This window comes from Paenibacillus apii, from assembly GCF_011043685.1.
Taxonomy (GTDB): Bacteria; Bacillota; Bacilli; order Paenibacillales; family Paenibacillaceae; genus Paenibacillus_AQ; species Paenibacillus_AQ sabinae.
The window spans coordinates 173,014-230,684 of sequence record NZ_JAAKGU010000007.1; the positions used below are offsets into that span (position 1 = coordinate 173,014).

The following is a 57,671-nucleotide window of genomic DNA, read 5'->3' on the forward strand; positions in this document are numbered from 1 at the left end:
AATCCGGCCGGACCGGAATTAAAGTAAACTGACCATTGTCCCCTGTTGCCCCAAGAGCTTCAGCAAAAAGCTTAACCAGACGAGTCTTTCCCGTACCCGAAATCCCTGCCAAGATGACAAAGGGCTTGGTTTTGAGGGAGAGGTAAAAGTTCTCAATGAGGTGTTCGGGGAAAAAGAAACCTTTTTGGACAATGTAGGATTGGATTTGGTGAAGGAAAGTTGAAATACTTGAGTCTGACGGCGGTAGAATAGGAATCACCTCATCTGAGCTCTCCGAAGAGGAAGTAGACTCATCTTGATCTAGGATTGTGAAATCTGGCCAACTCACGTCTGGTGTGAGCGACTGGAGAATTTGAAGGCCTTGTCTTGAAAAGCGGAACAAATATCCTTGGTTCACCCCGCCTCCAGAATGTAGCGGACCTTGGGTAATATTCAGTCGCATGATTTGCTGATTAAACTGCTGAAGCATAATGGGCGGAACAAGCTCCTCATAGTTGGTTCGAACTAATCGACCTTCCTCTTGCCAACTCGTATTGGCCATGGACCCTGGCTTCGGGGCATCTATCGCGGCATCCGTTACCTGACTTACGTAGCGAATGGCTTTATTCGAATAATGAAGAATGAGATCTTCTTGTTTGACTTCCTTCATGGTTTCCCAATGGTATAGCTTTCGGCCTTGTGAATTTACTAAAGGCGCCCAAAGAATTCCTTCGTTCTTCTCCGCTTGAATGGTTGACCCTTGGTTAACCCACCAGACATTAGGCTTCGCTTGATAGGTTAAAAATTCCAAACGGTATTCGTAAGGTACTCCTGTCGCAAAGAAATCTATGTACTCCGCTTGATCCTCAGGAACGACAACCTGTGGCTTTTTCGCATCCCCTGCTTGTTGATTCGTTCTTTCTTGCATGATATAGGAGTATGAATGAGAGAATGTTTGGATTAAAAAATCCTTCAACGTTTGATTCCCGTTATAGCGTAACTGTAGGGCTTCTCGACCAGCAGATACTTGATCAATCTTAAATAATGTGGCTTCAAAACTACGATCTTCGTATATCAATTTAACCTTCCGGCCTTCACCTAAGTTCGGTTGTTGCCCTTGATTGGCCTCCAAAAAATCCGAGTGAAACTCTACTGGAATATGGGTACCGTCACGAAAGATGGAAAAGTCTACTTTCTTTCGACCAATTAGATTAGGTATCTCTGTATCCTTCCACCAACTTCTTAGTTGTTTGATCATTTCAGTTAACTCCTTTAGTGCAAAAAATTATAATTATTTCGTCGCTGCTTTCCCTTTGTTTGCCGTTATCTTCTCGACATGAAGTTTACGAATCTTTGGATCAGTGATATTAGCTTGAAGCAGTTGGTCATAGATTTCTTGGACCTGTTCCTGAGTAAATAGAGGCTCGGGATTTTCTGTCTTCAAACGAAGCAGCTTTCTGGAAATGAAGTCGCTCAGTTCCACATCATAGACGATAAGCTCGTCCGAATGAATTTTGTGGAGCTCCGGATCTATGCTAAATCGGCATCTCATCGTGAACGAAATCATCGAGATGAAGCTCACAGCAGGGACACCCTTCAGCAGATTCTCTATTGCCTTAATATGACCATAATTTTGCTTGAGAGGATTATACATTTTATAACGGTTACTTACCGTCCATTGTTGATCGGAACGCCCACCTTTGATTTCACCGTTGTAGTTCTTGGTTTCGATGACAAACAGGCAATATGGGGTGATGACGAGGTGATCGATTTGGGAGTGGCCGGTACGTGACTTGGGGTTCAGGACCAGTAGATCGCTTAAAGATTTGCATTCCTTGGGTAGTTGGTCGAGTTGGATATTGATCTTGTGTTCGCCAAGCTCACCGATACGGGTGGATTCAATCTTCGGGCGGGGTTTAGCGGATTTGGGCTTATTAGCCTTTTGTAGGGAAGTGGAAGTATTGCTTTTCTTCAAAAATGAAAATAGGTTCTTAAGCATGATGGGAACTCCATTCCAGTGAATTTGACAATAAATATGTTAATTCGACGGAATGGCAAAATTACCCTTCACCTCAATGAAAAAGCCGAGTGTAGCCCAGAATCATCTGGATCGTAGTAGTGTGACTGGTGTTCATAGGGTCCTATTTTCAGCAAGAAAAGACTCCCATCAATCTCGGAAGCCTTCTGGCGCAGCCCTATATGAACTGAAGCTCAGTTCTTAAAATGATAATCTGAATTTGCCGCGTTAAGCATGGAATCCCAATTGGCAAAATCCGTCTCTCTTACAACATGGCGATCAAATAGCTCATCAGGAATATTACGTATATCCTCCTGAGTCACTGCTTGAAAATTACCTTTCTCCAAAAACGCTCCAAAACTATGATAGCTGGAATGTTTGCTCATGAAGGCTTCATTAAACAGTTTATCGAGTGAAATATTACCCGGAGTTTCCTGTACTGTTTTCTGCCCTTTCAATTCCATTAGCAGCTCGTCAAATGACATTGGTTTTTGTTTCTTCAGATTACCACCCCTAGTTTTATTTTATCGATTCTTATTATATCGCATTTTACATATTCGTATTTAGCGTTAGCCTAGTTCGTAGATTTTTTTCCCTTACGAGGACTGAGTGTTGCTTCGCTATCCGCATTTTTTTTGCCTTTGGATTTATATGGCTTGGGCACGTTTTTTGCACGATTGGCACTGGCCTGCCATCGATTCCAGCCTTTTTTGTCTGTTCCCCTGCCTGTTCCACCTTTACCTTTAGCTTTACTCAAATAATCACTCCATTATGATTTAGGTTACTTTCTTGACAACACCACCACGCTCTCCACTTGTGTTGAGTGTTCAGTGGGAACAACCTCGCAGCAAATGCCTCCAACAAATGAAAAGCCGACGAATTAAATCAAATAAGGTCTTCGGTTTAACAATTATAACTGTTCGCTACTTAAAAGAGTGAGTTCTTAATTATCACCACTCTGTCCATTTATCGCGTGCCCCCTCGCTCATCTATGATCATTAGCGGGTATCATACTTCATAATGTATTACGCCGTAGTTCATAAAAATACTGCACAATTGGATGCTTTAACTTCATCTTCTCGGACATGTTTAAAATCCGCTTTTTTCCAACTCTTCGGTCCACCAAAGCAAGGATATTCAATAAGATATCATTGCTCTCTATGCTTTCCTCTACAGAGGTAGATAAAAACTTATTAGCCACTACGATAAAATTGGATTTACTTAATGAAGCCTGTGCTGACAAAAGCTCTTTAGCATATTCTGTTGTTCTTCTATTTCTAGCCATTACTTTTAGACGATCCTCCGGCACTGGCCCCTTGGTATCTTTTCTGACCGCCTCAATGTTGTCATTGTTGATAGGAATTTGAATATCTGGATCATTCTTAACTTCTAGCTCCGTTTGATACCATCTGATGGAGCTCGTTTTATCACTCATATTGAGTATGTTCTTTTTATCTACCGTAATATAACAAATCCCTGATTTATCAGGTAAATAGCGGTAACCCGGTGCGCGGTATTCTACCCTTCCATTTAACGCAGGACTTAGAAAGCCCTCCAGCTGCTGCTTCAATTTGCTCCAGGACATGTAATCCCCTCCATATAAAAACAGAGGAAAGGCTTGTTGGCTCCGGGTTGGTCCCCGTCTCCATTCATCCGATCCTCCATCTAATTCACGTCTCTTTTTTTTATTTTCCACGTTCCTCTGCCCCATCATGCTCCTTATTGCCAAATTCATCGAGCAGCGCACGTACTTCACTTGTGGACTTGGTGTTCATTAAGTTATTTCTTAATTCACTTGCCCCTCGAAATCCACGGACGTATATTTTAAAGAATCGGGGTAGAGGACTGAACGAACGTGGCTCCAGCGCTGAATATTGATCATGGAGCTCCAGATGCAGCCGCAGCAAATCAAGCAATTCCTCGCTGCTGTGATCCTTCGGCTCCTTCTCAAAGGCAAATGGATTATGAAAAATACCGCGTCCAATCATAATCCCATCCACACCGTATTGCTCAGCGAGCTTGAGGCCGGTCTGACGGTCCGGGATATCCCCGTTAATGGTCAGAAGGGTATCTGGCGCTACCTCATCACGAAGCTTCTTGATTTCCGGAATGAGTTCCCAATGAGCAGGTACTTTACTCATTTCTTCTCTTGTCCGCAGATGAATGGACAGATTCACAATGTCTTGTTTCAAAATATGGGTTAACCAGCCGCGCCATTCGTCTACGCTACTGAAACCGAGCCTTGTTTTTACGCTGACGGGCAGTCCCCCGGCTTTTGCGGACTGGATGAGTTCCGCTGCGGTTTCCGGACGACAGATCAGGCCGCTTCCCTTCCCATTCTCCGCTACATTCGCTACAGGACAACCCATATTAATATCGATGCCTTTAAACCCTTCTTTCGCCATACCGATGCTCATTTGACGAAAGTATTCCGGCTTATCTCCCCAGATATGAGCTACAATGGGCTGTTCATCCTCTGTAAACGTCAAACGCCCGCGCACACTATGTTTCCCCTCCGGGTGACAATAACTTTCTGTATTCGCAAACTCCGTAAAAAACACATCCGGTCTGGCTGCTTCACTTACGACATGACGAAAAACAACATCCGTCACTTCTTCCATGGGTGCCAGTATAAAAAAAGGTCGTGGTAAATCACGCCAAAAATGATCTGTCATATCAAAAACCTCTCTATGAATATCAGAACAAATCTTTATCCCGAAATGGTAAACTAACCTGTGCATGCCCTTTCTTCTTCACTTACAGCATGTAAAAGCAAAGTATATCATAACCCCGAGAGAAGCATACTCACCCAATATATTCAAAAAAAGAGGGGGCGCTCCCCTCTTTCAAAAAATCCGCCAATACATCTCAACTATTAGTCTTTCCTGACCAACAGTGAGCAACACTCCACATGCACCGTATGCGGATTGCGCCGCGGCTCCGATTGAATCTGTTATAGTCGGCTAAAGCCTTGATTTTACTCTGTTTTGCGTTGGCATTTGGTTCTATTTGGGTCATTTTAGGTGGTTGGGGACACAGTTTATCACCACTTTATCCCCAATTTAGAGAGCAAGATTCTACCAGTTGATCTATGGCATCAACACTTTACAGAGTCGACTTTGGCGGATGTAGTTCTGGATCACCTGATCCACCATGAGAAGGAAATCACTTAGCTTGCCAACAGGTGGAAATTCTGGTATGTAAGAAAAGAGCCTGCTTGAGCGATTACGAGTGTCCACGAATTATCAAGACCCTAAATTATATCATGGTAGGCAAATTCGCAAATATTCAGGTATACAATATAGTGAGGAGTTAAATATATGAAGGCAGATTTTGAAAATGAAGAAGAACTTTTCCCAAGACCAATCACTGATATTTCACAAGCAATAACAAAGTTAACTTTAGAATATTTCCAGGCTAACTATAAAGTTGACATGAGCCATTCATTTCATAATTATAAATTAATAAGACTTCTGATTATGTTGAATCCAAATAAAAGCAGTATACTAGGTGAATCACTAATAGATGCAGTTGAGTTTATTATCAATACACATAATTCGAATTTAGAACTTATGGATGATATAGTAACAGATTCCTTTAAAAAGCGTGATGAAGCACTACACTTTTTTTGGGAATATATTTGTACGACACAACTATTAAAAGATAAAAAGTTATCGTTTAGGAAAAAAGCCGCTTATAGATTTAGCATGATTCACCAAATCATAGAACACATGCTGAAACGCGAATCATATTTGTTATACGGTTCATTTAATGTAGAAAATGAAAAAAGTGTAGTAAACAATGTAAAATTAACTGAAATAATTGAGACTCTGCTTAAGCTTCCATTTGAGTACTTCAAGAGTATTGACCAAAACAAACTTAAAAATATTTCAATAAACCAATGGAGAAACATTGCTGCACATTCTTCTTACGAATGTAGAAATGAAACAATTAAATGTACATATAGTAACAATAAAAATAAAGTAATAACATTGAGTGAAATAGATGAGGTCATATCAGAAATTTATGGTTTGAGACTATTTGTAAAACTAGTTACAAATCTAACACTTGAGATATTTCAAATCCGATTACCAAAGTATCAAAAGGTAATGATGTTTGTTCCGGAAAGCGTTGTAACTGATCTAAATACTTATTATGAACAATTTAAAACCAGAATTAAAGCAATTGAATTAAAAGATTCAATTATGATTGAAGATAAGTTATATAGTCAGGAAAATGAATCGTATTTCGAGATTGATATTGAAAGTGAGTATAATGAGCGGTTAACAGTTGTTCAACTCGCAATACTGTCAATAATTCAACTTTCAAATATTATAAATGGTAATAACTGTTCTGTGAAACTAGAGGATTTAGTGTGGATCTTTACTATTATATTTTCTGAAGACGGTACAAGACTGAAACTTGCTATAAGTTTTGACGAAGTGTCTCTTCTTTTGGATAACCCAGTAGCATATATCGAGGTTATTAAAAGAAAACTACTACAATCATCTCCGGAGGAAATGAAGAGAATGCTGAAAATAGAGTAACTTTAACTTGATTACTTAACTTTGCTGCGGGCCTATCATATACCCTTTTAATGTTACGGTACGTCCGCCCTTACCTGGTAACAGTCCCCGGTCTGTCAAACTGTGTTTTATCAAGTTAACTCTCTTAATTTGTTACAAAATGTTATTACTAAAATTGAGCGAGCAACCTTTCAATTCATGTACTAGTTGGTTATCCGAAGATAATGAGCCCTCCCCCAAACGGAGGAGCCACCGCATGTAGGTAGCTCCTGATGAATCATTTTCACTTTCAAATTAGTTCTAACCCAGAACCCCAAATGTGAATATTCAAAAATATAACTATTAATTTTTTATTTCTGCAATAATGTTCTCGTGGCTGAAATCTAGAATGGCTTTGGGATTCTGATTATACCCAAGCTCCTTTCTTGTGTATTCTGATACACAACTTGAAAGGTACTTCATTAACAAAATGTCGGTGATATATTTTTTATTGTACAAGACCTCTGATACATCACCATTTATTGCCTTGACTAAATGATGAGTCCATATTCCATTTTCCAAGATGTCACTTGAATATGAACTTTGTCCTGGCTAACATGATAGAAATGTTGCAAAATGGGGGAACTCATTGGTAAGCATTAAAATTTCATCATCATTAATATTGGTAATTTGTCTACGTTCATTTTCATCCTTGAAGCTTTGCGCACAAGCATCTATGAAAATGAGTGCGTTTTTACAGTTGGATGCTAGTAAAGGATCAAGTAGAATTTTACGCAAAGAAACTGCAGTTTCTGAAATATGGAATGGATGCATATCATAAGTTGATAAGAAATTTGTGATACCATTATGGAAACCATGTCCAACATAATAAAAAACTAGACGATCTTCTTCTGATAATGAATAAAATAAGCCTTTTAAATCATACTCTAGACTACTTTTCAAAGCCTGTTCATCCACATACATATATATATCATTTTCATCTACACCCATTGATTTTATCAATACTTCTTTAAATTTTAGCGCATCATTAGTAGCATATTTCACTTTGGGCACTTGATTTTCTTCCCTATAAGAATAGTTCTCTATAGCAATAATAATAGCTATCGTTTTTTTATAATCAGAAACACATATTGTCAATTTACCATCAAGAACTTTATTTTCTAAGATGCTGTCAAACCCATCTCGTATATACTTTTGATTTTCAAGCAATATGTCACTGGATGCTTTTTCCGTTTTTATTACAAAAACTGAACTTTCCCCACTTTTAACCCAGTCATAAGTTACAGTTGGAGTCGGCGAAAGTAGAGAAATTGCTTTTTTCGTTGTAATTGAGATATAAAAGTCCGCACTTAGTCCTACAATTTTATTTACTGTAGGTGAAATTTCTTTAAGTCCAAAAATCAATGTTCCTCCATTTGTGTTTGCAAAGGAAGAGACAATTTTCGCAATTTTATGAGGACCATAAGGTATAGCATTAAAATCTAACACTTCAGACTTAGGTTCATTCAGAAATGTTTGTAAATCAGCATCTTTAAAATCAATATTCTCAATAGGTATTCTATTAATATTTGCTTTTTTCAGAAGTTGACCCAACGTAATTTGTTTAGGAGGGGTAATTCCATCTTCGCACCAAAGTTCGGCATCCACATATTCAAGAACATCAAATTCAGATTCATAAAAAATCAATACTTTATCAGCATCTGATGGCCTAGCTACTACAGTTATCTCATTACCATTTTTCGTAATTCCACTAATAACACTTTTTGCTATACCATGAATATGTGAACAATCGTATTCCGATAATCCTTTGAGATGTTCTATTACGTTAGTTACAGCTCTTGGAATACGTTCTTCTATGTATTTCCGTCGACTATAATCATGTTTCGTCATATGATAAAATGCGGGAGATATATCATTTTCGTTGCCATCAACCCCATTTTCCGCCAATGTATTTATTCCAGCTTCAGCTTCAAAATCATATCTCAATTCAAGAAGTTCATTTGGCAAATTGAACTCTTCCTGTATAAAATACTTTTGTATCTCGTTGACAGAAGACCTGAGTAAAAAATCCAGTTTTTTATCATGTCCCACCAGGTCAAAATAGTTGCACAAAACTTCAGATAACCTTAATAATACACTATTGGAATTCCAAGGATTAGTTACATGAAGACTGTTTTCATTAAAATGTATATTCACACTCTTAATAAAATTAATCCCTTTATACGTAATTTTAAGATCATCAGATTGATAAAAATTCATGGCTCCAACTTTACCTGGTAGTTCTTCTAAACATTTTTTTGTTTTATCATCACCATCTTCATTTTCAATCCAGATTTTTAAATATGGGATAACACTCTCCAATTTTGTTTTTAAGTCCGAACACTCTTCCTCTTGAGTGTGGATTAGTTCAAATTCACTTTGTCTCAATAATTGTATATTAAAGTACTTTAAGAATGTTTCTAGGTTAGGATTTTTTTTATTTTCAGCACTGAGCCTTATAAAACAATATTGATCTTGAAAAATAGCTTCATTTCCATCTAAGAAATATTTGAGAGTTGTGCATTCTGTAAATTGTGCATTCGTATTTAATAACAGCCCCGTACTAGCCCATTCTACAACTTCCGAAATATCATCACCGCTCCAATTAGTACATTGTGCTAATAAAACGGAGTAAACAGATTGAACCCTTTTGTAATTATCACTTTTTATATTCCCATTAACGTCAATATCTGATGATATTTTACCAAGTAAATCCAAATAGTCCGATAACTCAAAGTTTGTTCGAAAATTAAAGAGAGCCCTCCAATCTGCAGATAATCCGGGTCCGTTGAACACCTTCAAATATTTACCTGAAATTTCTTTTATATCTTCTGAATTAAGAAATACCGAAGATGCCGTTGCACATTTCCCTGAGAGAGTAGGAATACACTCAATGTTGTTAACAAACCATGGGATGTAGTTTTCAACTTTATCCCCGAATGTTTTTCCATGCATATGCTCGTAGCCCCAATATGCAGTTGCTAATGATTTAATCTCATCTGGGGAATAGTTTTCAATATAATCGGACCAAAATTTAATGGCGAACCTAGGGTTATTTTCTGTATATTGTATATAGTTAAGAGTTCTTAAGCCACGGAAGAAATCCACTCCAAACCCATATCTAAATACATTAAAAGACTCGCTATATTCACTTTTAATTCCATGAAGAATTAAATCTGATCTAAATAGTTTATCAGAGGTTACTAGTGTTGAAATGCCTTCTTGAACCCCGAGCATTTTAAAGAAACGTTTCCACTCATCTTTTTCAAGTTTATTTGAACAGTATGATTCATGAACAAAAATATCTTTTTCTAGAATTCTTTCAATTTCTAGCCTAGGTTTATAATAGTCTGAAAGAAAACATTCTTCGGCTGGGTGCAAGGAGCCTTTTTGAGTAAGCAACTTTAGTCTCGATAATTTACTTATCAATTCTTCTTTAAGAATCCCTTTGCAATACAAACTAAACAAGTCTCTTACTATTTGCAAGGCATTCTGATTTGTAATATAACCATCTACATTGGGTAAAACAGTCTGCGTTATATACGTAATATCTGTTTTTTCCCTTACTCCTAAGCTCTCTAGCCAATGTCTACTTTCTAAATCCTCGAGAAGCCATTTCTGTAAATCTCGATGCAAAAAGGATAAATCACTATAAGGATTATCCCAGTTTTGATCATCTGCTGTCGGAAAGCAGACTTGATATGGATAATTGATGCAATTTTTATGATCCCAAATAAAAGGAATTTTCATTAGTTCATCTTTTGAAATACCTTTATTTTGATCAGATTCACAAGTTTTTTTAAAATATTTAATGAGTTCAATATTATAAGAAATAGTATGGGTATCAGTGAAACACGTTGAGGTAAGAAAAGACTTGAGTTGCTTCCAGTCAAAATATGAGGAACCAAGCCGTTTAAATTCAGAGAAATAACCACAATTTTTAGCAAATTGTTTCACGTTATTCTTATCAATAAATTTCTTAATAGGTTCTTCTCCAATAAAAGATTTCTCAGATAAATAGGTAAAATCAACTATAGTTTCTTCAATTCTAATCAATTGTCCTTCTCTAGAAGTAACAAACGGGATATCTTTTAATGCTTCCTTTATCCCTTCATTAAATCTTTTTCCCAACTCGTCAACTGCGATATCATTAGGTATTAATTGATATGCTTGAAAGTGAACCTTAGTACGCACTAATTTTGCGATCCATTTAAAAATCTCAATGGCAATTGTTTTAAAAATCCATTGGTTCCATTTTGAATCCGCATGAAGCGATTCACGATTTGAAGTAGTTAGAAAGCTTGTATTAACAAGTACCGGAAGATGATACCTTTTCTCACCTGTTGGCAAATATGAATATAGAAGGTTTTCTTCTCTAGAGAGTTTAGTGACACCATTAACACCCAATTTTGCAGCTAAAGACAACTCTATAGAATCAGCATTTAATAATTTCTCAGGAATATTACGTTCATCTTGTAGAACAGCTTTTAAGTCTTTAGGAACAGTTAAACTAACAGTATTTATCAACCAATCGTTTTTTGAATTGTTGCCCTTATTCAATGTTACCTTATTTCCTATTCGATTGATTTCAACAGAAGTTAATTCTGTTATATCAAAATTAATTTCTGAAATATTTTTAAGAAATAAAAACATGTTTAAGTTTTGAGATAGGCTTTGTGCAGCTTGACTTGTCTCACTCGCATTCTTCATCTGAATTATCGTTGCAACACTTGCTTTCTTATCTTTAAGAAATTGATTGATTGGCTCTGGGATTTCTTTCCTCTCTGTATATATCGGTATTATCTGCCAAGGGAATTGAAATTTTCGCTCATTCGTTTTTTCCCATATTATCTTCGAATCCTTCCATTTCCAATCAAACGGATAGGTAGAATCGAATCTAAAATATTCATCTTTTGAGAATATTGTTACTTTATCGGATTGTCCAAAAACTGATTTAAAACCAATCCCTTTATACCCTGTTTTCGTCAAATCTGACTTTTTTGTACCGTTATTAACATTGCAAATTCCTTGAAGATCCCGAGGATTGAAGGGTTTTCCAGAATGTGCAACGACTAAGTTATCACCAAATATTTTTATCCATACTTTAATAGCTTTTCCCTCTTGAGAAGAGTCATCTGCATTTTGTAAAAGTTCATAAATAAATCGCTTTGAATCTGTATATAAATCACCAGATAATGCATTAAGTGAACTTGCTTGATTTACTGCTTGACCAGGATTTGCATACTCAGTATTGTCTAAAAAAATTTTTTCAATGTGGGTTTTTAAACTCATACAAATCACCTTCCGAATTCTATCTCTTGCGAAATATTATAAAATTCATAGAACTCCGGTTTCACTTTCACTTTCACTTTATACTCATGCCTTTATTCTAAATTCTTGCCGCGGCTTCTGCTACCCCTTCTTAGCTTAAGGTGATGTTCGATTTCTATTGAAGATGTTCATTCCCTTTCTGAAATTCCTCTTTCACCACTTTTTCCTTATGAGAAATGTACATAGCGCTGGTAATACTGAAGATTTGAACTACGTTACTTTGAACAAGTTACAGTCGGCTAAAGCCCTGATTTACTGGGGGTTTCATGTTCATATTATGTTCGTTTAGGCTTATTTTATTGGTTTAGGAGAGAGAGTCTTTCTCCAATTTTACAACAATAATAATTCCATAACGCCCTTCACCTTCACTCTTCTTCCAGTTCAATTGCCAGCATCTCTTCCCGCTCCAGGTCAATGACCTCCGTAATCTCCCGATAAAAGGCAGAAAATAGTTCTATGCGATTGATGATCTTTTCTACATATTTAGCGAGTAGATATGCATCGGGCACCGTTGATTTGGAACTCATTTTTGCTCTAAACAAATTGGTAAGTTTATCCTTCACAGCCTGTTCTGTCAGGGCTTTATTCGGGTCAAGAAAATCGCTGATTACGTCCTGCCGAATCGTTTCATACAAGCTGGAGTTAATTCTCCCGGACCAACGGTCGTTCAGCTCGAAGAGCGATACAAAATTTGTCACTCTAAAGCGGTCGTTCAACTCTTCTCTTTGCACACCTACCACTATCTTCTCGTCCGGTTCGGTTTGGTCAAGTTCGATCGTAATTGACTCAATGCCTGGACGATGGTAGGGAAGGAACAAAAACGCGAGCTGACCAGGTCCCCGATGAGCCTCAAGCGGATCCTTTGCACGTTTCATCGTTTGGTTGCAGACCTTGCAAAGCGGGATTAGATTATCTGACGACACGGAGAGCATCGGATAGATAGACTTCGTAAAATAATGATCAAGGTCCGCATGCCCGTCCTCGCTATCAACCTCTATCATACCCAGACATGCAGGACATACTTGATTGAATTGATTATCTCTCTTCCGATTCGCCTCAAAGAAACCTCGACGAACATGACGACGCAGTAAGTTCGGGTTCGCAAGCCCAACCATTCGAAAACCCGTAGAACCTCCTAAAATATCGTCGTATAGCGCTTCGAAGAACGGCTTAGCAATTTTCTTTACGTTGGCGGGTAGCCCCGGATAGGAGAATTGGTAATCAGCCCTTCCGAGCTGGACAGCGAATGAAATATCTGCTTTATAAGAATCATAGAGTAGTTTTCGTTCTAGCTGACTTAGAAGATACAGCCCGGTCAGTCCCTCTCGGATCGCTTTATAATCGAGGAACCACTCCACCCCTAGTCCCGCGAATGTATTATCAAAATTGGTACGATCAAAGGATGGACTCCGATCGGTCGCCAAATAATCTAGAACATTTTCGATAAAGAGACACACAAAGTCCAAATCGCTAGCATAATTACTCTTGTTCGTCTGGAGTAAGATTGTCGTCCCCTCCCCTCTGCTGATGCTCAAATTGCTCTAGCTGGCTGTGGATGCGGAAACGATAATAACCGGGTCCGACCTTCTTGGCGAGCTCTATGAGCTGGTCCTTGTTGTCCGACGAGAACTTCTCTGTAACAAGTCTCCTCGAATATTGTCCAATCGGAGAAGTGACGCCAAAGATACGTTTGGAGATATCGACACGGTTCGCCGCAAAGGTCGAGATCGCCAAGGAAACAACGCGGGTTTCCTTCTCCTTCGTCCGCTCCAGCAAGTAGAGCTGATCAGGATCGACATCCGTTAACAGCAAGGTGGAGTGGGTTGCTATAATAAACTCGTCGCGAGTCGTCCCATCCGGCGTAACTGATAGCTGATGCAGTAGCTCCACAAATTGCTCATTCCATGACTCATTGAGATGAATGTCTGGTTCGTCGAAAAGAAACAGCGTGTCCCCGCTAGCGGAGCGAGCCAACAGGACGAGCCCCAATCGACCTAACCAAAAATATTCGCCATCGCTCAGCGCTTTCTCATATAACAGCCTGTTTGATTGCTTATGCTTAAACACCAAGTGGGCATCCAGCAGAAGCCCTTCCCGCTTTGCGATGAGCAACATCGTCAATAACTCGAAAGGATGTGTGTCCAAGCCAAGGCCAAAGCAGTGATACGCGCCTTGTTCCAGCTCTGTAATAGGGAAATAAGCCACTCTTTCCTTGTGAGTCGTTGTGGTTAATTGGTGATCTGATAACGTCTCCTTTTGGCGGGAGATGCACCAAGCGTGGGAGACACTTTGGTCATCGGACTGTTCACTTTGGGTGCTCATCCAACGGACCAACGGCTGGAGACGCATGGAACGTGGTTTAGTCTCCACGTATTCCTTCAGCCGCATCTCATCAACGACAAATGTCATTCCGATAGGTACTATTCCGCCGATCATATCGAACAGCTTCTTTCGGAGCGCAATATATGTATGATCAAATCTGGACTCTGTATCGGAATTGATCGAGGGGATCGCAGCACAAAGACAGAGTAACACCAATGCTGATGTCTTCCCGTCGATATACAAATACGAAGCGTCGTCATATAAACGCTGTAGATTGACGAGTGACTGTTCGATTTCCAAAAGACTGAGGTCGTAATCCTGTTCTTCTTGGGCCCCGTGACGGGCATCGTAAATATCGCTCTTAATCGACTCCACAGGAGATGTAAGCAGTATGTCCTCGAACCCGTTTGTCGGGCCTGATGCGTATCCGATAATACGGCGCGGATGATATTCCCTGTATTGGCTGAACGGTTGTTTCCGCAAATTAAGGCGCGTCTTCTTCCCTTCCACATTCGTGAAATCCACCTGCAACCTTGATTCCAGATCCGCCGAATCGCTGCCGTCGTTCGGACGAGCCGCGATTGTAACCGGCCGGCCGTCAACATCCATCGTATACACGACTTCGAAGGCAAAACCTGGCGTTTCATCCTGCAGCATCCGAGTGAAGATCAACCCGATCGCTTCCAAAAGCGACGACTTCCCCACCCCGTTACGGCCGATGAGAAACCGGAATGGATCTTGACCGATGCTTCGCTCTACATTCTTAAAATCGATCCGAAACTCTTTCAATTGCTTGTACTCTTTAATATAGATCGATTGCAATCTCATGCCGTTAACTCCTTTTCAGCCGTTCGGCTTTCTTCCACAATAGGATCGTGACAGGCTTATGCGTCTGAATGATTCGCTCGTCCTCGTCAAATTGCTTCGGATAAAGCATTACTCCGGATGAAGTTGACTCCAGTAAGCCTAGTGCGTCGAACAGCTCCGTCATTTGATTTGCTTCCTGGACTCCAAGCTTCATTTCTTCCCCAAGCATCCTGTTCGCCCGTTTCGCAGCTTCGTGAATGGCTAAGGGCTTCTCGGATTCCATGTATACATCTAATAGAAGATTCTGTTGTCTCGAGAAGTGCTCTCGCAACACTTGAAGTACCGATGATAGCTCGGCCTCCGCTCCGGCAGTTCCTTCAAGAGCATCAGTATCCCGATCATTGACGTCGGGCCGTATTTTGTGATGGAGCTCATACAAATCCTCCATCTCGTTGTGGAGTTGCTTTTCAAGCTCAAATATTTCGTAAAGCAACCGACTCGGGTCGATGTGTTTTTTTGGGGGAAATAAACTTTGCTTATAAAGCGTCGCACCTAACTGACACTCGTTCTGAATTATTTTCTCAAGCGAGACTGTCCATGCATGTCCACCTTCAATGTCCGGTACGGTACCGGAATAAAGATATGTCCTCCATAAAGTAACGAGCTTGTCCCACAATTCCTCATCCGTGCGTAAACGAATCGCTTTTTGCTCAAAATCATAATACAATACCTCCTTAGCGAGAATCGCCCCATCGCTTGGACGAGTCAGCAACAAGATAGAGGTTTTCATGGCAGTCCCAGGGAAGAATCCAGATGGGAGGGAAACAACGCTATTAAGTTGATACCGTTCGAGCAAATGCATTCGAAACTCCACATCGTACCGCTGGGTGCTGCTTAACAGTCCTTCCGGAACGACAATCGCGCAATGGCCGCCTATTTTCAACAATGCCAAAGAGAGCTCGATAAATTGATAACTTCGCGTGCCTCGCTTCGCGTACTCCCCCATTGAGTACCACATCGGCTCTGTAACCCAATCAGACTTCTTCGTAAAAGGTGGATTGCAAATCACATAGTCATATCGCCCACGATACTCGCTTGGTAGGGCTAGACTGTCCTCGTTATGAATCCAATTATGAGACCCTTGTCGGAACAGCATGTTTATTTGTGCAATTCTAGCAAACAAACTCATGACCTCGAACCCATCAAGCCTAGCAATTTCAAACTCTCGTGTGTGTAGCTCATTCCATAAAGAAGCTAACAATGATCCAATTCCGCATGCTGGATCGCAAACGTTCAACCGACTATGCTGTATCGGGTTAAACTCTGCTAGTAATTTTGCCATCGTGCTAGCAAGCAAATGAGGAGTAGGCACAATGCCATGCTTGTTACCAATTGCTCGATTTAGTAACGCATCATAGAATGCTTCTGTAAGGGTATTGTCGGGAACCCAATCAAGTGCTGCATTCAAAAACATTACGAGCTGTTGCAGTGTCTTGATATCAAAGGGAAACTGAGAGGGAGGAATGTTTGATCCATTCGGAGTAAACCTCAACCACTTTTCCTGATACTCATCAATTGCAAGTTGATATTCCTCGCTCCGAATTAACTCCATCAAGTCATACCACGAATAGTCATCGCCTTCGAAGCTCTGATGTAGTCTTAAAAATATAAGGTAAGATAAGTGTTCAAACACAATAATGGGATCAGCCAACCCGCTGCGATTAGCAATTCTCCACAACTCCTCTGCTAGACGATGAATATCTTTTTCCGTTATCATTCGATTTCCTCACCTCGCCCATCTATCATTTCTGTTCCAAACATTTCCTCCATATAATTTATATATATAATGTTAAGCTTATGGAGCGCGTCCAGATTCGCATTCGCCATCCGTTCAGTCGCCCTCGCAATCGCTGCATACTCTTCTTGATCGATTTTTGATGGAACCACAGTCGGTAGCTGCTTGATCATATCTGCAATGCGGCCACGATCTCGGTATTGGAACAACGCTTCGGCACGCTGGTAATTTTCCTTAATGTACGCAGCTAAAAACTCTGAGGGAACACCTGGCAATGGCGTGACTTTGATCCACTCGTTCGAGATGACGACTGGGCGTTCCCATCGATGGACGAGTACCGATCCTTCGGTCTGCTCGCTTGCGTACCGATACCACAAAATATCTCCTGGCCCGGAAAACACGCCAGAATACTGGATCCGTTCATTGTAATTGCTTTGTACCTCCACTGATCGCGGCGTCTTCCTGAATGGATCAGGCCTTCCTCTCCAATACCACACACCTTCCTGCAGGAAATGTGCAGGAAGCTGACGGCCTACCTCGACGTGGTAAATCCAATCACTTAGCGTGCTTCGGGGTTGATACGTCGACCCTTTTACAATAATCGTATCATACTGGGCCTTTATATAATCTGACAACATGGTAATCAGCCGCTTGCGGCATTGCTGGATCTCTTCCAGCTTCGATAAAAATTCGACGATTTCACGCTGTATAACCAACGGAGGCAACGGGATGGGCCAGCTCTTCAACCGTCGCTGACTCCATCGGTCCGCCTGCTTCATTCGGTACCACCGCAACACATAAAACAAATATTCCGGCAATACGTCGCTTACATCTACACGCAAACCGCAGATTTTAATCTCTGCGAGTGCAGCTCCCTGCAGGAAGCCAACGCCGCGTGAATATCGACCCAAGGAAACGAGAATGGTACCTTTCGGATACAGCATGTACTCCTTGTTCCCTTCTGCATCTTCCAGAAGCGGATCGTCAACTGCGAGCATCGGATCATCCGCCAAGCTTTGGTGTCCAACGATTCTCTGCTCCCCTCGAACCCCCACGTAACAGCGCCTTCCGGTATTCGCTCCCATTGTGACAAGTTCTCCGAGCGGAACCTCCCGCCAACGACTTTTTTTCATTCCAACAATCCCCTAGTAAGAAAGTATATAACCTGCATTACCTCAGATATCTCGGACCATCTTATCACCTATCACCACGTTATTTACATAGGAAAAAATCAAGCCAAAAATGAAACGAGGAACATACATAAATGCACCGTTTCACAATGCATATCTGTTCTTGCTGCAAGTTCAGATCTGCGGCACGGCATTCATACCTATCAAAAAATGCTAACATCTAAATTCGACATGACTGCCCTAATTCCCTCTCCTTACCAATGTGCTTCAATTAATGATCACATGTCTAATAAACGGTGATTATTAGAACCGCCGCGGCACAAAAAAGCCCATTCCTAGAAATCAGAATGGGAGCATTATCAGTTATTATATAAAAGAGAAATATGGACAGAGGAGCAAGATGAATTGCTGTCCAAGGCGGCCTTGCGAACCGAAAAAGAACCTGATGTGCATCTAATTTCAGTAAATTTGTTGATTATTTAACCATTCTTCTATCATGTTCATGGGGAAAATGATTCTCTTGCGGACCCGAACATGTGGAATTTGCTTTTCACGAACCATTGTGTAAATGCTGTCAGTAGATACTTTTAAATACTCAGCGAGCTCCGACACAGAGTATACTTGTTGCATTTTATATCATTCCCTTCAAAATTTATTTGATATTGAAGTATCATAGAAAAAATAGTATAAAATTAATTGCGGGCCTCCTCTGCTCGCGCCCGTTCCTCACGGGTGGAGATCGACTCCCGGTCGGTAAGGCGCATCTCAAATGCGATTTTCGGTCATGTCCCTCTTGCACACATGACGATAAGGATGATCCCATACTACTTACGATCATGATATTTACGTATGGGATTAATAGGATGGTTTATCTTCGGAAGGGTTGCACAAAAAAATGCACTTTTTTTGTAAATAAGGATTCCATAGGCTTATTTCGTCATGGACTTTAATCCCCTTGTAAAAGTTATATATCTAATCTGTTGGAGTGTGTCCTTGGCATTATTCAGGTCAAGGTACAAATGAAAATATAATTTTGGAGTGAAACACTATGAAGCTTATGGCTGCACAGTGTTTTTTGTTTTATCCTGCTTTTCCTATGCACTATTCCCTTTAGTGGAGGTCGATTTTTATAGCAACAAGTCTATCCATCTATTCAACCTGCCTAAGAACTCTTAGTTGGACTAAGGGTTTCTATCAGGTATTTCAACCTGGGCTACCATTGTTATTGGTGATGATCCTATGACATTTGATCCAATAATGTACAAAACAAATCGCAGCGAGGTACATCAAGCCCTAAACGAATACTTAAATGCTCTCAAAATGGATAGCGAAAACCCTAGATTAGGTCTATTAGTAAAGGCTCGACTTAAAGTACTTGGTCTTTGTCACTATGAGTTGCTTATTCTGCAGAGTTCGATAGAACACTGGAAAATACTCATGAGCGACCCCAGCCTTACATTTAGACGCGAGTTATGCGCAAAGCTTTATAAGCTCAAAAATACGGATATCATGAATGAGCTAGAACTATCAAGCGGCGCTGTCAGCAATCTTTTAAAGAAATCAACGTTACCTATTTGGCCGCGGCCATTTAAACTCACTGTTCTCTTTGGGCATCCCTGGCAGCTAATCAATTATGAGAGCCCTGACCCTAATTCCTTACCTGAATCACCGGAGTATTTTGAAGAAGGTGTATCTCAACACGTACACCTTAAAGAATTGGCAAAGAAAAGATCAGAAGTATCGAGCATCCGTGGATATGTGATTGCAGATGCCCTGGAGCTGTTTAAGCAAGAATCAACAGCTGTTACCGGCCGATGGGTGACAACGTATCCTGAGTTCGACTACTTTGATTTTCATTTGAATCACGAACCGTTAATCGATAATGTGCTCCGGGGTGCCCTCAAGGAACTGTTCCCATTGGCTAAGCATGTTATTACCACCTATCGTCCATTCAAGCCTGAGAGCAAACGGGCGTTATGGGTTATTGTCCCAAAGGACGAAACCTTACCTTCCTATGCGGGGATGCTTCATGAATTAAAGGAATATCGAGAACGCACCGAATATCATCGGCTGAAGTAACAACAAATGCAAACAAACGATGGCCAAGTTTAGTTGAACTATGACATTTGAAACGCCACCCCATTCATGCCAACGCTAAGTAGCAAACAGACATGAATGGAGGAAACTCAGGTGAATTACTTCGAAAAGGCAAACCCCTCGAACCAAAACCCTCACCAGATCAACGATCTGGAACCTTCAGAAACCCAAGAATCTTTTCGGCAGAATTTTTCTTTTGCCGAAAAGATTCTTCCCCCTTCCGGTATATTTCCACCGACAAGTGACGAGCATGATATTAGGAAAGTCACACGAGAGAAGGTGGAGAACATGCTGTATGCAGAGAAACTGCAGTCCGAAAGTCATATTCCAGAGAGCCACGCTCGTTTGGGACCACAAGGTATCAACCTTTGGGTCTGGGAAAATAGAGTTCAGAGTGAAATCCAACCACTTCTTTTACAAGATTATTTAAAGCAAAACATGACAAACACGCCCCTAGTATTTTTCAGAAAATATGAACACGTTCGACAGTTGTTAGTTATTATTGCAAGGTTCTATCAGATAACTATTGATCAAGTTCAAAATGAACATCTGCTTAATACTGAGTGTCTTCAGTATGCAAGTGAGCATGCATCCAAAAGTACGCACTGTGCACACCTAATTCGTTTCTTAGTCAGAAAATCGATTCATGCTGGTTTTTTAAGTCAAGGAATTTCTCCTGCTAGTGATAAAACTCCACACCAGCGGTTAAAAATGCACCCACGAGTCCTCAACTATCAATCGCACCTTGAGGCAAGGGGCCTATCCCGTGATTATATTCGTCATACGGTTGCTAGTGTCCAACAACTTTTTGGCTGGCTCTGCGCCAATATCGGATTGTTCATGGGTACTTCCCCTGATCAAATTTCAATTTTACAAATTCAAAATGATCACATCCTTGCATTTCGGACCTACAAATTAAAACAGGTAACTGACGGAACTTGCAGTCCGGTAACATTTTGTCATCACATCTCTTCAATACGGTTGTTTTTCTACTACTTAAAGGAACGTTTTGGGTACGAACCCCCCCTTAAGCGTTTTCGGGCAATAAAGGCACCGCGGTACAACCCTAGAGACACCCCAACTAATCAGCAAATCGGGATTTATTTTCAAGTCGTGGACCGTTATTCAGCAGACCCTATACGTGAACAAATTGGATATCGTCTGCTTTTCCATCTTGGTTTGCGGTTGTCGGAAGCAGCAAATATCAAATGGAACGACATCAACCTTGGGACCCGCACCATTGTAATTCGAAGTAAAGGTAAAAAGAGTCATCTCCTACCTCTTGCCGGAACACTATTAGATCTACTACGGCAAAATCAAAATATGTGGTCATCTCAGTGTTACCTTCTTGGACATCATCCACAGTCCATTGCAAACCATTTATATCGACATTTCAAACTCTATGCCATGATTGCCGGTTGGCCGTTCCCAGGAGGGGTTCATTTTTTCCGGCATATCTTTATTACACGGTTGGCTAAGAAAGGAATACTGCCACAAGCTATGAAAGAATTGGCACGCGTCTCACGATTAGATACTGTCAGTTTGTATATACACTTGGGACGACAAGATAAATATATGATTAATCAAATCAATATGCTGAAATATGAGTAGAGGAGAAAAAACATGCCCTTGTATGATGACGCTGTCTCTAAAGAGGTTCTCCTCGAAGAATCCATCGCTCAGCTTGCAGATTAGTACGGACCCGATGCTTTCCAGCGCACCTTGTTTCGCTTTCTGCCCATAAACAGCAGTAACGACACAACGAAACCTCATGATGAGGTTTTACTGGAAGATGCAATCGCTCATTATTTTGCAAGTGATGCTTTTCAAAGTTTAGCTACGTCCTCACAACAAGCTTACCGTTATGAAATGGATTTATTTAGGAGGCACTGCCACAGTCAGAAGGGTATCAATCCAAATATCAGAGAGGTAGCCACTGCACTCTTTTTGACGGAATATTTAACCCCCGTCAAAAAGCTCAATACGCGCAGCAAAAAAGCTGCGTTTTTAAGAAGTTTCCTTGGTGAGGTGTTCGCACATTTCTACAATAGTAATATTGGCAAAATGAAACGAACCCTCTCCATTAAAACTGACCGAAATAATGAACCCCCGCGCTTTTACAAAAGAACAGCTGGATGAGCTCCTATGTAATGTCAGGCTTGGGCGTGAAGCACACCGCAATTTCACAATTTTATGGACCTTTTTGGGCTCCGGCATTCGACTAAGCGAATTACTTCATTTGCAGGTTGAGGATATTGTTCCTTCTCGGCAGGAAATTCTTGTCCGAGGGAAGGGAAAGAAAGGATACAAGCAGCCGAGCAAAATAACCCTTTCATCGCTTGAGATACTTTGCGCCTACGTGAAGTTTCGCTATGGTGGTGTATTGGAAAAACCGGATTACCCTAAGCTGTTTATCTTTTCTGATGATAAGGGGAAATCGCCTCTACATGATAGCACTGTTCAAAAAATGTTCGCTGCCTTAATCAGTGAGGCAAGCTCAATTCCTGAAGGCGACAGAAAACCATACCAACTTTCCGTTCATTCAATGCGGCATTCGTTCGCTCTGTTTCTGCTCGAGTCGGGTGTAAATATTTATACAATAAAAGAGCTAATGCGCCATGCATGGCTTAGCTCAACGGAAGTCTATTTGAAACTCTTTGACAGCATGTTAGTGAAGGCAATCGATCAGCATCCCCTAGCTCAGCTTAAAGCAAGTGATATCTTTTGACACTGGAGGAAGTCTATATGGGAATTCTGTTTCAGTCTAACTATTTTCAGTGCTGGAATGCTCATTTTACTTTGAGTAAAAGCACCAAAGAGAAGTATATCACTGCCCTAAAGCGGTTCGAAGCCTTCCTAATGAGTGAAGGCTTTGAAGGATCGCTTGATTTTAATCAGTTTCATGCCAGCCGTGATCATCCCAACAGGTACATTCCTATTCAGCGAGAAGTATTTGACCGCTTTGTCATTGATTTAAAGAAGAAAGGGTTATTAAATAGATTAATAGCAGAAACCATAACCCCATTAAGAGGTTTTTTTGATTTTCTTTACGAAATGGATCTAATTGATCATAATCCCCTTGTAGGTTATCCCAGACCTAAATTTGAAAGCCCAATTCAGAACACTTCTTTGTCCAAAGAAGAGTGCTATGCCCTTCTTAAAGCTGCCTTGCGAGAAGACCCATTTTACAGACAAGAATTTTTATTTATATGGTTCATGTTGATTACGGGTCTGCGTATTTCAGAGGTCCGCTTTCTTCAGCGGAAGCGGCTGCATTTAGAAAAAAGGATCGTACATGTATTTAAAGCACAAAAAACTGATAAACGTCCTGTGGCAATTCCAAATGATCTCAGAGACGAGCTGAAACGTTATACACAACATCCTGAATATTTGAAATATGCAAATCAAGGGGAAGAATACCTATTCCATCAACAAGGTAAATACATGACGATCCCATCGGTTAACCGGATGTTATCCGAGTTATGCTGTGATGCAGGGCTCACTCGACAAATACGTCCGCACGACCTCAGGCGAACAGCTGGGTATTTAATGCAGACCGCCGGCATGAATATCATTGATATTAAGAATCAGCTGCGCCATAAAGATGTTGCAACCACCTTACGCTATGTACCACCTTTGGCCGATTTGGCCAGCATACTCGAGGATATGTAGTTAATTCTACATACTATAAATAACCTCCACCCTTGTTTAGCAGATTGGGGAACATACCGGTTATCGACACTTCTAGTCAAACAAACACTATGCTCCTCCCTCTCCAATGTTAGTAGCTTTTTTAAGGAAAAATATAGCAATTAACCCAAACGTCAGATCGATTTCCTATTCATCGACTTCGAAAAACTTTGCCAATCTCTCTAGTGTGAATTGATTTCGTAGTTTGCACGCTGAGTTTTGATTAGCAAACATCCCCTTTTCCCAATAAGCCTGTGCTTTTGATACAGTTTTTTGCCACTCAACACGTACAATATATTCACATAAATCTGGATCGTCGATATCAATATCCATACTTACTTCCAAGTCCGCCTCAAGGAGTGATACTTGCTCACCTTCTATTAAGACCGTAAAATCCTTTATAGGAACTACTGTTTCTTGAACAATACCTACTCCGACGTAACCTGTTTTGGGAATGCAGGCAAAGACTCGTGAACCGGGGCTTAATTGACTTAGCGTATTACTATACCAACGTCCTTGGCCTGCCGAAATAAATCCATATTTCCTGCAATCCTCCCAGCTACGAAATTCCCCATCACCTAGTGAAACATAATAATCTCTACCGTTCCATGGTTGCTTTCCTGTTTTAGAAGTGTTTGCTTTACTACTTTGAGCCTCCACTTGGTTAGGGTCAAGTAACCAAGACCTAACCAAATATTCATTATCTCCAGCTTTAAGATAACGAAAGAATACAACATTTAATGGGACCCCATAACCATTTAAGTAGTTAATAATTCTTTCCGTTGCATTATCCAGCTCTGCAGCTACGATGATTAAATTATGACTCTCATTAAGCCTCTCCGGTAAATTCACCTCGTACTTCTCTGTAAATACCTCCTCGAAGGTTAACCCAGGATTCTTTTCATTAAAAATGCGAACAACATCATCGTAGGTCAATGTTAGAACCCAGCTGGCGTAATCCAAGGTTTGTGCTACTACTTCACGAGGGGTTTTATTACGTTTCAACTCAATGATGGTGAGATTGCCTTCCGAATTAATGGCTAAGACATCTATAATCTTACCAAAGGCTGTCATCACCTGCCGTCCTATTAATAGTAAGGATGAATCAATGATTCCAATATCCTTTGTGATCGCTTCTTCTAATTTCTGTTCAGATTCCATACTAGAAAAAGGCACACGCTCTAACGCTCCGTTTATTTTCCATACTCCCAATTCGATCGGCATACAACACTCTCCTGGCGAAAAAAATGAGTTCCATTAATTACATTCTCGGCCCATCTACAATTATGATTCCATCTCTTCCCCTTGTTAATAATACACGATAAGCATTTTGCTTTAATTGCTCCGGATGGTTTGCATCAGTTCGCAACTTCTTATAGGACCATCCGTTGGAGGTCCACATCAAATCCTCCCCCCAATACAAGATAGCCATATCCAGCTCCAAACCTTGTACCTGAAACTCCGATGCACCGTATCGCAGGTTTCTACAGTAGTATGCGGAATCCGGGTAATTGTAGTAAGCGACGTGAGGTATGGGTCTTTGATATCGCTCAGCCTTGGGTAAATGTTGTAGATTACTTGGGGCTCTAGCCCCTGAGGAAAGCACAACCCCATAAGTTTTATTGGTTCCTTCGTACATTCGTTGGACGTATTGAATGGCGTCCTCTATACGCTCCATATGTTTTATTGTGTAGCGATGGGCCTGTAGAGTTTTTTTAAGCTCCCTGCATTGTTCAAACTGGCCCTCTAATAACAACTCCACCCACTCATGATACATGGCCGCCGCATGAGTTCGGAGGGAAACATTCAAATGTAAATGACTATGGTCTATGTATCGAAATGTATGAGGGAACTGATCCTTATAATCCTTACCGTGAACAAAAACCTGTTTGTCTCTAATAGCCACGTTCCAAAGAGAAATTCCCCTCTCTTCTCCCAAATGGATGTGTTGTCCAGTTCCAATTAATCCGACCACAACTGACCACGGTTTGGTTTGGGCAATTTCTATGATAACCTCGGGCTCACTAACATCCCGCTTCATCTGCGTAGCATCCCAAGCACGTTGTGCTTCATCAAATATTATGATGTGCTCCTTTGGAACTTTTCTTCGATTGAGATAATCCATCTTATAACCATACAAAGATTGTACAAATGCTTTTGTTTTAAGAGTGTCCTGTAGAACATCTACTAGAGGACCATTACCCGAAACGTAGACTGCATCCTGCAACTCGTGTGCGAGGGTCAATCCAACGTAAGTCTTCCCGGCTCCAGGGACACCTGCAACAAGCACAAGATGATGACTTCCCTCTTGTTCTGCCTGTTCAGCAATGTGAACGACTTCTTGTAGAACAGACTCGAAATTACTACTTTTAATTGAACGAATTACCGGTAATGGTTCATTACGCATGATAGATTTAGCCGATTCAATGATAGAAGGTAACGGCTGAAAGATACCTTCAACAAATTCTTGATCTACTATTGGTAAAGTACCATCGGATTTAGCAATTACAGAATGAATTAATTTGGCAAGACCACCTCGCCCTACTCGATAGATCTGATAGGCTTCAATTCCTTGTAAAGGATAAGATAACTCTTGAGTTATAACCAAGGCCCCTCTTACTTTGAGACTGCACTCCTGAACTGCAGAGTGATATTCTTTCAAGTCGCGGACATAGAAGGAAGCCTGATTATATTCTGACTCATGTATTTCAACATACCGCTTAAACTCCAAAACTAGAAGCTCACCCGGTAGTAGGACGAGGACATCTGGCCTTCTGCCTTTCTCACGTGGTAATGAATACTCCCAAATGAGTGCGCCTTCAATCGGAGCAAGCTGCTCCAGTTCTCCACGCAAAAAAGTAATACTATCATACCAAGCATCAACCTGGGATATATGTTCTTGATTATGATTTCTAAGTTCTGTTTCCGGCTGTTCATAAACGTATAAACAAAGCTCATGAACAATGTCCTCTGGTTTTTCCTGAATGAATTCAATAATAGATCCTTTCCATCCATATGTCTTCATAGTGTCCTCTTTTCATAGAAGAAGGTCAATAATATCCGGTTGCACCTCCAAATTTATCCTATCCAAATCATTACATCAATACTATACCATTTGATCAAACATATTAAACTGATATTATAAGTGTTAGGTACTACTAAACTAAGTATTATAGATATGCCTGTAATCACATTATCATAGGTCTTGTTAAATCAACTGAAAACTTAAATCTAGATATGCTATACGAATAGGAGAAACTTTATGTCGATAGAGACCGCCGTTGATTTCGTAGTCGATGAAGTTGAGGCACCTGCCCTCGAACATCCAATGCTTGAAAAAGAGTTCAAAAATAAGGTAACTCGTTCTAAAGTTATTGTACATCGAATAAAGAAAGTGGGAGATCTGAAGCGTTACCTACAACGCTTTGAATTCCCCGCAAAACCTGGTACGAATGCATTGTACGACCGATTCAAAGAGTTAGGTTTAAAAACATACGAAGACCTATACCCAGAGTTTTGCCTGAAGTTCGCCTCCGAAATTGACGATGTCACTGTTTTGGATGACTTTGTAATCGGAAGACATTATACCTCCTGGGATATTTCAATATTTGCTCAAACATATGACACTCAGGCAGGCATTTACTTAATTGGAGATCGACCCAACTATCAAGCCATCTTCATTAAAGCTACGTTAGAAAACGGAAAATACCCAAACAAGTGGATTATTCCAAATGAAAAACTTCAATATTACTTCTATTCACGTGAGGGAGTCTTTAGTGAATCATACGCATATAATGCTGCAATCATTGATTCCAAGAACACTGGCATCCCCATATATGTGTTTATTAACCGAGAATCTGTGCTTCATCTCACTGGTATCTTTGAGTTTGAGTCCGCTCATGCTGACTCTGACAGTGGCTCAAAATGGTTTGTTTTAAATAAGAAGAACTCTCTTAGTATTAAACGAGCAATAACACCTAAGGAGTACAGTGAGGCAACTGCTAAAGAAGTTCATGCGGCAAGGGAAACGGACAAGGCTTTGCGCAGGGAACGTTTGAAACATGCCGCTAAGATCGCAGGATCTGTACAAGTCGTGACAACGGCATATAAGAGAAATCCGGATGTCATTGTGGAAGTGCTTTTGCGCTCAAAAGGGTGTTGCGAATTATGTGGTAAACCTGCTCCTTTTATTCGGGAGAGTGATCTTACCCCCTATTTAGAGGTTCACCACAAGATTCCTCTTGCCGATGGTGGGGAAGATACCGTTGATAATGCGGTTGCAGTTTGCCCTAACTGCCATCGTGCTGAACATTTTGCTGCTGATGTAAAGACGGTAACGGCGGGGATTTTGATCGAAGACGATAAGGTATTAATTGCCAAACGCGGAGGAACAGGTGAGACGGCCGGCAAGTGGGAACTACCTGGAGGGAAAGTAGAGCCAGGAGAAACCCCAGAGCAATGTCTGCGACGTGAGCTTCTAGAGGAGCTACAAATTGGAGTTAGAGTAGGTAAGTATGTGGGGGAGAGCGTATATCCCTATAGCCAAGGGATTATTCGTTTGATGGCGTATCGCGTAAAGAAAATTAAAGGTGAGATACAACCTACGGTTCATGACGAGGTGCGTTTGGTTTCTCGAAATGAGCTCGATCAATATGATTTCTTACCAGCGGATGTCCCACTTATTGCAATCCTTCGGGAGCGGATGAAACCTTAATTTGTTGAGGGGGTGTTTAGTGTTTTCTAGTACCATAAAAACCTACACCGTCGGCAGGTTTATTAACTATAAGAACATGGGCAATAGCCTCCTACTAGAGATTAGTTATTTCCCTAAGTTCCCTTTTTAGTAACGTCCCATAAACAAAACGATGGCATAATGATAATATGTTGTAGGAGAAAAATAAAGGTTTAGACTGGACTCGTTGATTTAACGTAATTTATGGAAGGCAGAATCGTTAGCTTTTAAGAAATAAGTATTAGACTCCCCCCCATAATAATAAAAGACAGTCTATAGACTTGGAAATAAAGTCGTAGACTACCTCTTATTATTCAGCTATCGTTTCCCGTTAGAATTCCTGTAAAGCGAATAATACGCTCTTTGCAAAAAAACGAGCGCCTCGGTACGATGGGGTTGCACACGAGGTCATAGCCTCAAAAAGCCCATCTTCTAGGAGGTCACTCTACTATGAAGTTTAAAGCGCAGGATAAACAAAATCAACTCATTGAAAACATTTCCTCATTACATTTGGTCCTCGGCGTAGATATTGCGCAGGAGTCTCATGTCGCCCGGGCGGTCAGCTATCGAGGGATTGCACTGGGATCTCCGCTGGAGTTCGGCAGCCATGGCGAAGGTTTTCAATTGTTCAGCTACTGGATTCAAGATCTACTCAAGTCTTACAAGCTGAGCAAAGTCATCGTCGGCATGGAACCCACTGGCCATTACTGGCTGAGCCTGGCACGATGGCTATCAGGCAAAGGAATTGAGGCTGTTCTCGTGAATCCCCACCTCGTCAAAAAGAACAAGGAAAACCGTGACAACACACCATCTAAGAGTGACCGTAAGGATGCACTTGTCATTGCCGATATGGTCAAGAACGGATACTACTCCCCTGTTCGGTTTAACTCCGAAGCCTACGAGGAACTTCGGATCCTCATGGCTAACCGTGATACAGTCACAAAACGGCTAAACAGTGCCGTTAACCAGATCCACCGCTGGGTCGACATTGTATTTCCGGAGTTGCGCCAGGTCTTCAAGATTCTCACCTGCACGAGCGCGATCGCCACACTCAGACTCTTTCCTTTACCGCAAGAAATCTGCCGGTTAACAACCGAACAAGTTCTTGCCGGCTGGAAGCAGTATGTGAAACGGCATGCTGGTGTAAAGCGGGCAGAGCAGCTCATTGCCCTAGCTAAACGTAGTGTTGGCGCCACGGAGGCTCTCCACGCATACAAGTTACATTTGGGGCAACTCCTTGAGGAATACGACCTCGCCCAGCGCCAACTAGAACAGATTGAGCATGAGCTCCATCTCATCCTCGGGCGAATCCCCTACGCTTCGAAATTGCTTGAAGTCCGTGGTTTAAATGCAACTAGCTTGGCAGGCGTGTTGGGCGAAGCCGGCGATCTAAGCGGCTATGCGCACGGCAATGCCTTACTTCGTCATGCAGGGCTTAATCTCGCCGAAGCCAGCTCCGGGAAATGGCGTGGAAAAATGGTACTCAGCAAACGCGGCCGTCCGCGGCTCAGGCGTTTCCTGTATCTCATGGCCATGTGTATGGTGATGACTAACCCGGATATTAGGGCGCTTCACCACCATAATGTCGAGGTAAAGAAGTTGAAGAAAATGAAGTCCATTATGAAATTGTGCGGTAAAGTCGCCCGCATGCTTGTCGCGTTAGCTAAGGGAAGCGAAGCCTACGACTCAACGAAGGTCTTCCCTCAAGCAGCCTAGGTCACACTTTCGCCGGTTGATGTATTCGCAGGATGACAAGAAGCACGGGGTATCGGAAGACATTACGCAAAAAGGCTCGGACCCGTTCCGTTAGAAAGACCGACCTCCACCCCCTTAGCAAGATGTGACGAAGGAATGAAAGGGCGCAGACCCGTTGAGACATGGGAGTGAGAATCGCTAGGGGCGAACTGGAGACGTGCAGGATATGGAACAAACTGGGGATAGTTCCTTCCCCTTTATTCCCGCATGCCCTTTTATTGCCCCAAGTGTCGATCCCCACCTCTGGTTATCTTCTTTCCCACTTTGCCAAAGGTGAAATCCTGCGAATTCATGAGTCTGAGCGAGGATATTGAATCATTTCGAGGGAGCTTAACCACAAATAATATGTTCAGCTTCAGAAACTGACTATTTGTCATATGTTCCAATGACCTTTAACTAGCTTCCTTAATGTATCGTGTGCTTGATCACCGCTCTATTCTGTCGGATAGTCTATTAATCAAGAACACTAAAATCCATTTTAGAAAATAATGTTTCTAATGGTATTCCTTGTTTCTCGGAATATTCGACTAGGCTGGGGACTAAAGGCCAATCTGCACCTTTACTGGTCACATAGTAATAGTCCCGATTGTCTTCGTTGTCGTGGTAGACAAAACCAGCTTGTTCTAAGACAGTATATTCCTCAAATAACGCTTGGCTGCTCATTCGAAGGTGAGACTCTACTTCTCTGACGAGGGCGACCCTATCTTCATTAAACGGCCTCCCTGATGGCCTAGAACGTTCTAGAATGCCCGTAAGAATTTCCCTTGAATTCTGCGTTAATTTGCTTAAATCTAAAAGGTATTGAATGATACTCGCTTTAGTTTCCTGCAACTCATCGGTATTTAAGTTCCAATGTAAGATAGTATTCATCTGAGCTGCGGTTTGAGGTTCAGTGTAGCGGTACTCTTTTCTTCTCGCCAAGTAGCCTTCGGCGGTCTCATAGTCATTCTTATTTAACGTTTCGCTTAACATTCGCTTTAATTCTTCAATGTTATCGCGCTCATATGCATACCGCTGATATTCAAGATTAAATTGTGTTTCATCCAGCGTATTAAGATTTGTAAAGAGTGCAGCGGTATGGTCGGGTCCAAATACGCAGTGATAATTAGTTTTCAAGCTGCTTAACTCGTTGATTAAGTGGCTGATTTTCATTGCGTAATTATTGGTTCCGTCATGTATTGGACTACAGATTAAGATGTAATATTTATCTAATGCATGGTAAAACGATTCCGCGAGCTGCCGCTTTACTTTGGATTGAAATTCTTGTTCTGAAACGTCATGATGGCTTTTAACCTGAAATCCAATTTTGCAAAAGCCTTCTATTGTTAAAAGAAGGTCTACACCGTGATCATTCAAGGCTTGGGTGATTTCGAGATGGATGTTTCCTCCCAAGAATTTTTTGTTAGCATCAAGGTAATCTCTTAATTCTTTAACCAAATCATCATGCTTTTGACCGTTAAATATTGAGGTTTGCCTGCTGTCTATTCCTCGGTTAAGTAAGATTGTGAGGCCTGTAATAACTTGTTGTTTCTCCATGGTTTCCCCCGATATGAACATCGCATCTCAATTTAGTATACACAATTTACTTATCATTCTTGAACATAATTGTTTCCCTATTTGAAATAGGACTAATTATTTACTATGGCCTCTACTGCTAAAATAAATCTTATTGTACGTTTAGTAAATTGTAAAATAAATTACTCTTATTCCTATGGATTACAATAATTTACTTGTCATATTTTGCTCAATGATAACTTTACCTCAATATTTTTAGAAAAGCCAGGTAACTGTTGCTTTAAAATAAAGATTGATTAAATTGACAATAATAACCCTGATAAACAAACAATAAGAAAGGCTTGTTTTGAAAAAAAGATTGATCAAAACAAACTTTTAATATTATATTCCATTATATTATTTTTCATATAGGTTCTTTATCATATAGAACGGATAATTCCAGCTTTAATACCTGCATTCATATTCCCATATTTACTTCTCACCGAAATTTCGTTTGATTCTGCCGTATTCCATTTAAGCATCATAGCATTGGCTAAACAATTAAAATATTCTTCAACATGTTTTTCTATTTGTTTATTATAATCATGAAAAGATTCATAAGCACTTATATATCTAAGATAAGTTTCAAATTGAAGTGCATCATCAAAATATGTATCAACTATAAAACAGTAGATTGAATCATTAGGGAAAAAGTATTTATTCATCTTTTTCAATAAATCAAATTGCTTTTCATCTAATTGAAACCAATCATTAGGTAAGCGTTTTTTTATTTCTGGATTGTTTTTATTGTACCTGTGATCATTCGCTAATTTAGACATATATTTCCCAGAAATCACGACCAAAACATCAGAAATTCGAAGTCCAACATGAGTAGTAGAATCTTCATTTTCTTTTATTGATGGAAACTTTAATTTTTTGAACGGTCCTACTGGTATCCCTTCATCAAGAATCAGTTCTGTGGACTGCATATTAAATTTATTGGCAAGGCTCATTTCTGTAATCCACAAATCAATGTCAAATGAAACCTTGTTCCAATCAAATGAGCCTTCCTCAAAAGGGGTGTCTTTAATTAAATGCTTTGTTTTTCTGATTACTTTAATAATCTCCCTATAATTCTGTATTTGTCTCTCCATTCTCTTAATATGCTTGTTCTTTTCAACAAAAGCCACCATGTGTTTCTGAATTTCTGTAAGAACTTCTCTATTTCCCATATTTGAATCAAAAATAGATTGAATTACATGTTCACTAGCTTCAATCTCCAAATATTTTACAAAAGAATATTTTAAAGTCCGTGCTGACGGTATATAGCGTTTTTCTTCTATATCAAGAATCCAACTTGTCAATCTATTGTCTACAACTAGAGACATTTTGTTTATCGAAAATAATAGATTATCAACTTCATTTTCAAGGAGTAAGTCGAACAAGGAACTATAAAAATCTAGTTCGCGATTTTTAAGACTAGCAATACCATAATTGAAATTCTTGTTCAAAATATCTTTTCCTTTTAATTCTCTATCGTCAGGAAAATTTCTAGAAGACATGTATTTTCCTTCTAACATTTTATATTTATCTTCAATGTTAAGGAGGTTATTCTCATTTATTTTAATTATGTCAGCAACATAAACATACATGTTGTCATTTCCTAACTTAATTTTCTTCTCTTCATCATAGGGTGTCGTAATCCTAATTGTCTCTTGCGGACCTTTTTCATCAATATATAAGTAATCCAATTTTTTCATCCTTTCACTTCTAATTTGAAATTTCTTCTACATCTATTGACTATATAAAATCATAACAAGTATATCTAGGGATTCTTATGTAATTTTCGGCATTTTCTACATTTGTTACATGAAATTTCGTTTGCTCTTTTAGCTTATAATTTTATCTAATTGTAATTGAATAAGTACGTTAAGCGTCCCTTAACAACTCTTGGCCCGAGCTGCTGGATAATAAAAAATCCTGCACATCAAAATAGAATTTTTATTTACAAATTATCAATCTTAACTTAATTATAAACGATCAGACTATTTTATAAATTATCAAACTTTGTTTTAATGCCACAGTAACACCACGCTATTCTGCCCGTTGACGGGGTAAAGGCAGCCGATATTGGCTGCCTTTTCCTAATTGTTCTTACACTAGCGTTCTTCGTTAGCGTAACGCTTCATTCTAATTTTAAGGTGAGTATTTCGGTGCAATGGAGCCGCTTGGTTAATGTGTCAGAGCCACGATGTTAGCGAATCAGAGCCACGCTCACAGTAAAGAGAGCCACTCCAATTTAGATGGCTCTCTTACGTTTATTTTGATCTATAGTTCTCTGTTAGGAGTTTAAATCTTCCAAGGAAGCTCTTTCGGCTAGCTCCTTTAATTGGTTATTTTGGTATTCTAAAAATCTCTTCATATATTTCGAAGCGAAAAACGGATACCCAGATTGCAGGTATCCGTTTTTGTAAGAATATCACTCTCATCGATTACGCTAAAGTCAAGCGATTGATTAGAATTCAATAATACATAAGTTCACTTTCATCAACAATGCCTCTATAAATAATTGTATAAAACGTATTTCCATCATATTCATATGCTGTGTAAGGCACCATTCTATTGTTTTTTTCTGTAAATTTTTCTATAGATACAAATTGTGCAATGGCTTCATCTTTACTGTAAAAATTTACTGGAAAATAAAAATCCTCGCCCTCGTTTCCCCATCCCTGATACTTTGCACTTATTACATGAAACTTCTCCTCCGCTGCCATAATTCATCCCTCCACTAATGTAATATTTTCCATACTCCAAACTTTCTTGCATTCTCTTTCGTTGAAATCATTCAATTATCCTGCCCGTTAGCGTAACCCCGCAGCCGGTCTAGTACTTTATTCGCTCAGTCTATATCTTTATTCTCCTAGTCTACAACTATTTTTTTCAGTCTAACACTTTATTCTACCGGGACATATGTGACCTTTGGACAATGTGCTGTCACCCAGCATAAATAAACCCTGTAACTAATTACAGGGTTTAGCTTTTATGATTACGCTCTCGTATGGATAATTCGCAAGTTAGCTCCGAATTAATAATACTGCTCAATGTACTGATAAGCTTTATCAAAGACTTCTTTGTCTTTAATTTTGTATTTGACCCAGACGACACTCCGAAGAGCTTTCTTAACTTCCTGTTTTCCTGCAGTTGTACCCTGCCAACCATCGAAACGTACAATCTTAACGATATCATCTATATCGCCAACAATTCGCTCGACGATAATTGGTGTCTTTGAATTCCTCAACCCATCAAAAAGCTCTGTTAATGCCGCCTTGCCTTTATCCACTTCTTCCTCCGGCACTACTTCTTGTTCAGCTTCTGCAGCTTCCCGCGCAAGTTCTAATAGCAGTTTTAGAAACTCAATACTGGTTATTAGCCCTTGTTCGTGTTTCTCACGGAGATTTTCAAGTTTTTCTCCTAACTTTACAAATTTAACATCATTACTATGTTTTCGAATTTTCGCAACCAAATCAATTTCAACTTTGATCGTTGTTTTTCTCAGATTCTTTTGTTTTTCAATGAATTCATCGATTAAATCTGCATCCATAGTAAGAATTTCCATATCATCATGTACTTCTCCGACTTGCAGATTCTCGTGAACTAGTTCCAATGTTTTCGCCCCAAGAGAAGCCCAAATCAACCCGCCTCTTCCATCAGTAGGTTTCACCGATTCGAATACTCTTGTCAGCCATTGAAAATCGTATTTCATTGGACTCAGAAACGGATCTGGCGAAAGCGCATCCCACGCTCTATTGAGCACTTTATAATCGGCTCCAAATTCGTCTTTGATTTTATTAGTTGGCAGACATTCTTGTGCAGCAATCAAACCTTCCCAACCATCTACTGTACGGTCTACCCCCATGAAATAACTCAAGCACTTACGCATTAGTGCAGGGATCTGCTTCTTAACCTCTTCAATATTCGAGATGACCTTTTTCATACTCGATTCATCAAAGTCCAAAGCTGTTGCTACATTATCAAAAATACCTACGTAGTCAACAATCAAACCGTGAGTCTTTCCTTCATCATAGGTTCTGTTAGTACGACAGATGGCCTGCAGCAAGTTATGATCTTTCATTGGCTTATCAAGATACATAGCTTGCAATATAGGTGCATCAAAACCAGTAAGAAGCTTCGCCGTTACTATTACAAGCTTCAGTGGGTCGTTATGTTCTCTAAATCTGTCTAAAATCTTTCCTTCTGCGTCCCTATCACGTTTATAGGCTTTATACTTATCTTCCTTGTCATTGTTGGTGTCCATAACAATTGTAGTTGCATCCGGACCTAGCAATTTATCAAGTTCTTCTTTATACATAAGGCAACACTCTCTGTCATAACACACAACCTGACCTTTGTATCCATTCGGTTCAATTTTTTCTCGGTAATGTTTGGCTATATGTTCGCATACCTTTCTGATACGCTTACGGTCATACATTATTGCTTTCATGTTGACTCTTCGAGACAGCTCTGCTTTATCTTCTTTAGATAAATTTTCTGTTAATGCATCAAATTCAGCATCGAGCTTTTCTCTATCTACATGCAGGTCAACTGGTACCGGTTCGAAATTCAATGGGAGCGTCGCATTGTCACGGATTGAATCCGAGAAGGAATACTTGCTCATATATCCACTCTTATCCTCCACTGCACCAAATGTATTGAAAGTATTTTTATCAATACGATTAATTGGTGTACCTGTAAGGCCAAAGAAAAACGCATTCGGAAGAGCAAGACGCATCTTACTACCTAGATCGCCTTCCTGAGTTCTATGAGCTTCATCCACCATAAGTATGATATTGTCTCTAGGGTTAAGTTCCTTTTTAATATCACCAAATTTAAAGATTGTTGTAATTGCAATCTTTCTCTGGTCTCCTAAAAAGAAGGATTCTAAATCGTCTTTCGAGCCAAGACTTACAAGATTAGGAATATCAGATGCATTGAATGTTGCAGTTATCTGCGTCTCTAGGTCAATTCGGTCGTCAACGATAACTATTGTTGGATTGTTTAATTCTGGCCTCATTCTAAGTTTTTGTGCTGCAAAAACCATCAGCAATGATTTACCCGAACCCTGAAAATGCCAGATAAGACCTTGTTTTGGGTATCCAGCCTTTACGCGTTCCACAATAAGATTCGCACCCTCATATTGTTGATAACGACATATGACTTTATATTTGCGATACTTTTTATCGGTTGCAAATAATGTAAAGAACTGAAAAATGTCCATGATCTTTTCAGGTGTAATCATATCTTCAACACTGATTTTCACATCTGCAAGACTTCCTTCACTTTTATGATCCGGAGTATGCCATGGACCCCACATTCCAACTGGCATGCAAACTGAACCATATCTATAACATTTGCCTTCTGTTGCGAAATTGAATATGTTAGTTACAAACATGCCTGGTATGCTTCTTTCATATGCGGATATATCTCCAGCAGCATCCAACCATGTTATAGAATTACGAACAGGTGTTTTCAATTCACCAATCGCCACCGGAAATCCATTAATCAATAGAACAATATCTAGTCTCTTACCATTCTCTTTTTGTGGATATACCCATTGATTGGTGACAACATAATCGTTAAGCGCCAAGTCTTCTTTAGTCATTGTTCCAAAGAATCGAATGGGAATCATTCGTCCATCTTTGCCGAATGGGTAGGAATTCTCTTCAAAAACCATCTTCTTGAACATTTCATTCTGCGTTACTAGGTTGTGCGGCTGAACCGACAATATTAACGTGCGCAGTTTATAGATAACTTCATCTGCGCGGGATGGTTCTTCAGCAATTTCAGGATTAAGACGAATGAGCGCCTCTTTCACCATAGTCTCAACCATTACGTCAGAATATTCACGTTGCAATTCTTCGGCGGAGATAAACTTCCAACCATTGTTTTTGAGCGATGTAAGAACCATTTGCTCAATCGTATTGTCTTCATTAAACATCAGATGGCCCTCCAATCTTAATAAAAATATCGATATTGATTGCATGAATAATCTTTGCTCTCGTAATAAACGTCTCCTACGAGCTGATTAGAAGGAAGTAAAATAGTATTACAGCATTTCATGTCACCCGAGATTTCCGGCAATGACTCTCTTGTAAGTGGAATCCAGCTCTTTACGAGCTTGTTCCAGTTCAAATTTTGATTTATCGCTCTGGCGAACAAAGGTTGCATACTGCTCCTGCAGGATAAGCGGAGGGACGATGATTTTTACATCAGCGAGCCTCTCTACAGCCAATCCTGGCTGCGCAGCCCCGGTAGCTAACCGATTTAAATTTAATAGTGTAAGCATATGATACAACCAAACAGTATCTATCCTCACAGTTGGTTGAACAACTACGGCGTGCTCGGTGGCATAGAACTGTCCTTTTGCGTACTGGACATTACCACATAAAGCCCCTTGACGACCGATTATTGGATATTCACCATCGTATATATATCTGTCAACATATCCTCGTAATCCATTACCTCCGAAGCAAGGGTAAAGGCCATTTTCATTCACTTCGTGGATGTCATCTGCCTTAACAAACTTACCTGCCTTCATAAAGCAAACTGTTCCCAGCGGCACTGCTTTTATAGATTTCTCTAAAGCAATTGGATCGCCAAACATCTCGATAAATTGAGATTTCACCAACTCATCTGTCTTCTGCAGCAGTTTTTGATAAGTCTTTTTAGTTGTGTCTATAGCCCACAGGATCTTCGCCAACTCACGTTGCTTTTCCATATCTGGCAATTCAAATTCATAGTTTTTAAGGTTCTCCCATTTAACACGCGGCGAAAGAGAACCAGCTGACTTACCTACTGCAAAGTCGAACAATGCATCGTTCTGAATTATAAAAGGAAGCAATTCCGGAACTATTCTTTCAGGTTTTGGCTCGATAACTGTGATATCTCCTGAACAAATGCCATCAAACGGGGCAACCGCAGCTTTCTTTAGATAAGCTCTACGTCGTCCAAATAGAATGTCTCCTTCGCGAAAAAATTTCGAAAAAGTATTCTCTTTACCTTCGTCCCATGCTGTCAATTTAATTTCTTCTGGTGTCAGATGTTCAAGGCCTACAATCGGGTATCCATCTTTACTGCTCTTGCAAGTTTCTCTGCGTTCTTTAGCAACATCACCTAAGAGTACCCTACTCACTGCCCTCGCCCCCCTTCCCAATCATTTCATTCAATTTCATGTATCGAATTTTCATAATCTCTGAAGCGGTTCTCCAGCCTTCATAGTGCTCTTGCAAGGTCCGCTCATCAACTTCAATATTCTGTCCTGGGTGCTTTACATATAGTGGAATGCTTAAAGAAAAGTTGTTTTCTTCCAAATTCTGAATTGTTACAACACTAGCAAAACCGCTATCCGTTATATAATCGTCATAAGCTTTAGCAATTTTTTGGATATGCTTTTCCTCCAAAAAACTCTGCGCATTTTTGCGTTCAACTTCTTTGACTGCATTGATGAACAGAACTTTGCCGCGACGCTCAGGACGCTTATTCATTCGGCAGATGATGATACAAGCTTCCATTGGAGAGTTATAGAACAGGTTAGGTCCTAACCCTATAATACATTCAAGCATATCATTGCGAATGAGATTTTCTCGCATCGCGTGCTCTTCATTTCTAAATAGCACGCCATGAGGGAACAGAATTGCACAGCGACCGGTTTCCTCATTAAGGCTCTTGATTATATGCTGCAAGAAAGCATAATCAGCACGTCCTTGTGGTGGGACACCAAGGAAATTCCGACCGTATTTGTCGCTAGCGAATGCTTCACGATCCCATTGACTGATAGAGTAAGGTGGATTGGCAAGAATCAAATCAAATTGTCTCAGTTGCCCTTTTTCAATAAAAGCAGGTGTTTTTAATGTATCACCGTTGACAATATCAAAATCTTTCACCCCGTGAAGAAATAGATTCATCTTGCCAATGGCGGATGTAAGTGCGTTAATTTCTTGTCCAAAGACCGATACATTACGCCATTCCTTTTTCTGATCCTTCAAGTATGCAATTGCTGAAATCAACATCCCAGCACTGCCACATGTAGGATCATATATGGATTCGCCGGATTCAGGGTTTAGCATTTCCGTCATCAAGTGTACTACCGTACGGTTCGTGTAAAATTCCTGCGCGGTATGGCCGCTGTCATCAGCAAATTTTTTTATCAGATATTCATATCCCTGTCCTAGCTCATCCTCCGGGCAGTTCTTAATTGAGAGTGTTTTAGTACTGAAATGTTCAATTAACTCTTTCAGTAACCGATCAGGGAGACGATTTTTATTCGTCCAAGCGCCATCGCCAAAGATGCCTTGCAGTTTGTTGGCATTTGCATTTTCTATTTTTCGGAAAGCATTCACAATTGCAACTCCTACATTCTCTGTTACTTCTCGAACATCACGCCAGTGAGAGCCTTCCGGCACGATGAAACGGTGATTCTCCTCCCACGTTAAAGCTTCTTCGTCTCCATCGTATTCTTCAAGAATTTGTTCGCATTCCTCATCATAAACATCGCTGATACGCTTGAAGAACAACAGCGGGAATATATACTGCTTATATGCTCCAGCATCGATATTTGTACGTAATAGTACTGCAGAATTCCAAAGGTAAGTCTGCAATTCTTCAATTGTAATACGCTTACTCATTGATATATCCTCCTGCCAGGAGTAATTTCATCATTTCTTCTTCGGCTGCAACCATCTCGTCAAAAGCTTCAAAATACTCTCTTCGAACCTCTGCGGGCGGCACAGTTTCTTGTTCTTTCTTTTCAATATACTTGTTGATTGCCAGTGTGTAATCCTTACCGCGGATATCATCTATATTTACGATCTTCACGTGTTCAATTACATCCTCGTAATCAGTGTAGTAATCAAACACCTTCCGAATGTCATTTTCAAACATAATGTTCTGTGCTCGCTGGGGAGTATAAATGCTTGAAGCATCAATCATGCATATACGACCTTTATGCTTATTCGGTTTGTTATTATTCAGAAGTAGGATACAAGCCGAAACACCTGTTGAGTAGAAAACGCCACCTACTAACGTAATAATGCATTCCAACTTATCGGACTCGACAAGCTGTTTGCGAATCTCGCCTTCTTTTCCACCACGGAATAGTACACCTTGTGGAAGCACAACTGCACATCGTCCGGTATTTGGATCCATGGATTTAACCATGTGCTGCAACCAAGCGAAGTCACCATTAGAATCCGTAGGGCTTCCCCATATATTGCGACCGTAGATGTCAGAACTAAACTGCTCAGCGCCCCAGTTCTTCAAAGAAAATGGAGGATTCGCAATGACACAATCGAAGGTTTTCAATTTACCGCCTTCTAAGTAATTTGGCGATCTCAGCGTATCGCCTTGAGTAACTTTAAATTCCTTTGCGCCATGAAGAAAAAGATTCATTCTAGCAATGGCCGAAGTTGCAAGGTTCTTCTCTTGACCATAGATACGGCCATAAGTGAGTTTATCACCCTTCATATAATGGATAGCTTCAATGAGCATACCTCCAGTGCCAGCTGCAGGATCATATACAGATTCACCAACTTGTGGTGCCAAGAGCATAACCAGAAGCTTTATAATTGAGCGCGGGGTATAAAATTCGCCCGCATTCTTCTTTGATAAATCTGCGAATTTTTTAATTAAGAACTCATAACTGTCGCCCATAACATCAGCAGAATAGTTACTATTTCCGACCTTAATCTCTGACATATGCTCAACAAGGTCTTTCAATCGTTCATCCGATAGCTTTGTTTTATCTGTCCAGTTTGCATCGTCAAAGCTGCTAAATACGCCATTAAGCGTATCTGGGTTGGCACGTTCTATTCCATTCATTGCCTTGACTATTGCTACTCCGACGTTTTCACTAACTTCACGAACGTCCTGCCAATGGCACCCATCAGGAATAATGAAACGATGGTTTTCTGGAAAACTGGCGAATTCTTCATCACCACCAGATTCCTCTAATGCGGCTTGTGTTTCTTCATCATAAACATCTGATAATCGTTTAAAAAAGAGAATTGGCGTTACATAGCTTTTATACTCATCTTGATTAATTGGACCCCGCAGAATATTGCAGGCTTCAAAAAGGTGAGAAAACAGCTTTTGACTTGTTGTTTCTTCAGGCTCTGAAGTACTGTTATTTAGCGCTTCATCAGCAGCATCCATTGCTGATTGGATCATTTCTTCTCTACCTCCAGTTTTTATTTTGGCTCCGGCAGACTCTTCTTTAATGCTGACACTCCCTGAAGACTGTACTTTTTCCATCTTTGCGGGATATAGATTTTCGAACTCAAGCAATATCCTCAGAAGCCGCTCATCAAGAAATGTCAGTGCATGTTTCCTGATATGTGTCGGCGCACCGTAGTAGGCTTCTGCGACGCCTCCAGTAATTGCAGCCAACGTATCACTATCTCCACCAATAGAGACAGCGTTTCGGATTGCGTCTTCAAAATTGGAAGACTCGAAGAAAGCAACAAGTGCTTGCGGAACTGTTTCTTGGCAAGTTTCGTTAAATTGATACGTTTCCCGGATTCCATCGAGCGAGAAATTCATGGGGTAGTAGTACTTATCAATGTAATCACGAATTTCTAAGATATTTTTCCCGCTACGAGCCAGAAAAACTGCAACCGCAGTAGCTTCAGCGCCTTTTATCCCCTCAGGATGGTTATGTGTTACAGCTGTCACCTTGTGCGAAAGTAATTTAGCTTCTTCGATGGAATTGGCTACATAACCACAGGCGCTTACTCTCATTGCAGCACCGTTACCAAAACTGTTGTATGGTTCAAGAGTATCACTATACATCCATTTATAGAACATTCCTCCGTAACCGCAATTCGGATAGGGTCTTCCAATAACTTGCATGGATTTAACAGCTTGGTCGCCCAAGTCTCTATAATCACGTTTACAGCTCATAAGTGCATCACATATAGCTAATGACATCACCGAGTCGTCAGTGAAAAAACACTTGTATGTTAAAAAATCAAAATTTTTCGAGCGATGATTATCCCATTCAAATCTGGAACCGACAATATCGCCAATTATAGCTCCGATCATGTGTAGCTTCCTCCCCTGGTGCCAGGCTGATACTTAATTACATCACAGTTATCTAAGTTTATTGTTTTGCCTTCAAAATCGTATTTTGAAGTCTCTCAATTACTCCATTCCATCTATCTTCAGCAAGACGAATGCTTTCTACATATCTAGAACGTTCCTGTTCATATTCTTCTGCAACCATTTTTTGTTCTTCAACCTTAAGCAACGGGATTTCTAGAGACTTCAAATCTTTATAGCTAATATTGATGACGAATGTACCTTGCTGCTTTCCTGCTAAGGCTTTGTTCCCCATAGGACTATCTAAGAAAACTTTTAGGTACGTGCCTAGAAGCAGTTTTTCATTCGGTCTTATTACAATGATGTTTGATGACGCGATGCAGGGGTACTTCTGTTCTTTAAAAACTGCTATTCTAATCGCCGTTCCCCGTGCCGGCAATAATATATCGCCATCTTTAAGTAAGTAATTCGCTACTTTACGTTCTTCCTCTTCAATATGATCAAGGCCCTCATAATCAATATCAAAATCGCTTAGGTTCGATATATTTACGACTCCAATGCTACCATTAGCATCTTTCTTGTTGATCGCCTTTCCGCGAAAAACTTCAGCAACATTTCCTAGTTCTTCTTTTTTAGTACTTGATCTCTGATAACGTTGCCAATCCTCATCCACCATCCCAAAGATATGATCAACATTCCAATGACCCATTTCCATTAACTCGTCCAACATAACAAATGTATCATCAATGAGAATCAGTTCATCGATTCCATTTTTTTTGAGGTTGCTTGTAGGAGATCCATATCTTTTAATCATTACATCTTCTGTTCGGCCTGTGGTGATTGTAAACATATAGGTTTTAATAGCAGTAGATGCAAATATCCCGGCTGGTAGCTCAGCTATTTCTTCTAGTTTATACATGCCTTGGATAAAATCCCTTAAGTCCTTTATCGAGCCCGTAGCAAAGGTTATTCTAGCTGGTAGTACAATCACTAACACACCCGAACTATTCAAATGTAAGAGCAAGTTTTCTACGGCTATCATTTCATATTCTCTACAAATAAAATTTCCATTATCTTCGCCGCGCTCTCTTGCCCCAAATACAGGTACCACCAAAATTAAATCAAACTTCCTTGCTGAAAATTCGTAATCATAGATACTTGTCTGTTCGACAATTACATTCGTATGTTCCTTAAACATTTCATCAAGAAGAACTTTACTCACGCTATTCATGGAAGTTATGTAGAACTCACAACCAGAATGTCGGTTTACTAATTCAGTAAGGTAAGGTACAAACTTTTCAGCTTCAGGTATTAATACCATTCTAGTATTTGGATTAAAGTATTTTTCAAATTCTGTAATTAAAACCTTTGGTATATAAAACATTTCTTTAGGATCTACAGAAGCAAGAGCCATTTCCAAATCAATATCTTCATCATCCATCGCCATAAAAGCACTAAAAAAAGTCTTCGAATCTAGATATGGATTGTTCATTCCGTAAGTATCTGCTATTGAAAGCATAACCTCATAAGCCTTGTGCTCGGTGGTTCGGTTTGAATTTGATACAAACTTCTCTTTAGTCTTTTTCAAAAGAAACGATGCAACAGGCAGATCAGACTGAACAGTATATCCCCTCAAAGCATTATAACGATTCCAAATATGGCTTATCCGCTTGTCGTTACGCATCTATATACCCCCCTTGCAAAACAACTAACAAATAATAATAGGTAAAATATAACACCACCATTAATTTACGTCAATCATTTTTATATTTCGGTACTATAATACCAAAATATAATACACACTTATATTAAGATGTAGATTAAATGACCACCTCATTTCACTGTACAGATCCTGCCATCTTCAGTTCACAGCCGAAAGCGGCCACTGTTGGGAGCAATTAAATATAAATACCTACTCAAGCAAATATCGCGGGAATCACTTATGTAAGGATGCAATTTATAACTAATGAATCGACATAAAGCAAAAGTGTAGTACACAGTTTTGCATGGAATGTATAAACCGAGGCAGCTCACGTGCAGGTGCGTATGCGATCAAAGAGCTGCTCGCCGACAACAAACCCAACGCTCGATAGGTAACCATTATCTAGTTTTTTGGATACAACAATGGCCTTATTGCGCTCTCCACCTTAACTGAATAAATACAATACCCTTGGTAAAAATGGGATGTATAAAGTCACATTGTTAGGAGCCAAACACTATGGCAAGCATTGAAAAACGTGGTTCAAATTCTTGGAGACTTACGGTTTATGCCGGTAAGGATGTCCATGGCAAATATATTCGGAGAACTAAAACGGTCAACTGCAGGACAAAGAGAGATGCCGAATTAGAACTAGCCAAGTTTCAAATTGAGGTTGAAGCCGGTGAATATATTGCTCCGGAAAAAATGACCGTTGAGGCATTTATCGGAGAATGGCGGGAGAAGTATGCTGCAAAAGAACTTGAAGCGAAGACTCTGGATATTTATCTTCGCATTATTAAGAAGCGAATTGTGCCCTTTCTTGGACATATAAGACTGGATCAAGTTAAGCCCCTGCATATTTTAAGCCTAATGAATGATCTAAACAAACCAGGTTCTAGACAAGATGGAAAAGACGGAGTTCTAGCCTCCGGATCAGTTGAGGTTATATATCGTGTTCTCAAAAACATATTTAAACGGGCTGTTGATTGGAGAGTGATTAAAACTAACCCTGTTGCAGCTGTAAGAAAACCCAAGGTGATATATAAAGAAAGAGAGGTGTACAACGAAGAGGAATCCAACCACTTATTCACCCTACTTCAAGACCAAGCCCCGCACTGGCGCATGATGATAACTCTGGCCTTAACCACAGGGTTGCGCCGCGGCGAATTGGTTGGGCTAGAGTGGAAGCACGTTGACCTTGAGAATGGAATCCTCCATGTCCGGCAGAGCATTACCTCTTCAGTTGATGGGGTTCCGGTCATTAAAGAACCGAAGACCAAAAAATCAATAAGAAAAGTTGCGTTATCCGACTCTGTGTTAGAAGAACTACGGGCTTATTATAAGGAGACTAAGGAACAATGGGATTCACTCGGTGAAATGGGACTTCGCAAACAAGACGAACATTTCTTCGTCTTCTTTAATAAAGAGGGAAATGCGTTCTATCCAGAGAGTCCTTATCTTTGGTTCCGCGGATTTCAGAAAAAGCATAATCTTCGCTACATCCGTTTCCATGATTTAAGGCATACTTCTGCTACGTTGCTGATTAATCAGGGTGTACATGCGAAGATCATTTCGGAGCGACTCGGCCATGCTAACATCACTACCACCATGAACATTTATGGCCATGTATTGCAGCATGCAGACAAAGAAGCGGCCAATAAATTTGACGACATCCTGCACGTCAGCCGGCGGAAGGAAGCATAAAAAATCCCGAGGAGCACTGATTCATGCTCACTCGGGATTTTCTCATTTAACGGGCTCTTGTTTGACTATAACAGTGTAAGGTTTTTGATTGGATTGAGACCGTTTTATTGGGTTCGTTTAGGCCTCATTATGCCCATGTTTAACACCAACTTGTCCCCATGGGCATTTTTCGATATCTGTTATACCGTGTTTATTGAAACTGTTTTCCTTACTACACAAGGAATCTCAGTCCTGTGTACCACCACGTATAAGCACTGTTACGCACTCCACATGCACCGTATGCGGAAACATATCCACCGGCTGCACTTCCACCGTCTTATACCCTCCATCCTCCAACACCCGCAGGTCACGGGCCAACGTGGACGGGTTGCAGGACACGTACACTACCCGCTCCGGCTTCATTTTGAGGATCGTCTCCAGCAGGCGCAGGTCGCAGCCTTTGCGCGGGGGATCGACGACGATGACGTCGGCGGTGACGCCCTGCTCTTTCCAGCGCGGGATGACGTCCTCGGAAGCGCCGACCTCGAAGGTGACGTTCTTCATCCCGTTCAACTCGGCATTGGCCCGCGCGTCTTCGATGGCTTCAGGAACGATCTCTACGCCATACACTCGGTCCGCATGCTGCGCGAGGAACAGGGAAATCGTGCCGATGCCGCAGTAAGCGTCAATGACGGTTTCGCGGCCAGTCAGTCCGGCGTATTCGACCGTTTTGCCGTACAACACCTCAGTCTGCGCCGGATTCACTTGATAGAAGGAGCGCGCCGAAATAGCGAACTGCACATCGCCGATGTAGTCATAAATGACGTCTCTCCCCCACAATACACGGGTTTCGTCGCCAAAAATAACGTTCGTCCGCTGCGTATTGACATTCTGGCAGATGCTTGCCACCTCGGGAAGCTGCTCGCGGATGCTGCCGATCCAGGCGTCAACATGCGGGATATCCCGTCCGTTGGTCACCAGCACTAGCATCATTTCACCCGTGCGGAACGCCTTTTTCACAACAACATGCCGCAGCAGGCCGCGTCCGGTCTCTTCATTATACGCACTGATGCCGAGCTCCCGTCCGATTCGCTTGACCACCGATACCACGGCATCGTTATGCTCATGCTGAATCAGACAGGTCTCCATGTCGATGATCCGGTGGCTGCCGCGTGCGTAGAAGCCGCCAATCAGCCCACCGTCGGCAGCGCCGATCGGCACCTGGGCCTTGTTGCGGTAGCGCCAAGGCTCGTCCATGCCAAGCGTCGGCCGCACGACGATACCCCCGCGATGGGACGCCTCGCCCGGAGCGGCATTCACTCCTTGCGGCGCTCCCGCCAGCACTTCCCCGTCCGCTTCACCGCCAGCCTCATCCGGCTCCCCGATCCGCTTCCGTTCACTCAGCGACTCTCCGTCCGCTTCACCGCCAGCCTCACCCGGCTTCCTGCTCAGCTTCCGCTCGCCCAGCGCCTCTGCCTCCGCCCCATCCTTCGCCACATCCAGCTTCCCGATCCGCTCCAGGTTGTCCACCACAAGCTGCCGCTTCCACTCCAGCTGGGCGGCGTAGTCCATGTGCTGCAGCTGGCAGCCGCCACACTGGTCATAGATGGGGCAGGGCGGTGCGATGCGGGAAGCGCTTGCCTCCACAAGCTCAAGCAGCTTGGCGTATCCGTACTGCTTCTTCGTCTTGAGAACCTTGGCCCGGACTTTCTCTCCGGGAAGCGCCCCCTGCACAAAAAGGGTATAGCCCTCAACCCGGCCTACCCCTTCGCCTTCATGCGTCATGCCGATGATATCGAACACGACCTCATCGTTTTTATTTACAGGCAGCCCGGCGGCAACGGCCGCCTTACTGTCCCCGCGGCCTTGACGGCGGCCGCTGCGGTTATTTTTCATCGGATCGGTTTCACTTCTTTCCTGATCTTCATTATTCATGGTGTGTGTTACATTTCGACTTCATGCTGCTTAGGAATTCTGCGCGAATATCCGCAAATGCTGCGGCAGGATCCGGAAATGGCCCGGAAGTGTTCCGCCCAGCTCTCCGTCCAGATTCAGCTGAACGTAGCCGGTAGAGGTGACTTCCATTTCATTCGTGCGGAAGTACACAACCTTCTTATCCTGCAGATGCTCGCCGCGCAGCGCCAGGGTGACCAGGCGGATTAACTCGGCGAGGTTGCATTTTTTCAGGGCGATCACATCGAACAGCCCATCGTCGATGCTTGCATCGGGAGCAAGCTTCTCGAACCCGCCGACGGAATTCGTGTTGGCAATGAGGAACAGCATGAACTCGTCATGGATCAGGTCCTGCCCGTTGGCGCGGATCATCAGCTCCGTCGGAGACAGGCTGGCCATTTTCTCGATTCCTTTTAAATAGTAGGCAAGCTGTCCCATCATCGTCTTGAGCCTGCTTGGCACTTCATATGTCAGCTCGGTCAGCGTGCCGCCGCCGGCAATATTGATGAAATAACGGTCGTTGGCTTTGCCAAGATCGATAAGGCGCGATTGCTGCTTAATGATCAGATCACAGGAGTCTTCCCAGTATTTTGGAATCCCCATAGCGCGCGCAAAATCATTAGTGGTTCCCAGCGGGAGCACCCCAAGAGGAGGAAGATTCGGCTTCTCCGCCATCCCGTTAACCACCTCATTCAGCGTACCGTCACCGCCAGCCGCAATAATGAGATCGTATCCGCGATCCACCGCATCGGCCGCAGCCGCTGTCGCATCGCCTTCTCCCGTCGTCGCATGAGTGGTAGCCTCAATGCCGCCCTGGTCGAGACGGTCCAGAATATCGGCAAGCCTTCTCCTCATTTCTTCCCGCCCGGAGGTTGGATTATATATTAATCTCGCAGTTTTCATTCCGGAACTTCACCCGTTTCTTTATTAAACAACTTAACTGATTATACCCAATTCTGGAGGGCACAATCAATATATGTAAAAAGGGGAGGAAAAAGCACAGGAGAAACGCCTGTATTTCCCCCTCCATCAGTGTTTGGAACAAGCAGGTGGATTCTGCGAGGACGCATGTACCAGCCGTGGAAAAATGTTACATCCGTGCAAAAACGGTGGCCGAGCGCAGGCGCGATCTTATTGCCCCTACCGCCCCATTTCCGGTTTTCCCCGCGCAGCAGCTTCAGCAATCTTACGTCCGCAAAAAACGGCGGGCAGCATAGACGTGTCTTCTACACTTTATCCTTCCGTTTCCGGTTCTTCCCCGCGCAGCCGCTTTAGCATCGCCTCAGCCTGAGCAGCGATCCAGTGGGGCAGCAGCGGATGCGGCAGCAGCGTTCTGCCGGTGTATTTGTAGGTCAAGCCTTTCAGCTTGTCAGGAATGACATTTTTGGTGAAGTAGCCCTCGCTTAAAAAAATCGGCGCCACCAGCACCTCATGTCCCTGTTCCCGCCAGTATCGCACCTTATCGCCCACAGCGCCCACACTCAGCAGCGCATAATCCGCCGCCGCAATGCCGCTGATACTGTGGACGCGTTCCGCGAGCGACGACATCCCCCGCTCCCAGCGCTGGCGGAAACCGGGATGCACGCTTCCGTGGCCGACCAGGAGAACGGTCTCCCTGGCGGGATTCTCCGACAGGTCCCGGATTTTATCCCAGACCATGATCGCGATATCCGGGTCGTCGTCGACGGGGTTGCCGTAGTGAATGCGGGCTGATACTCTGAACCGCTCAAGTTCGGTTTCTTTTTCCGGCTCATCCTTCGCCCCAAGCGCATAGGCTATCTCATCCACATGGGTGCTGCCCGACGAGACGAACAAGGGAATGACCAGAATATCCGTAACGCCCTGCCCTTCCAGCCGGTCAATCCCGTCCTGAATGGAGCGCCCCTCCACCAGCTCCAAAAAAGAAACCGCCACGGGAACAGCTTCCCGCAGCGATAAACCGTTAACGGCTTCATCGACGATCGACACCCAGGACGTATCGCGAGAACCGTGACTGATGATGAGAACGCCCGCTTTCATACGTTAGCGCCCCAGGCGTTCCAAAGTCAGCTTGTAGCCGTCGTTGCCATAGTTAAGGCAGCGTTTGACCCGCGAGATCGTCGCCGTGCTCGCTCCGGTCTCCGCTTCGATCTGGTTATACGTGCAGCCCTTGCCCAGCATGCGCGCCACCTCAAGCCGCTGCGACAGCGACTGGATCTCGTTCACCGTGCACAGATCATCGAAAAAAACATAGCATTCTTCCATATTTTTTAAGGTTAAGATAGCTTCAAATAATTGATCGATACTTTTATCGTTCAGCTTCTTCAGCTGCATAAAATGATCATCCCCTAAAATGGCTTTTCTGCCTTTTACTATATTGCACCAGAGCGCATTTTTCAAGCATTAACGATTTCACGCTGTAAAGAATGAAAAGGACGGACAACCGTCCACTCCCAGCGTACAAATTAGTTAAGCCAGCCGCGCTCCGCTCGCCTCTCCCGTAAGTTAGCGCCCTACCTATATTACTCCATTAGCGTGCTAAAAACAAAGCCGGACAAGGATTTTTCAAGATTTCCAGGTACCGATGGGCAGCTGCCCTTTTCCGCTCCTATCCCTGTTACCCCGGGCATACGTCCATACCTTATGTTCGCCCATGACATACAGTATAGCAAAATCACCGACAAAGGAATGTGATATCATGCCGCATCATTACTATAATCATTCCCGCCGGAACAGCCGCGCTTTGACTGAACCGTTTAATGGCTCCCCTTATCCGGGAATCAGCCCATACGTACAGGTGCCGGGACCCGGGACGGCGGGCGGGCTCTCCACTGTGGGTGCGGAAGCGGCGGAAACCGCGCTTGCGGTTCCGGCGGAGGCGGAGACGGCAGCCAAAGGAGGCGGACTGTTAGGAAACCTCGGCGGGCTTGCCAATATGGCGAATATGGATCAGATCAAGGGGCTTATCGACCGGATGGGGGGAATCGACGGAATTGTCAGCTCCATGGGGAAAGTGCAGAAGATTATGCAGAGCTTTCAGCAGATAGCCCCAATGTTCAAGCTGGTTATGGCCGGGCTTGGCAAAGGTAAGGGGAAGGGCGGGGCGGGCCTGCTTGCCGCGGAAGAAGACTCCGCTTCATATGGTCCTTCCCGGCGCAGAAAAAGAACCGCCCCGAAAAGCCGTAGATCAGGCTCTTCGGGACGGCGGCGTTCGGGTTCCTCAGGCAAACGGCGCCGCAAATAAGCGGCGCCGGCTCTATGCCCGGCGGAAGGAAATCATGCGGGCTGCGTTTATTAACTAAACCAGCCCCGCTTTTTAAACCACAGCACCATGCCTCCACCGAGCAGCAGCATGATCATCAGGACGGCAGGATAGCCATAGAGATAGGTCAGTTCGGGCATTACCTCGAAGTTCATGCCGTAAATGCCGGCGATCAGCGTCAAGGGCATGAAGATGGTGGTGATTACCGTCAGTGTCTTCATAATCGTATTCATCCGGTTCGAATTCAGGGATATGTAACTGTCGCGCAGGTCCGACGTCATTTCACGGTCGGCTTCGATCATATCGGTCAGCTTGAGCAAATGGTCGTAAATATCGCCGAAATACATGCGCTCCACCGAATTGCTCTGAATGTGCTGCGAATTGAGCACCCGGTACATCAAATCGCGCATCGGCACAATCGTCCGGCGAAGCTTCAGGAGACGCCCGCGGACATCGAACACCTGGGTCATCAGCTCCTCAACCGATTCATTGCTCCCCCTGTTCTCCAGTTCCGCCAGTTCGTCCTCGATCATATACAAGCTCGGAAAATAGTGGTCCACCAGCTTGTCCATCACCGTATAAGCCGCCAGGATCGGGCCGCCGGACCAGCCCTTTCGGTTATGGATTTCCTTCACGATCTTATTCCAGGCTTCATCCAGCTCCGTCTGCCTCTGAAGATGAAAGGACACCAAAAAGGATTTGCCGACGAACAAATCCACCTCTTCGGCCTTCAGCGACGATTCATTCAGCGCATGCAGCACCAAAAACTGCACTTCCTCATAGTAATCAAGCTTCGGCCGCTGAAGCACATGCATGCAGTCTTCAATCGCCAGCGGATGAAAATGAAAATAGGTATCCAGAAGCTCCGTCTCCTCCGGAGTCGGCTCCGAAAAATCCGCCCATATCCACTTGTACTCCTCTATCCTGATCTCCCGCAGCGGCATATCAATCAGCACTTCCCCCTGAGGGGTGACCGCCAGCGTCCGTATCATAGCCTTCCCTCCTGAAGCTCAAGAACCATGACCTGCAAAAACTTGCGGATATTCACCTTGGTCTTGCCGGATTCCCGGCCCTGCTCGATTTCCTTCATTTTGGCGCGCACATCTTCGAAATCAAAATAAAGCGGCGCGTAATATTCAAACTTGGGGTGGCTGTAATCGGTCAGGCCGATGGAAGCCAGATGAGTCAGCCCGGTCGCCAGCGCCCGGCGCAGCCGCTGCTCGATGGCTTTCGTCTCTTTGGCGATGTCGCTTTTGCTCTCCTTGTAACGTGCGGCTACGGCTTCATACAGCTCCTTGAGCGGAGGCAGCGTCCCCGTATCCTCCCGTTCCATTAGGATTTCCATAATGGCCAAAATATCTCGCCCGCCGCTTTCGCCAATCATCCCCATGTTCATCAGAATCGCCTGGGCGGCATCCTTAACCGTACGCCGGGCCGGAATCGCCGGAGCGGCTCGGAGCTGAAGCCCCTCCAGCTTCTCCAGGCTCGATTTGATTTCATCGAGGTAACGGCTCATCGCATAGCGCTCGTTCACTCTCCGCAGCACGGTCTCCACTTCGATCCGGTTGATCGGCTTGCGGATGAAAAATTCGATGCCGCTCTCATACGCCCGTCCGACCATATCCTGATTCTCGATCTGCGAAATCATGACGAACTTGGACCTGCAGCCCTGTGCCTGAAGGGAGCGGATCGTCTCGATCCCGTCCTGATCTGGCATCAGCAGATCCATCAGCACGATGTCGGGCGATTCCTCCAGAATCAGCCGGACGCCTTCCTGCCCGCTTTCGGCGGTTCCTGCCACTTCGCCAAGGCCGCTGTCCTCGATAATATGCTGCAGCATCCTCCGTGCGCTCCGGTCGTCGTCTACAATACAGAAAGAAAGCGGCATGCTCTACTCCTCCTTTTGCAGCTTCTTCGTGGGAACTGTGATCTTGAACATGGCCCCGCCCGCGTGAGGAGCATTGTTAACCGTTATTTCACCTTCGAATAAACGGACAATGTCCTTCACATGGGAGAGGCCGATTCCCGTTGCCGCCACACCCTCTTCATCGAATTTGGTCGTAAAGCCGGGCTCGAACAGTAATTCCCGGTCACGCTCTTTCACTCCGCCTCCGCTGTCGGTGACGGTGAACACGGTCATGTCTTCTTTTTCATATACGTTCAGGTAGATCGTTCCTTTATCTTTAATCGCTTCTACGGCATTGGCGGTGAGGTTGTTAAGCAGCGTGAGCAGAGGAATATAGCTGACGGTGGCATAATCGGAGGTAAGCTGCCGGGTAAACGTGATGTCCTTGCCCAGCATATCGGCATACTTCTGGTTGCTCTTGACGGTAAAACGGAGAATGCCCGACAGCGGCATATCGCCCGTGACCTCACGGTCCACCAGCTTCGTCAGGCCTGCGAGAATCCGCTGCGAATCCTTCTTCACCTCATGGATTTGCTGCGTGATATGCAGCACCCGGCGGCTGTGGGCATCATCCTCGTCATCCTTCAGGCTGCGGTACAGCTCGTAGCTGTCCAGGGTTGCCTGTTCGAGTGTGCCGATCGATTTCCTCAAATAAAACACTTCCCCGTAGAGGCCCGAGCCGAACCCGAGCATCTGCTCCATCCGCCGGTTCTGTTCCTTCTGCACCAGCCGAAGCTGACTGACGGATATGCTGCTGTACAGGCCGGTTGTAAAATAGGTCCTCAGCATGGCGATAGCCATCAGATACGTCCACTCGTTCAGCCGGAACGAGGTCGTTCCCAGCACCAAAAGCCGGGTCAGCAGCTCCATCTCATTGGATAGAAGGTCGATGACGGCCGCCACGGCTCCCAGCACCAGCGGATGGAAACGGTCCACCCGGCCTTTAATGACGCTCATCAGCGCCGCGAAGACGATATAATACACCATTGCCGAGCAGTGTCTGGCCATAATATCCTGCACGGTTAAATCCGTTGCTGCCAAATCAAGGCCTGTCCGAAACAGCAGGATAAATACGCCTGTTACCACACCCGTGAGCAAAAAGGGAAGATGCCGAAACAAAAGCAAAAACAGCAGAAATGCACTGCTGCCCAGGCCGATTCTGAAGATGTCGCCGTCGAAGGGGTTGATCTTGAACTCACCGGCAATCGCCGTTATGACCGCGACCAGCAGAATCTGAATATATGGATGTCGGTTAAGCGGCTGCCCCATTAGCCCTGCTCCCACGCGCTAGTATTAGCCATTATAGTACCATAAACCGCTATGAATTCCTACACAATACTACAAAAGAACGCCTGACGGGGGCGTCAGGCGTTCTTTGTTTCCAGGCGTTTGGACAATAGGGACAGCAGGAAATTGACGGTGAAATAAATCAGTGCGACGAGCAGTAGAATCGGAATCGTATAGTTATAGCCATGTCCGATAATGATTCCGGCGTTGTGCATCAGATCCGCCAGAGAAATAATCACCGCAAGGGACGTATCCTTCAGCAGAGAGATAAACTGGCTGACCAGCGGCGGAACCATCCGCCGGAGACCTTGGGGAAGCACGATATGCCACAGCGTCTGCATTCCCGTAAGTCCCGATGAGCGCCCCGCTTCAATCTGTCCTTTATCGACCGAGGACAGTCCGCCGCGTACAATCTCCGAAATCATCGCCGCTTCAAAAATCGTCAGCGCCGCAATCGCCGCCGTCACCAGCCCGAGCTTGATGCCGACCTCCGGCAGCGCAAAACGCATGAAGAAGATAATGAGCAGCAGCGGCAAATTGCGGATCAGTTCCACCAGCACGAGGCAGATCGGCGACAATACCGGAACCTTCGCGTAGCGGATCACGCCGATGATGCAGCCGAACACGAAGCTGAGAATAATCGCCAATAAAGCGACGAACAGCGTAATATACAAGCCGTCCAGCAGAAATTTGAGATTTTCCGCCGAATAAGCGCCGGCAAAATCCATCGTTCATCCTCCTTTCAAACTCACAAAGTATTCAAGGTTCCTGCAAAGTACTCGGAGCTTACTTCGTCAGCATTTGCTTCACTTTGGGGGGATGCTTTAGCGCTGCAGTCTGCGCTCCCATACCCTCATGCCATAGCTGAGCGGCAGCGTGAGCACCAGGTAGAACAGCGCAACGAATACGTAAGTGTCGAACGTGCGGAACGTATCGCTGTTAACGATATCCGCGAAATACATCAGATCAAGGCCGGCGACGATCGTCAGCACCGACGAGTTCTTGATCAGGTTGATGAACTGGTTGCCGAGCGGCGGAATAACCAGCTTGATCGCCTGCGGCAGGATGACATGGATCATGGTCTGAACATAGGTCAGGCCTGATGAGCGCGCGGCTTCCGTCTGTCCCTTGGGAACGGCCGCGATCCCTGCGCGAATCGCTTCGGCGATAAACGCCGACGTATACACCGATAGACCGATGGTCCCGGCCGTAAATCCGTCCAGAGACATTCCGAACGCCGAAGGACCGTAATAAAAAATATAAACGACGAGCAGGAGCGGAATATTGCGGATGAACTCGGTGTATCCCGTCCCGAACCAGCGCAAGGCTTTTACGGGCGTGATGCGAAATACGGCGATCAGGACCCCCAGCAGGAAGCTGCCGGCCAGCGCTATCAAGCTGGAAAGAATCGTACCGCGGAATCCTTCCATATAAGTGCCGAAATAATCCGTCAAAATGGAAAACTGCATCTTGATCACCTGCCTTTTTTATATATAACGATGGGTATAATTCTGTGTTCTAACTCTCTCTTCATTAGGCGTCCGTTGACAAGCACGAAAGGATGGCCGGCGGAATGCGCCCGTTCCATCCTTTCGCTGCCGCCGGCTCTGGCCGGTCTCTTTATTTATATCCCCTCATTGTACATCCCCATGTACATCAGGCGGTGAGCCTGCCAATCCAAAACTTTGGTCCTTTAGATCAACTTATTCGGCCGGTTTTTTGCCGATCCATTTTTCATAAATTTTGTCGTACTCGCCGCTCGATTTCAGCTCGGCCAGTGTGTCGTTGATGGCTTTAACCACTTCGCTGTTGCCCTTCTGCACGGCAATGCCGTAAGGCTCATCGGTGAACGGTTTGCCTACAACTTCATAGTTCGAATCTTGAGCGGCCATACCGTACAGAATCGAGTCGTCCGTCGTCAGCGCATCGCCCTTGCCTGTTTTCAGCGCAGTGAAGGCATCCTGATAGTTGTCGAATTCCAGCACGGTGATGCCCGGAACCTTCTCCTTGATGTTCTTGACGGAAGTGGAGCCCTTGGAGCCCAGCACCGTCGAATCCTTCGTCAGGCTTTCAAGACCGGTAACAGGACTGCCTTTCTTCACCAGCAGCGATTGTCCCGCCTGGAAGTAGACGTCGGAGAAGTCAACTTCTTTTTTGCGCTCTTCTGTAATCGTCATCGTCGCAACGACCATGTCGATTTCGCCGTTGTTCAGCATCGGAATCCGCGTCTTGGAGGTGACTTCCTTCAGCTCAATCGCGTTCTCGTCGCCGAGAATATGCTTCGCGATCGCTTTGGAAATGTCGATGTCAAAGCCTTCAACCTGACCGCTCGCAGGGTCCTTCAGACCGAACAGCTTCGTGTCGAACTTAACGCCGACCTGCAGCTTGCCGCGCTCTTTGATTTTGGCGATGCCGCCCTCTCCCGCAGCCGCGTTGCTTCCGCCCGCATTGTTGCTGTCGTTACCACAGCCCGCCAGCGCCGCTATGAACAGTGCGACGATCATCATTACGCTTAACAGCTTCCAGCTCTTTTTCATGTACAAATTCCTCCCCAGTGTCTCTTTATAATTAATGGCTTAATACCCGGCTGAGAAAAGTCCTTGTGCGCTCCTCGCGCGGACTTGCAAAGAACTGCTCCGGAGCAGCTTCCTCCACGATCTGTCCCTGGTCCATGAAGATGACGCGATCCGCTACCTCGCGGGCAAAGCCCATTTCATGGGTAACGACAACCATCGTCATGCCTTCTTTCGCCAGCGTGCGCATAACGTCAAGCACCTCGCCGACCATTTCCGGATCAAGCGCCGAGGTCGGTTCGTCGAACAGCATGATTTTCGGCTTCATTGCGAGCCCTCTGGCAATAGCGACCCGCTGCTGCTGTCCGCCGGACAGCTGGCTTGGATAGGCCTGCGCCTTGTCCGCAATGCCGACCTTCTCGAGATAATACATGGCCGTCTTCTCGGCCTCTGCCTTGGATACGCCCAGCACCTTGACCGGAGCCAGCGTAATGTTGTCGATTACTTTTTTATGCGGATACAGATTGAAGTGCTGGAACACCATCCCGATATCCCGCCGCACCTTGTTGATGTCGGTCTTCTTG

42 protein-coding genes (2 of these 42 only partly in view) are annotated in these 57,671 nt (G+C 43.2%); 9 read left to right on the top strand and 33 right to left on the bottom strand.

Features of this window, described 5'->3' with window-relative positions; translation table 11 throughout:
- From G5B47_RS16150 to G5B47_RS16175, 6 genes are all read right to left on the bottom strand, one after another.
- Positions 1-1,237, bottom strand: partial view of an McrB family protein gene (locus G5B47_RS16150; RefSeq protein WP_165099995.1) — the 5' portion only. The gene continues 953 nt to the left of window position 1, outside the view; only the first 1,237 of its 2,190 coding nucleotides appear in the window; it begins with the start codon at positions 1,235-1,237; its stop codon lies beyond the left edge, outside the window.
- Positions 1,238-1,270: 33 nt separating this feature from the next.
- Positions 1,271-1,978 (bottom strand): nuclease-related domain-containing protein, encoded by a 708-nt coding sequence (locus G5B47_RS16155; RefSeq protein ID WP_165099997.1) that lies wholly within the window; start codon positions 1,976-1,978, stop codon positions 1,271-1,273.
- A gap of 212 nt (positions 1,979-2,190) precedes the next feature.
- Positions 2,191-2,481, bottom strand: coding sequence for a hypothetical protein (locus tag G5B47_RS16160; RefSeq protein ID WP_165099999.1), 291 nt, complete (start codon positions 2,479-2,481; stop codon positions 2,191-2,193).
- A gap of 89 nt (positions 2,482-2,570) precedes the next feature.
- Positions 2,571-2,753, bottom strand: coding sequence for a DUF3934 family protein (locus tag G5B47_RS16165; RefSeq protein ID WP_165100001.1), 183 nt, complete (start codon positions 2,751-2,753; stop codon positions 2,571-2,573).
- A 258-nt stretch (positions 2,754-3,011) separates the two neighbouring features.
- Positions 3,012-3,581, bottom strand: a complete 570-nt coding sequence (locus tag G5B47_RS16170) for an SF0329 family protein (protein WP_165100210.1) — start codon at positions 3,579-3,581, stop codon at positions 3,012-3,014.
- A 100-nt stretch (positions 3,582-3,681) separates the two neighbouring features.
- The gene (locus G5B47_RS16175; RefSeq protein ID WP_165100003.1) at positions 3,682-4,671 is read right to left on the bottom strand and encodes a tRNA dihydrouridine synthase; all 990 of its coding nucleotides are present in this window, start codon (positions 4,669-4,671) and stop codon (positions 3,682-3,684) included.
- A 645-nt stretch (positions 4,672-5,316) separates the two neighbouring features.
- Between G5B47_RS16175 and G5B47_RS16180 the strand changes: the two genes are divergently transcribed.
- On the top strand, positions 5,317-6,543 hold the full coding sequence (locus G5B47_RS16180) for a hypothetical protein (RefSeq protein ID WP_165100005.1): 1,227 nt from the start codon (positions 5,317-5,319) through the stop codon (positions 6,541-6,543).
- Positions 6,544-7,113: 570 nt separating this feature from the next.
- Here the strand turns inward: G5B47_RS16180 and G5B47_RS16185 are convergent.
- The 6 genes from G5B47_RS16185 to G5B47_RS25950 all read right to left on the bottom strand — a co-directional run bounded on the left by G5B47_RS16185 (position 7,114) and on the right by G5B47_RS25950 (position 18,576).
- The gene (locus G5B47_RS16185) at positions 7,114-11,853 is read right to left on the bottom strand and encodes an ATP-binding protein (RefSeq protein WP_206107395.1); all 4,740 of its coding nucleotides are present in this window, start codon (positions 11,851-11,853) and stop codon (positions 7,114-7,116) included.
- 404 nt (positions 11,854-12,257) lie between these two features.
- Complete coding sequence (locus G5B47_RS16190; protein WP_165100008.1) at positions 12,258-13,250, bottom strand: hypothetical protein; 993 nt, start codon at positions 13,248-13,250, stop codon at positions 12,258-12,260.
- A 121-nt stretch (positions 13,251-13,371) separates the two neighbouring features.
- Complete coding sequence (locus G5B47_RS16195) at positions 13,372-15,042, bottom strand: AAA family ATPase (protein WP_165100011.1); 1,671 nt, start codon at positions 15,040-15,042, stop codon at positions 13,372-13,374.
- A 4-nt stretch (positions 15,043-15,046) separates the two neighbouring features.
- The gene (locus G5B47_RS16200; protein WP_165100014.1) at positions 15,047-16,798 is read right to left on the bottom strand and encodes an HsdM family class I SAM-dependent methyltransferase; all 1,752 of its coding nucleotides are present in this window, start codon (positions 16,796-16,798) and stop codon (positions 15,047-15,049) included.
- Positions 16,795-17,949 carry a restriction endonuclease subunit S gene (locus G5B47_RS16205; RefSeq protein WP_165100016.1) on the bottom strand — a complete coding sequence of 385 codons (1,155 nt, stop codon included), beginning with the start codon at positions 17,947-17,949 and terminating at the stop codon, positions 16,795-16,797. The genes G5B47_RS16200 and G5B47_RS16205 overlap by 4 nt, the downstream gene beginning before the upstream one ends.
- A gap of 456 nt (positions 17,950-18,405) precedes the next feature.
- Positions 18,406-18,576, bottom strand: a complete 171-nt coding sequence (locus G5B47_RS25950) for a helix-turn-helix domain-containing protein (RefSeq protein ID WP_165100018.1) — start codon at positions 18,574-18,576, stop codon at positions 18,406-18,408.
- 609 nt (positions 18,577-19,185) lie between these two features.
- On the opposite strand from G5B47_RS25950, the gene G5B47_RS16215 reads away from it, so the two are divergent.
- The 4 genes from G5B47_RS16215 (at position 19,186) to G5B47_RS16230 (ending at position 23,715) form a co-directional block, all read left to right on the top strand.
- On the top strand, positions 19,186-20,025 hold the full coding sequence (locus G5B47_RS16215; RefSeq protein WP_165100020.1) for a hypothetical protein: 840 nt from the start codon (positions 19,186-19,188) through the stop codon (positions 20,023-20,025).
- A gap of 111 nt (positions 20,026-20,136) precedes the next feature.
- The gene (locus G5B47_RS26060; protein WP_165100023.1) at positions 20,137-21,654 is read left to right on the top strand and encodes a tyrosine-type recombinase/integrase; all 1,518 of its coding nucleotides are present in this window, start codon (positions 20,137-20,139) and stop codon (positions 21,652-21,654) included.
- A 490-nt stretch (positions 21,655-22,144) separates the two neighbouring features.
- A complete protein-coding gene (locus G5B47_RS16225) occupies positions 22,145-22,771 on the top strand; it encodes a tyrosine-type recombinase/integrase (RefSeq protein WP_165100025.1) in 627 nt (208 codons plus the stop codon).
- 17 nt (positions 22,772-22,788) lie between these two features.
- Positions 22,789-23,715: a tyrosine-type recombinase/integrase gene (locus G5B47_RS16230; protein ID WP_165100029.1), complete on the top strand. Its 927-nt coding sequence runs from the start codon at positions 22,789-22,791 to the stop codon at positions 23,713-23,715.
- Positions 23,716-23,880: 165 nt separating this feature from the next.
- Here the strand turns inward: G5B47_RS16230 and G5B47_RS16235 are convergent, their stop codons facing one another.
- Entirely contained in the window at positions 23,881-24,957 is a 1,077-nt protein-coding gene (locus tag G5B47_RS16235; protein WP_165100032.1) for an endonuclease NucS domain-containing protein, read from the bottom strand.
- A gap of 37 nt (positions 24,958-24,994) precedes the next feature.
- Positions 24,995-26,758 carry a DNA/RNA helicase domain-containing protein gene (locus tag G5B47_RS16240; RefSeq protein ID WP_165100035.1) on the bottom strand — a complete coding sequence of 588 codons (1,764 nt, stop codon included), beginning with the start codon at positions 26,756-26,758 and terminating at the stop codon, positions 24,995-24,997.
- A gap of 237 nt (positions 26,759-26,995) precedes the next feature.
- Between G5B47_RS16240 and G5B47_RS16245 the strand changes: the two genes are divergently transcribed.
- Positions 26,996-28,447: an NUDIX domain-containing protein gene (locus G5B47_RS16245; protein ID WP_206107396.1), complete on the top strand. Its 1,452-nt coding sequence runs from the start codon at positions 26,996-26,998 to the stop codon at positions 28,445-28,447.
- Between the two features lie 468 nt (positions 28,448-28,915).
- Positions 28,916-30,181, top strand: a complete 1,266-nt coding sequence (locus G5B47_RS16250) for an IS110 family RNA-guided transposase (protein WP_165100038.1) — start codon at positions 28,916-28,918, stop codon at positions 30,179-30,181.
- 492 nt (positions 30,182-30,673) lie between these two features.
- On the opposite strand, the gene G5B47_RS16255 is transcribed toward G5B47_RS16250, so the two are convergent.
- The 8 genes from G5B47_RS16255 to G5B47_RS16290 all read right to left on the bottom strand — a co-directional run bounded on the left by G5B47_RS16255 (position 30,674) and on the right by G5B47_RS16290 (position 44,489).
- On the bottom strand, positions 30,674-31,756 hold the full coding sequence (locus G5B47_RS16255) for a hypothetical protein (RefSeq protein WP_165100040.1): 1,083 nt from the start codon (positions 31,754-31,756) through the stop codon (positions 30,674-30,676).
- A gap of 398 nt (positions 31,757-32,154) precedes the next feature.
- Positions 32,155-33,474, bottom strand: coding sequence for a hypothetical protein (locus G5B47_RS16260; protein ID WP_165100043.1), 1,320 nt, complete (start codon positions 33,472-33,474; stop codon positions 32,155-32,157).
- A gap of 762 nt (positions 33,475-34,236) precedes the next feature.
- The gene (locus tag G5B47_RS16265; protein ID WP_165100045.1) at positions 34,237-34,488 is read right to left on the bottom strand and encodes a hypothetical protein; all 252 of its coding nucleotides are present in this window, start codon (positions 34,486-34,488) and stop codon (positions 34,237-34,239) included.
- Positions 34,489-34,799: 311 nt separating this feature from the next.
- Positions 34,800-37,709, bottom strand: a complete 2,910-nt coding sequence (locus G5B47_RS16270) for a type I restriction endonuclease subunit R (RefSeq protein WP_165100048.1) — start codon at positions 37,707-37,709, stop codon at positions 34,800-34,802.
- A 123-nt stretch (positions 37,710-37,832) separates the two neighbouring features.
- Positions 37,833-38,903 carry a restriction endonuclease subunit S gene (locus tag G5B47_RS16275; protein ID WP_165100051.1) on the bottom strand — a complete coding sequence of 357 codons (1,071 nt, stop codon included), beginning with the start codon at positions 38,901-38,903 and terminating at the stop codon, positions 37,833-37,835.
- Complete coding sequence (locus G5B47_RS16280; RefSeq protein WP_165100054.1) at positions 38,896-40,395, bottom strand: type I restriction-modification system subunit M; 1,500 nt, start codon at positions 40,393-40,395, stop codon at positions 38,896-38,898. Before G5B47_RS16280 ends, G5B47_RS16275 begins: the two co-directional genes overlap by 8 nt.
- Positions 40,388-42,808 carry an N-6 DNA methylase gene (locus tag G5B47_RS16285; protein WP_165100057.1) on the bottom strand — a complete coding sequence of 807 codons (2,421 nt, stop codon included), beginning with the start codon at positions 42,806-42,808 and terminating at the stop codon, positions 40,388-40,390. Before G5B47_RS16285 ends, G5B47_RS16280 begins: the two co-directional genes overlap by 8 nt.
- Before the next feature lie 58 nt (positions 42,809-42,866).
- Positions 42,867-44,489 carry a restriction endonuclease subunit S gene (locus G5B47_RS16290; protein WP_165100060.1) on the bottom strand — a complete coding sequence of 541 codons (1,623 nt, stop codon included), beginning with the start codon at positions 44,487-44,489 and terminating at the stop codon, positions 42,867-42,869.
- Positions 44,490-45,023: 534 nt separating this feature from the next.
- Here G5B47_RS16290 and G5B47_RS16295 point away from each other — a divergent pair.
- On the top strand, positions 45,024-46,208 hold the full coding sequence (locus G5B47_RS16295) for a tyrosine-type recombinase/integrase (protein ID WP_165100063.1): 1,185 nt from the start codon (positions 45,024-45,026) through the stop codon (positions 46,206-46,208).
- Between the two features lie 225 nt (positions 46,209-46,433).
- On the opposite strand, the gene rlmD is transcribed toward G5B47_RS16295, so the two are convergent.
- The 4 genes from rlmD to G5B47_RS16315 all read right to left on the bottom strand — a co-directional run bounded on the left by rlmD (position 46,434) and on the right by G5B47_RS16315 (position 50,453).
- Positions 46,434-48,083: a 23S rRNA (uracil(1939)-C(5))-methyltransferase RlmD gene (gene rlmD, locus G5B47_RS16300; protein ID WP_165100212.1), complete on the bottom strand. Its 1,650-nt coding sequence runs from the start codon at positions 48,081-48,083 to the stop codon at positions 46,434-46,436.
- Positions 48,084-48,152: 69 nt separating this feature from the next.
- A complete protein-coding gene (locus G5B47_RS16305; RefSeq protein ID WP_165100065.1) occupies positions 48,153-49,043 on the bottom strand; it encodes a diacylglycerol kinase in 891 nt (296 codons plus the stop codon).
- 330 nt (positions 49,044-49,373) lie between these two features.
- Entirely contained in the window at positions 49,374-50,159 is a 786-nt protein-coding gene (locus G5B47_RS16310) for a sirohydrochlorin chelatase (protein ID WP_165100068.1), read from the bottom strand.
- A 3-nt stretch (positions 50,160-50,162) separates the two neighbouring features.
- Positions 50,163-50,453 carry a YerC/YecD family TrpR-related protein gene (locus G5B47_RS16315; protein ID WP_025333183.1) on the bottom strand — a complete coding sequence of 97 codons (291 nt, stop codon included), beginning with the start codon at positions 50,451-50,453 and terminating at the stop codon, positions 50,163-50,165.
- Positions 50,454-50,817: 364 nt separating this feature from the next.
- Here G5B47_RS16315 and G5B47_RS16320 point away from each other — a divergent pair, with 364 nt between their 5' ends.
- Complete coding sequence (locus G5B47_RS16320) at positions 50,818-51,363, top strand: tyrosine protein kinase (protein WP_165100071.1); 546 nt, start codon at positions 50,818-50,820, stop codon at positions 51,361-51,363.
- Between the two features lie 50 nt (positions 51,364-51,413).
- Here G5B47_RS16320 and corA read toward each other — a convergent pair whose 3' ends face one another.
- The 7 genes from corA to G5B47_RS16355 all read right to left on the bottom strand — a co-directional run.
- Positions 51,414-52,373: a magnesium/cobalt transporter CorA gene (gene corA, locus G5B47_RS16325; RefSeq protein WP_165100073.1), complete on the bottom strand. Its 960-nt coding sequence runs from the start codon at positions 52,371-52,373 to the stop codon at positions 51,414-51,416.
- The gene (locus G5B47_RS16330; RefSeq protein WP_165100076.1) at positions 52,370-53,269 is read right to left on the bottom strand and encodes a response regulator; all 900 of its coding nucleotides are present in this window, start codon (positions 53,267-53,269) and stop codon (positions 52,370-52,372) included. The genes corA and G5B47_RS16330 overlap by 4 nt, the downstream gene beginning before the upstream one ends.
- A gap of 3 nt (positions 53,270-53,272) precedes the next feature.
- Positions 53,273-54,556, bottom strand: a complete 1,284-nt coding sequence (locus tag G5B47_RS16335; RefSeq protein WP_165100079.1) for an ATP-binding protein — start codon at positions 54,554-54,556, stop codon at positions 53,273-53,275.
- A gap of 95 nt (positions 54,557-54,651) precedes the next feature.
- Entirely contained in the window at positions 54,652-55,302 is a 651-nt protein-coding gene (locus tag G5B47_RS16340; protein ID WP_165100082.1) for an amino acid ABC transporter permease, read from the bottom strand.
- A 96-nt stretch (positions 55,303-55,398) separates the two neighbouring features.
- Positions 55,399-56,043: an amino acid ABC transporter permease gene (locus tag G5B47_RS16345; protein WP_165100084.1), complete on the bottom strand. Its 645-nt coding sequence runs from the start codon at positions 56,041-56,043 to the stop codon at positions 55,399-55,401.
- Between the two features lie 234 nt (positions 56,044-56,277).
- On the bottom strand, positions 56,278-57,111 hold the full coding sequence (locus tag G5B47_RS16350) for a glutamate ABC transporter substrate-binding protein (protein WP_165100087.1): 834 nt from the start codon (positions 57,109-57,111) through the stop codon (positions 56,278-56,280).
- Positions 57,112-57,142: 31 nt separating this feature from the next.
- Positions 57,143-57,671, bottom strand: partial view of an amino acid ABC transporter ATP-binding protein gene (locus G5B47_RS16355; protein WP_165100090.1) — the 3' portion only. It continues 200 nt past the right edge of the window; the window shows 529 of its 729 coding nt (coding positions 201-729); its start codon lies off the right edge, out of view — the gene reads right to left on this strand; it ends in the stop codon at positions 57,143-57,145.

Bases quoted from the DNA above. Each gene is read 5' to 3' on its own strand.
- G5B47_RS16215 (WP_165100020.1), top strand. From the start codon at position 19,186: ATGACATTTGATCCAATAATGTACAAAACAAATCGCAGCGAGGTACAT.
- G5B47_RS16205 (WP_165100016.1), bottom strand. From the start codon at position 17,949: ATGAAAAAAAGTCGTTGGCGGGAGGTTCCGCTCGGAGAACTTGTCACA.
- G5B47_RS16160 (WP_165099999.1), bottom strand. From the start codon at position 2,481: ATGTCATTTGACGAGCTGCTAATGGAATTGAAAGGGCAGAAAACAGTA.
- G5B47_RS16235 (WP_165100032.1), bottom strand. From the start codon at position 24,957: ATGCCGATCGAATTGGGAGTATGGAAAATAAACGGAGCGTTAGAGCGT.
- G5B47_RS16320 (WP_165100071.1), top strand. From the start codon at position 50,818: ATGCCGCATCATTACTATAATCATTCCCGCCGGAACAGCCGCGCTTTG.
- G5B47_RS16200 (WP_165100014.1), bottom strand. From the start codon at position 16,798: ATGATAACGGAAAAAGATATTCATCGTCTAGCAGAGGAGTTGTGGAGA.
- G5B47_RS16315 (WP_025333183.1), bottom strand. From the start codon at position 50,453: ATGCAGCTGAAGAAGCTGAACGATAAAAGTATCGATCAATTATTTGAA.
- G5B47_RS16330 (WP_165100076.1), bottom strand. From the start codon at position 53,269: ATGCCGCTTTCTTTCTGTATTGTAGACGACGACCGGAGCGCACGGAGG.
- G5B47_RS16345 (WP_165100084.1), bottom strand. From the start codon at position 56,043: ATGCAGTTTTCCATTTTGACGGATTATTTCGGCACTTATATGGAAGGA.
- G5B47_RS16255 (WP_165100040.1), bottom strand. From the start codon at position 31,756: ATGGAGAAACAACAAGTTATTACAGGCCTCACAATCTTACTTAACCGA.
- G5B47_RS16195 (WP_165100011.1), bottom strand. From the start codon at position 15,042: ATGAGATTGCAATCGATCTATATTAAAGAGTACAAGCAATTGAAAGAG.
- G5B47_RS16225 (WP_165100025.1), top strand. From the start codon at position 22,145: ATGAACCCCCGCGCTTTTACAAAAGAACAGCTGGATGAGCTCCTATGT.
- G5B47_RS16180 (WP_165100005.1), top strand. From the start codon at position 5,317: ATGAAGGCAGATTTTGAAAATGAAGAAGAACTTTTCCCAAGACCAATC.
- G5B47_RS16170 (WP_165100210.1), bottom strand. From the start codon at position 3,581: ATGTCCTGGAGCAAATTGAAGCAGCAGCTGGAGGGCTTTCTAAGTCCT.
- G5B47_RS16280 (WP_165100054.1), bottom strand. From the start codon at position 40,395: ATGAGTAAGCGTATTACAATTGAAGAATTGCAGACTTACCTTTGGAAT.
- G5B47_RS16265 (WP_165100045.1), bottom strand. From the start codon at position 34,488: ATGGCAGCGGAGGAGAAGTTTCATGTAATAAGTGCAAAGTATCAGGGA.
- G5B47_RS16250 (WP_165100038.1), top strand. From the start codon at position 28,916: ATGAAGTTTAAAGCGCAGGATAAACAAAATCAACTCATTGAAAACATT.
- corA (WP_165100073.1), bottom strand. From the start codon at position 52,373: ATGATACGGACGCTGGCGGTCACCCCTCAGGGGGAAGTGCTGATTGAT.
- G5B47_RS16270 (WP_165100048.1), bottom strand. From the start codon at position 37,709: ATGTTTAATGAAGACAATACGATTGAGCAAATGGTTCTTACATCGCTC.
- G5B47_RS16185 (WP_206107395.1), bottom strand. From the start codon at position 11,853: ATGAGTTTAAAAACCCACATTGAAAAAATTTTTTTAGACAATACTGAG.
- G5B47_RS16240 (WP_165100035.1), bottom strand. From the start codon at position 26,758: ATGAAGACATATGGATGGAAAGGATCTATTATTGAATTCATTCAGGAA.
- G5B47_RS16310 (WP_165100068.1), bottom strand. From the start codon at position 50,159: ATGAAAGCGGGCGTTCTCATCATCAGTCACGGTTCTCGCGATACGTCC.
- G5B47_RS16340 (WP_165100082.1), bottom strand. From the start codon at position 55,302: ATGGATTTTGCCGGCGCTTATTCGGCGGAAAATCTCAAATTTCTGCTG.
- G5B47_RS16305 (WP_165100065.1), bottom strand. From the start codon at position 49,043: ATGAAAACTGCGAGATTAATATATAATCCAACCTCCGGGCGGGAAGAA.
- G5B47_RS16155 (WP_165099997.1), bottom strand. From the start codon at position 1,978: ATGCTTAAGAACCTATTTTCATTTTTGAAGAAAAGCAATACTTCCACT.
- G5B47_RS16175 (WP_165100003.1), bottom strand. From the start codon at position 4,671: ATGACAGATCATTTTTGGCGTGATTTACCACGACCTTTTTTTATACTG.
- G5B47_RS16260 (WP_165100043.1), bottom strand. From the start codon at position 33,474: ATGAAAAAATTGGATTACTTATATATTGATGAAAAAGGTCCGCAAGAG.
- rlmD (WP_165100212.1), bottom strand. From the start codon at position 48,083: ATGAAAAATAACCGCAGCGGCCGCCGTCAAGGCCGCGGGGACAGTAAG.
- G5B47_RS16230 (WP_165100029.1), top strand. From the start codon at position 22,789: ATGGGAATTCTGTTTCAGTCTAACTATTTTCAGTGCTGGAATGCTCAT.
- G5B47_RS16245 (WP_206107396.1), top strand. From the start codon at position 26,996: ATGTCGATAGAGACCGCCGTTGATTTCGTAGTCGATGAAGTTGAGGCA.
- G5B47_RS16335 (WP_165100079.1), bottom strand. From the start codon at position 54,556: ATGGGGCAGCCGCTTAACCGACATCCATATATTCAGATTCTGCTGGTC.
- G5B47_RS25950 (WP_165100018.1), bottom strand. From the start codon at position 18,576: ATGCAACAAGTATACTCTGTGTCGGAGCTCGCTGAGTATTTAAAAGTA.
- G5B47_RS16350 (WP_165100087.1), bottom strand. From the start codon at position 57,111: ATGAAAAAGAGCTGGAAGCTGTTAAGCGTAATGATGATCGTCGCACTG.
- G5B47_RS16295 (WP_165100063.1), top strand. From the start codon at position 45,024: ATGGCAAGCATTGAAAAACGTGGTTCAAATTCTTGGAGACTTACGGTT.
- G5B47_RS16290 (WP_165100060.1), bottom strand. From the start codon at position 44,489: ATGCGTAACGACAAGCGGATAAGCCATATTTGGAATCGTTATAATGCT.
- G5B47_RS16285 (WP_165100057.1), bottom strand. From the start codon at position 42,808: ATGATCGGAGCTATAATTGGCGATATTGTCGGTTCCAGATTTGAATGG.